General features: G+C 51.0%; 43 protein-coding genes. 34 read left to right on the top strand and 9 right to left on the bottom strand.

The genetic code is table 11. From position 1 onward, the window contains the following. The first annotated feature begins 432 nt into the window (after positions 1–432). From M2108_RS28750 to M2108_RS28640, 23 genes are all read left to right on the top strand, one after another. Positions 433–897, top strand: coding sequence for a hypothetical protein (locus tag M2108_RS28750; protein ID WP_277472832.1), 465 nt, complete (start codon positions 433–435; stop codon positions 895–897). Between the two features lie 2 nt (positions 898–899). Further along, positions 900–1253, top strand: coding sequence for a hypothetical protein (locus tag M2108_RS28745; protein WP_277472830.1), 354 nt, complete (start codon positions 900–902; stop codon positions 1251–1253). Between the two features lie 134 nt (positions 1254–1387). Further along, positions 1388–1768, top strand: a complete 381-nt coding sequence (locus M2108_RS28740) for a GntR family transcriptional regulator (protein WP_068722010.1) — start codon at positions 1388–1390, stop codon at positions 1766–1768. After that, positions 1765–2634 carry an ABC transporter ATP-binding protein gene (locus tag M2108_RS28735; RefSeq protein ID WP_277472829.1) on the top strand — a complete coding sequence of 290 codons (870 nt, stop codon included), beginning with the start codon at positions 1765–1767 and terminating at the stop codon, positions 2632–2634. Before M2108_RS28740 ends, M2108_RS28735 begins: the two co-directional genes overlap by 4 nt. Next, positions 2627–3265 (top strand): ABC-2 transporter permease, encoded by a 639-nt coding sequence (locus M2108_RS28730; RefSeq protein WP_277472828.1) that lies wholly within the window; start codon positions 2627–2629, stop codon positions 3263–3265. Before M2108_RS28735 ends, M2108_RS28730 begins: the two co-directional genes overlap by 8 nt. Positions 3266–3453: 188 nt before the next feature. Then, complete coding sequence (locus tag M2108_RS28725; protein WP_277472827.1) at positions 3454–4134, top strand: RNA polymerase sigma factor; 681 nt, start codon at positions 3454–3456, stop codon at positions 4132–4134. Then, positions 4131–5327: a hypothetical protein gene (locus M2108_RS28720; RefSeq protein WP_280777293.1), complete on the top strand. Its 1197-nt coding sequence runs from the start codon at positions 4131–4133 to the stop codon at positions 5325–5327. Before M2108_RS28725 ends, M2108_RS28720 begins: the two co-directional genes overlap by 4 nt. A gap of 247 nt (positions 5328–5574) precedes the next feature. Further along, positions 5575–7485, top strand: a complete 1911-nt coding sequence (locus tag M2108_RS28715) for an LTA synthase family protein (protein WP_277472825.1) — start codon at positions 5575–5577, stop codon at positions 7483–7485. Positions 7486–7493: 8 nt separating this feature from the next. After that, positions 7494–8930 carry a glycan biosynthesis hexose transferase WsfD gene (gene wsfD, locus M2108_RS28710; protein ID WP_277472824.1) on the top strand — a complete coding sequence of 479 codons (1437 nt, stop codon included), beginning with the start codon at positions 7494–7496 and terminating at the stop codon, positions 8928–8930. 89 nt (positions 8931–9019) lie between these two features. Continuing rightward, complete coding sequence (locus M2108_RS28705; RefSeq protein WP_082707708.1) at positions 9020–9193, top strand: aspartyl-phosphate phosphatase Spo0E family protein; 174 nt, start codon at positions 9020–9022, stop codon at positions 9191–9193. Positions 9194–9888: 695 nt separating this feature from the next. Next, entirely contained in the window at positions 9889–10986 is a 1098-nt protein-coding gene (locus tag M2108_RS28700) for a CgeB family protein (RefSeq protein WP_481856963.1), read from the top strand. 29 nt (positions 10987–11015) lie between these two features. Further along, positions 11016–12149, top strand: a complete 1134-nt coding sequence (locus M2108_RS28695) for a CgeB family protein (protein ID WP_277472822.1) — start codon at positions 11016–11018, stop codon at positions 12147–12149. 292 nt (positions 12150–12441) lie between these two features. Continuing rightward, the gene (locus tag M2108_RS28690; protein WP_277472821.1) at positions 12442–13917 is read left to right on the top strand and encodes a glycosyltransferase family 4 protein; all 1476 of its coding nucleotides are present in this window, start codon (positions 12442–12444) and stop codon (positions 13915–13917) included. A gap of 170 nt (positions 13918–14087) precedes the next feature. Next, positions 14088–15179 carry a non-hydrolyzing UDP-N-acetylglucosamine 2-epimerase gene (gene wecB, locus M2108_RS28685; protein ID WP_277472820.1) on the top strand — a complete coding sequence of 364 codons (1092 nt, stop codon included), beginning with the start codon at positions 14088–14090 and terminating at the stop codon, positions 15177–15179. Further along, positions 15172–16155, top strand: a complete 984-nt coding sequence (locus M2108_RS28680) for a polysaccharide biosynthesis protein (protein ID WP_277472819.1) — start codon at positions 15172–15174, stop codon at positions 16153–16155. Before wecB ends, M2108_RS28680 begins: the two co-directional genes overlap by 8 nt. Further along, a complete protein-coding gene (locus M2108_RS28675; RefSeq protein WP_277472818.1) occupies positions 16155–16982 on the top strand; it encodes a dTDP-4-dehydrorhamnose reductase family protein in 828 nt (275 codons plus the stop codon). Before M2108_RS28680 ends, M2108_RS28675 begins: the two co-directional genes overlap by 1 nt. Next, positions 16964–17914 carry an NAD-dependent epimerase/dehydratase family protein gene (locus M2108_RS28670; RefSeq protein ID WP_277472817.1) on the top strand — a complete coding sequence of 317 codons (951 nt, stop codon included), beginning with the start codon at positions 16964–16966 and terminating at the stop codon, positions 17912–17914. The genes M2108_RS28675 and M2108_RS28670 overlap by 19 nt, the downstream gene beginning before the upstream one ends. Continuing rightward, positions 17911–18621 carry a glycosyltransferase gene (locus M2108_RS28665; RefSeq protein WP_277472816.1) on the top strand — a complete coding sequence of 237 codons (711 nt, stop codon included), beginning with the start codon at positions 17911–17913 and terminating at the stop codon, positions 18619–18621. The genes M2108_RS28670 and M2108_RS28665 overlap by 4 nt, the downstream gene beginning before the upstream one ends. Before the next feature lie 40 nt (positions 18622–18661). Next, a complete protein-coding gene (locus tag M2108_RS28660; RefSeq protein WP_277472815.1) occupies positions 18662–19501 on the top strand; it encodes a hypothetical protein in 840 nt (279 codons plus the stop codon). A 21-nt stretch (positions 19502–19522) separates the two neighbouring features. Further along, on the top strand, positions 19523–20509 hold the full coding sequence (locus M2108_RS28655) for a hypothetical protein (protein WP_277472814.1): 987 nt from the start codon (positions 19523–19525) through the stop codon (positions 20507–20509). Beyond that, positions 20506–21534 carry a glucose-1-phosphate thymidylyltransferase gene (locus M2108_RS28650; RefSeq protein WP_277472813.1) on the top strand — a complete coding sequence of 343 codons (1029 nt, stop codon included), beginning with the start codon at positions 20506–20508 and terminating at the stop codon, positions 21532–21534. Before M2108_RS28655 ends, M2108_RS28650 begins: the two co-directional genes overlap by 4 nt. 31 nt (positions 21535–21565) lie before the next feature. Continuing rightward, positions 21566–22129 (top strand): dTDP-4-dehydrorhamnose 3,5-epimerase, encoded by a 564-nt coding sequence (gene rfbC, locus M2108_RS28645; RefSeq protein ID WP_277472812.1) that lies wholly within the window; start codon positions 21566–21568, stop codon positions 22127–22129. Next, on the top strand, positions 22126–23082 hold the full coding sequence (locus M2108_RS28640; RefSeq protein WP_277472811.1) for an NAD-dependent epimerase/dehydratase family protein: 957 nt from the start codon (positions 22126–22128) through the stop codon (positions 23080–23082). Before rfbC ends, M2108_RS28640 begins: the two co-directional genes overlap by 4 nt. Before the next feature lie 156 nt (positions 23083–23238). On the opposite strand, the gene rfbG is transcribed toward M2108_RS28640, so the two are convergent. The 3 genes from rfbG to M2108_RS28625 are packed head-to-tail and all read right to left on the bottom strand — an operon-like array spanning position 23239 to position 26000. Beyond that, positions 23239–24330, bottom strand: coding sequence for a CDP-glucose 4,6-dehydratase (rfbG, locus tag M2108_RS28635; RefSeq protein ID WP_277472810.1), 1092 nt, complete (start codon positions 24328–24330; stop codon positions 23239–23241). Continuing rightward, a complete protein-coding gene (rfbF, locus tag M2108_RS28630; protein WP_277472809.1) occupies positions 24318–25088 on the bottom strand; it encodes a glucose-1-phosphate cytidylyltransferase in 771 nt (256 codons plus the stop codon). The genes rfbG and rfbF overlap by 13 nt, the downstream gene beginning before the upstream one ends. 45 nt (positions 25089–25133) lie before the next feature. Continuing rightward, positions 25134–26000 (bottom strand): glycosyltransferase family 2 protein, encoded by an 867-nt coding sequence (locus tag M2108_RS28625; protein WP_277472808.1) that lies wholly within the window; start codon positions 25998–26000, stop codon positions 25134–25136. 184 nt (positions 26001–26184) lie between these two features. On the opposite strand from M2108_RS28625, the gene M2108_RS28620 reads away from it, so the two are divergent. The 3 genes from M2108_RS28620 to M2108_RS28610 all read left to right on the top strand — a co-directional run bounded on the left by M2108_RS28620 (position 26185) and on the right by M2108_RS28610 (position 30058). Continuing rightward, positions 26185–27138, top strand: a complete 954-nt coding sequence (locus M2108_RS28620; RefSeq protein WP_280777291.1) for a glycosyltransferase — start codon at positions 26185–26187, stop codon at positions 27136–27138. Positions 27139–27159: 21 nt separating this feature from the next. Then, positions 27160–28971 (top strand): glycosyltransferase, encoded by a 1812-nt coding sequence (locus M2108_RS28615; protein ID WP_277472806.1) that lies wholly within the window; start codon positions 27160–27162, stop codon positions 28969–28971. 145 nt (positions 28972–29116) lie between these two features. Beyond that, on the top strand, positions 29117–30058 hold the full coding sequence (locus tag M2108_RS28610; protein WP_277472805.1) for a YhcN/YlaJ family sporulation lipoprotein: 942 nt from the start codon (positions 29117–29119) through the stop codon (positions 30056–30058). 716 nt (positions 30059–30774) lie between these two features. On the opposite strand, the gene nagA is transcribed toward M2108_RS28610, so the two are convergent. From nagA to M2108_RS28595, 3 genes are read right to left on the bottom strand one after another with little or no spacing between them, the layout of a single operon-like run. Next, positions 30775–31965 (bottom strand): N-acetylglucosamine-6-phosphate deacetylase, encoded by a 1191-nt coding sequence (nagA, locus tag M2108_RS28605; protein WP_277472834.1) that lies wholly within the window; start codon positions 31963–31965, stop codon positions 30775–30777. After that, the gene (nagB, locus tag M2108_RS28600; protein WP_277472804.1) at positions 31962–32693 is read right to left on the bottom strand and encodes a glucosamine-6-phosphate deaminase; all 732 of its coding nucleotides are present in this window, start codon (positions 32691–32693) and stop codon (positions 31962–31964) included. The genes nagA and nagB overlap by 4 nt, the downstream gene beginning before the upstream one ends. Beyond that, entirely contained in the window at positions 32693–33571 is an 879-nt protein-coding gene (locus tag M2108_RS28595) for a MurR/RpiR family transcriptional regulator (RefSeq protein ID WP_277472803.1), read from the bottom strand. Before M2108_RS28595 ends, nagB begins: the two co-directional genes overlap by 1 nt. A 444-nt stretch (positions 33572–34015) precedes the next feature. Here M2108_RS28595 and M2108_RS28590 point away from each other — a divergent pair, with 444 nt between their 5' ends. Then, positions 34016–34201: a hypothetical protein gene (locus M2108_RS28590; RefSeq protein ID WP_090714926.1), complete on the top strand. Its 186-nt coding sequence runs from the start codon at positions 34016–34018 to the stop codon at positions 34199–34201. A 103-nt stretch (positions 34202–34304) separates the two neighbouring features. On the opposite strand, the gene M2108_RS28585 is transcribed toward M2108_RS28590, so the two are convergent. Then, a complete protein-coding gene (locus M2108_RS28585; protein ID WP_277472802.1) occupies positions 34305–34523 on the bottom strand; it encodes a helix-turn-helix domain-containing protein in 219 nt (72 codons plus the stop codon). Positions 34524–34533: 10 nt separating this feature from the next. Further along, positions 34534–35016 carry a DUF2975 domain-containing protein gene (locus tag M2108_RS28580; RefSeq protein WP_277472800.1) on the bottom strand — a complete coding sequence of 161 codons (483 nt, stop codon included), beginning with the start codon at positions 35014–35016 and terminating at the stop codon, positions 34534–34536. Between the two features lie 431 nt (positions 35017–35447). Here M2108_RS28580 and M2108_RS28575 point away from each other — a divergent pair, with 431 nt between their 5' ends. Further along, positions 35448–36581: a tyrosine-type recombinase/integrase gene (locus M2108_RS28575; protein ID WP_277472798.1), complete on the top strand. Its 1134-nt coding sequence runs from the start codon at positions 35448–35450 to the stop codon at positions 36579–36581. Positions 36582–37410: 829 nt separating this feature from the next. Next, entirely contained in the window at positions 37411–37866 is a 456-nt protein-coding gene (locus M2108_RS28570) for a hypothetical protein (RefSeq protein WP_277472797.1), read from the top strand. Positions 37867–38168: 302 nt separating this feature from the next. Here M2108_RS28570 and M2108_RS28565 read toward each other — a convergent pair whose 3' ends face one another. Beyond that, a complete protein-coding gene (locus M2108_RS28565) occupies positions 38169–38420 on the bottom strand; it encodes a helix-turn-helix domain-containing protein (RefSeq protein ID WP_277472796.1) in 252 nt (83 codons plus the stop codon). Positions 38421–39057: 637 nt separating this feature from the next. On the opposite strand from M2108_RS28565, the gene M2108_RS28560 reads away from it, so the two are divergent. From M2108_RS28560 to M2108_RS28540, 5 genes are all read left to right on the top strand, one after another. Continuing rightward, the gene (locus M2108_RS28560) at positions 39058–39756 is read left to right on the top strand and encodes a competence protein CoiA family protein (protein WP_277472795.1); all 699 of its coding nucleotides are present in this window, start codon (positions 39058–39060) and stop codon (positions 39754–39756) included. Between the two features lie 230 nt (positions 39757–39986). Next, positions 39987–40520 carry a hypothetical protein gene (locus M2108_RS28555; RefSeq protein WP_277472794.1) on the top strand — a complete coding sequence of 178 codons (534 nt, stop codon included), beginning with the start codon at positions 39987–39989 and terminating at the stop codon, positions 40518–40520. Then, positions 40498–42333, top strand: a complete 1836-nt coding sequence (locus M2108_RS28550) for a phage terminase large subunit family protein (protein WP_277472793.1) — start codon at positions 40498–40500, stop codon at positions 42331–42333. Before M2108_RS28555 ends, M2108_RS28550 begins: the two co-directional genes overlap by 23 nt. A 23-nt stretch (positions 42334–42356) precedes the next feature. Then, complete coding sequence (locus M2108_RS28545; RefSeq protein WP_277472792.1) at positions 42357–42596, top strand: DUF6148 family protein; 240 nt, start codon at positions 42357–42359, stop codon at positions 42594–42596. Next, positions 42593–43299 (top strand): phage portal protein (locus tag M2108_RS28540; RefSeq protein WP_277472791.1); only part of this gene is annotated, 707 nt, incomplete at its 3' end. The genes M2108_RS28545 and M2108_RS28540, both read left to right, overlap by 4 nt.

The following is a 43299-nucleotide window of genomic DNA, read 5'->3' as shown; positions in this document are numbered from 1 at the left end:
GATCGGGTCGGTCAACACTTGCGTTAGATTCGCGACTTCCCCCTCGGGGGAATCTGTGCTTAAAAGAGTTTACACAAAATTATTGACAGACCCTCGGCATATGCGTTTAGATGAACACGATACCTCTCTACGGTGCTGCAGGAGGCGTTTGCATCCGTAAGTAAGGAAAACGTCCGTACTTTCACTAACGCATGTATTTGCCCTATTACAATCCGCTGTATACATTTAAGCCCCCGCAAAAGCTCTACCCCAAAAAATCTCCGTAATTAACCGTAATTAATCGTAACTAATCCGTCAAAAAATACTCTTCAATCCATGGCATACATACCGAGTACACTCTTCTCCCCCCTGCTTTATTTATGGCAAAGGCTACTCCAAAGGGGCCTTACCCTAAGAGGAGGAAGACGATAATATATAAAGGCGGTGAAAGGATTGGGAGCCGAAAGCTTTTATATTAAATTATTTGTTTCAGATGCTGAAGGCATCAATAACTCCATACCTTATCTTCTAAGCAAGCTTGCTGACCTGAAAATAAAATATAAATCCAGAGGAAAGAACGAATTTGAATTGGACAATTCTTTGATCATGACGCTTCATTTAAATAATGATGGAATTTCTGAAATATCAATTGAGGGCTGTTTTTCCTGGTTCCACGAATGTGTGTGTGAAGTCTATAAGGTATCCCAAACCATTCATAATCAGATTTTTCACCTGAAGTTAATTAATAGCAATGGGGAGAAGATCCCCTTTCAAGCTCAGACCGACTTCTGTAATGCTATTCAGGAAACTTATCTTGAAAAATACAATGATTTTATGGTGAGGTTCGGTGTAACCAATGTTAAATGTTTGCCGAGAGACGAATTTTATAGATATATCAAAAAAAGGAGGAGGACATAGCGATGTTAAAGACTTTTGATAGCAGCAGAGTTTTTAAACTTTGGTACTATCACATTAGCCACGGGGAATTATTAATAAGAAGCATCAAAACTGCTGACCACGCCAGGAATATTGATATTATTTTTATCGATGTTACATATATAGATTTACCGCGTAACCTTACTAATTTAAGGATCGAAGAGGCTGAAGAGGATGACGTTCTATATATCAAGGAAAAAACCGGTAAGGATGTAGAGCGTGAAAAAATCATTGTTTTATCATCAGATGATAAGCGTTATTTTGTAGTGGCGTTTAGAATAAAGGTTGTTGAAAATGACTTGGATATGTTTGAACTGCCTTTTAGCAAACAATATTAAAGTTAATGTGTATTTAAAAGATCTTGAGGAGATGTATCTTCAAGGTCTTTTTTATTTGACACCCCTCCTTATATAATGTATATATTAAATATATACATTAAACACATTTCACCAAAGGATGATGGTGCCGCAGCATGAACATTTTGATATCAAGTACATCAGGAGAGCCGATCTATGCCCAGATTGTGACGCAGGTCCGGCAGCTGATTCTGCAGGGGGAGCTGGGAGCCGGGACGCCTCTGCCGTCCATCCGCCAGCTGGCCAAGGAGCTGCAAATCAGTGTGATTACGACCAAACGGGCTTACGAGGAGCTGGAGCGGGAGGGTCTGATTAACTCGATCGTCGGGAAGGGCTCTTTTGTATCCGGGGCGGATCAGGAATTCATCAAGGAGCAGCGGCTGCGGATATTGGAGCTGAAGCTTAAGGAAGTCAGTGAGGAGAGCAGGCAGCTCGGGCTGTCTTATGCTGAACTGGCAGAGATGCTGAAACTTATCTACGAGGAGGAGCAGGAATGAGCGATTGTATCAGGCTGGAGCATGTACATAAGAGCTATGGGGCTTTTGCGCTGCAGGACATTTCGCTGGGTATCAAGGAAGGATACATTACCGGACTGATCGGCCCCAACGGAGCAGGCAAAACTACGCTGATCCAGATGATCATGGGGATGGTCCGCCCGGACCGGGGGGACATACAGTTGTTCGGCGGGCAGAATAAAGAGCAGGAGCCGGCGGTTAAGGAACGGATCGGGTATGTGTCGGACGAGAATATTTATTACGAGCAGCTTACGGTCAAGCAGATGAAAAAGGTGATCACCCCCTTCTACAGCCGCTGGGATGAGGATACATACGTAAAATATCAGGAGCTGTTCAAGCTGTCTCCGGGCAAGAAGATCAAGGATCTGTCCAAGGGGATGAAAATCAAATTTTCACTCGCCATCGCTTTATCCCACGGCGCTGATCTGCTCATTATGGACGAACCTACGTCAGGGCTTGATCCGGTGTTCCGCCGGGAGCTGCTGGATCTGTTAACCGAACACATCCAGGACGAGAAAAAATCCATTCTGTTCTCCACCCATAACACAACTGACCTCGACCGGATTGCCGATTATATTGTGTTTGTAAATGATGGGCGGGTTGTGTTTGGTGAGATGAAGGAGGCGCTGGCGGAGAAATATCTGCTCGTCAAAGGCGGCAAAGAGCTGCTCGACCGCGACACCCGCCGTCTGTTCGTGGGAATCCGCGAGAGCGCACACGGCTTTGAAGGGCTGATGGGCAACCGTGCGGAAGGGGAGCGTTACTTCAGGGACACTGCCATTTGCGAGACGCCAACGCTGGAGGAAATTATGTATTTTTCGGTAAAAGGGAGCGATCTGCGTGTATAATTCCTTTCATCTCATCCGCAAAGACTTTATTATTGTACAAAAGTTTATCCTGCTGACGATTCCGTATTATATGATCATCGGTTTTACGAACTTTGATAACTACACTGTGTTCGCCCTGCTTCCAGCTATGCTGCTGTTAATCAATTCCTGCACAATGGATGTGCAGAATAATAACCAGAAGTTCCTGGTCAGTCTGCCTATTCCGAGACAGCAGATCGTGCTGGCCAAATATTTGGCGATGCTGCCTTACTCCGTACTCAGCTTCGCCTGCACCGTGCTGCTGTATCTGGTTGCCTACTCGGCTGGCCGGACTACCGATCCGCTGGCCTGTAGAGAGCTGCTGCTGTGCATCGCAGGGTTTCCGCTCCTGGCCTCCTTCTATCTTCCGCTTCATTACTGGCTGGGCCGCAAAGGAACCCAGGTAGTAAATATGGTCTTTATCATGCTAATTATGCTTAACTTCGCTGCGGTAAAACAGCTGATGGAATGGTTCCCCGGACTGGCAGGCTGGGTGAGTAACGGTACTACAGACAGCCCGCTGCTGCCGGTAATCGCCGGCCTTGGTTATGTGCTGGTTTTGTGCTGCTCTTATCTCATCTCGCTGCGGGTATTTACCGCCAAGGATATTTAGAGTGAAATAGCCTGGATTGTATTTAAACAGCGATGTTTAAAATGAGATGACCTCCGGATATCCGGGGGTCATTTTTTTAGTAGCGGCGTTTAATTTTACTGCAATTAGACAGGGATGAGGTAAGCAGAATAGAAAATAAAGGGAACCATTCCCGTATCAACAGGGTCGTATTAAGTGAGGTGAAGCGCTTGGAACTAAATGGACTGAGGAGTAAATTCAAGGGTGAGCTGAAGGCTGGTTTGAATGATGAGCAGAGGGCTGAGCAAAAGAGTGGGCTGAAGAATGGGCTGGAGGATAAGCTTAAACATGCCGAAGCCATGGATGAAGAACAGCTGCGGCAGATTATGCGCCTGTACGGCAATGACATCTGGAATTATATCTATTACCTGACCAAAAATACCGAACAGGCGGATGATCTCGCGCAGGAGGTGTTTGTGAAATGCTTCTACCGGATCGGCACGTACAAGGGAACATCCAGCCTGAAGGGCTGGCTGCTGACGATTGCGCGGAATTCTGTGTTCTCATACCGGAAGTCGCGATTTTTCCGCACCGGACTGTGGGGTGGCGGGGTACAGAGCCTGACGCCGGCAGACCCGGAGCAGCAGGGAGCACTAGCGGAAGCCGGACAAGTGCTCGGCACAACACGCTCGGCGGAGATGGAATACATGGGCAACCAGCAGACGCGGGACATCTGGAGCCTTATTATGAAGCTGCCGGATAAGCTGCGTGAGGTGCTGGTGCTGGATCTCAAGGCTGAGCTGTCGATTAATGAAATTGCCGGGTTGACCGGTCTGCCGCCGGGAACCGTCAAATCGCGGCTACACCGGGCACGCCGCAAAGTCCAGGATAAACTAAGGGGGTTACAATGATGGATGAACGTGAGCCGAAGTGGTATGAGCAGGCCCGTAAGGGGCCGTTCCAGGAGGCCAGGTTTACCGATTCCTCTGCCGAGCAGGTGATGCGGAGGCTGCGTTCGGAAGCTGAACCGGCTCGTCCCCGCTCCCGGCGCATGCCAAGGCTGGCGGTTGTAACTGCTGTCATCCTTCTGCTGCTGGCTGGTGCTTTTTATCTGAAGAACGGGCCTATCGGGAGAGAAACCCCCGCAGGTATGGTCCCTGTTGAGGAACAGGCTAAGCCTACAGATGAAGCACTGAAAAAGATTGCAGAGCAGCTGATGCAGGAGCAATTGGGTCAGCAGCTTCCCTTTGACAAGCTGGACCGGATGAAAATGCCGGGCCAGGCGGAGCTTACTTACAGAGAAAATGAAGTGGCGGATTCCTGGGCCTATTTCTGGATTGATGCGGAAACCGGGGAAGCCGCCTCGTTCAGCATGAGGGCATCCTACGAACCTGAAGCTATCGACAATACGCTAATAAAACAAGCAGGAGAAAAGCTGCAAAAGCTTGGTTATACAGGGGAATTTCAGGCTACGGGTTTAACACGCTATGTTTCTTATGGGCGTACAGCGGATAAGACCGTCCAGGTTATCAATGTTGTACATGCGGCGGACGCAGACATTAACTTTACAAACGGAGTCTATGTGCGGGCCGGCTTTAATGTCGATCAGAACGAGGTCAGTGAGGAGCTTAAACAAGCCGGACTGGAAGCACTCGGACTGGTTAGATCCAGCAGCTTGGCAGACCAGCTGACCAGAGTTGTCCGTTCCACTATTGAAGGGGCAAGCGATGAAATTACTTTGTATTATGGCGACAGTCCCGGCGAAGGTACATTTGTAACTTTTGACTATACAACCCAAAAAGTTCTGGATGTAGCTGATTATTCACTGAACCTTGTTGATCTGGGCGGCTCCCGGACTGACGAGGAACGGGAAGAGCAGCTGCTCAGCATGGACAACGCCATCCTCCAGAGCACAGCTGCAGTCATCGCAGACAAACTGTACGGAATTAATCTGAAGGAGGATTACACGCTGGTTAAAAACGGACCAAGGCCGGGAGTGATCACCTTTGAGAGCCATAACGGTGGGCCGGCCATTGAAGCAACTTACAACCTGGATGGCGTCATGTACAGCTTCAGTATAAAGAGAGCAAGCAACACACTATAATAATGAAGAAATATATTCTGGCAATAGAGGAGACGCAGGCCTGCAGCAGGCTGTGTCTCTTTTTGCGATTAAAGAATTTTTTCGGGGTCCCCGCAAAGATTCTGAGTCAGCTTCCGTGTAAAGGCTCCACTTTGTGGGGTTGTTTTGCGTAACAAAACAACAATTGCTATACTAGATAAATCTGAACTTTTACAAAAAAGTGGAATTTAGTTAACAGAAATATAGTATGGAAGTAAGAGGGATCTCTATGAACAAACAAAATAATAACAGGCTGCTGCCGGTGCAGTTCTATGTGGTAGCAGGACTGGTCTGGCTGAAGCTGCTGCTGCTGAGGGTGCTGTTTTTTGAACGGATCGCCTGGGAATGGATTGCCATGGACCTTGCGCCGGTGCTGCTGATTATGGGCATTCTGACCGTCCTGCTGCCGCGACGGATGAAGACAGGAGCCTACTGGAGCTTCAATGTTATCCTGTCGCTGCTGCTGTTTGCGTCCAGTGTGTATTATAACCATTTCGGGTCGGTCCCGACCTATCTGGCTTTTTATGAGCTAAACCAGGTATTCCAGGTTAAAGAAAGTGTGGAATCGACGATCCAGCCGGTGGATTACCTGTTCTTCGCTGATCTTGTAATAGTGGCCGTCTATGCGGGAATGCGCAGATGGCAGCGGGGGCCGGCTTATCAGAGCCGGAGCTACAGCGGTGGTACACGCCCGGCCTCCTCAAGAATTCAGCTTGTTGTCGTTCTGGTGGCCATTATCGGCGGGGGCTTACTGTCGGCATACTCGGTGCATGCCGCCCGCAGCATCACCAACGAGCTGGTGCAGGCGGAAAGCGCCGGGTTCCTGAACTATGAGCTGGTAGCGGCACTCAAAGCGCAGGAGGATAACGGGCTGATCGGCACGGGCGATATTAATGAAACGATTGCCAAAATAAACAATCTTGAAGCGTCTTATCCCTGCAGCAGCAAGCCAGCCGGAACGGTTCCGGACTATTTCGGCTCGCAAAAGGGGAAAAATGTTATTGTCATCCAGCTGGAGGCATTCCAGGCCTTTCCGCTGATTCAGACACTGGACGGGCAGGAGTTGACGCCGGTACTGAACAAGCTGGCAGGTGAGGGCTTTTATTTTCCGCGTGTGTTCCAGCAGATCGGCCCGGGCAATACCTCGGACGCCGAGTTTATGAGCAACACCTCAATCTACCCGATCGGTACGCTGGCGATGTCCACCGGCTTTGCTGACCGTGAGCTGCCAAGTCTGCCGCGGCTGCTTCGTGAAAAAGGCTACGAGGCCTATACCTTCCACGTGAACAAGGTCGGCTTCTGGAACCGTAATGAGCTGTATCCGGCACTGGGCTTTAACGGGTACTATGACAAAGGCGATTTCGTCAACGACCACTTCAATTCGTTTGGCGCCTCGGACGAACAGCTGTATGTTACCGCTGTGGATAAGCTGGCAGAGCTGCAGCAGCGGGGAACCCCTTTTTATGCCCAGCTGGTGACGGCTTCGAGCCATCATCCATTCAAGATTCCGGACAGCTTTAAGAAGATTGCCATGCCCGATTCGCTAGAAGGCACCATGCTGGGCGATTATTTGACAGCGATCAACTATACCGACTATGCAGTAGGCACTTTAATTGAAGGGCTGAAGGATCGGGGGCTGTGGGACAATACGGTGCTTGTGCTGTACGGCGACCATTTCGGCCTGCAGCCGCAGGATGTACAGCCGGAGCAGGTGGGGGAAGCGCTGGGTATTTCGTATCACCCGCGTATCAGCCGGTTCAATATTCCGCTGATTGTGCATGTGCCGGGAATGACTGAGGGCAGGACAGTAACGCGTGTCGGAGGGCAGCTGGATATTCTACCGACCGTAGCCAATCTGCTGGGTCTGGACTTAAAAGCAGAAGGCTTTACGGCCTTCGGGCACGACCTGCTCAATATAGAGCGCAATGTAATCGGGATGCGTTATTATCTACCCTCAGGCTCTTTTTTTAACGATGAGATTATGTTTGTTCCGGGCAAAAGCTTTGCTGACGGTGAAGCTGTGTCACTTCAAACATTTCAGCCTGTAGAAGACTACAGCAAATATGAGGGAGATTATAACTATATTCTGCAGCTGATGAAGCTGTCTGATGAATATGTGAAGCTGCTGCCGCAGCGCTAGGAGGAGCTATGAAAAGAGTACTAAAGCCGCAGGTTCTGGTCACCCTGGCCGGAGGCGGACTGATTCTGTATCTGCTGTTTTTGCAGCCGTTTGTCGGGGTGGCCGATAATGGCGATTTTTTGCGCATGATGAATACGATCGGCCTGAACTATTATGATACCGCGGAGAGCTATGCGGACCGCTTTTTCAGCTTCAGCCACTCGCAGTTCGCTTACGACAACTTGTTCAGGGGCTTTTATCCTTCCTCGCAGATCCTGCTGGTGCTTGTCCCCCGGCTTCTGGCCGGGCTGGTACACGGCAGTTATTTCGATATCCGCGTACTTGGGGCGGTCTATGCTGTACTGCTGCTTGCCGCGACCTGGCTGACTGTAAAGCTCGGGGCCAAGCACTCTGCTGTTATGGGACTGTTGCTCGGGGCCGGGATGCTGTTTGTTTTTTACGATATCGGGTATCTGGCCTATTTCAATTCGCTGTTCGGCGAGCCGGTGTCGATGGTGTTCATGCTGCTGACCTTTGTCCTCGGGCTGAGACTGACGATGCAGGATCATCCGACCCGCCGGGGGCTGACGCTGTTCTTCATTGCTGTGCTGTTTCTCGTCTGCTCCAAAATCCAGAACGCGCCGGTGGGCCTTGCGTTTATGCTGATTTTTTGGCGTCTCGGTTCCCTTCAGAGGGAAGGGGGCTTCGGGAAGCTGGCCAGGCAGTTTGCTGTAGCGGTAGCGGTTATATCGGTCATTCTGTACGTGACGGCTCCCAAGGAGCTGAAGCATATTAACCTGTACCAGACGGTATTCTTCGGGATTCTGAACGAGTCCCCGGATGTGCGCGGCGATCTGCGCGATCTCGGGCTGCCGGAACGGCTTGAGGTGCTGGCGGGAACGAACTATTTTCAGGGGGATACGGCGATCAAGCAGGATGATCCTTCGCTGACGCCGGATTTTTATGACCGGATCTCGCATAAGGATGTCCTTTTCTTCTATTTAAAACATCCCACGCGGCTGATAAATAATATGGAGTATGCGGCCCGGAACAGCATGTCCATCCGTCCCTATTATCTCGGAAGCTATGAGAAAAGTCTCGGTAAGCCCGCAGGGGCAGTGGCCTATACATACAGCGGGTGGAGTGAGTTCAAAAACAGGCATCTGCCTGATTCGCTCTGGTTCCTTGGCCTCTTTTATCTGGTCTATTACGCAGGAGTATTGTTCTATTATTTCCGTGCCCGGGAGCGCCGTGAACGGATTGCCGGAGAGCTGCTGCTGTTGCTCGGTCTGATCGGACTGTTCTCTTTCCTGGTGCCGATTCTCGGTGACGGCCGGGCGGATATCGGCAAGCATCTGTTCCTGTTTAATGTGAGCTTTGATATGATGGCCATCGTTATGCTGGGCGGCATTGTGCGTATTGCTGCAGAATTTACGGGGCGCAAGAATGGGACTTTGGGCAATTGACCCTTAGTGCATAATCGAATACAATGTGTTTGGAACTTTAGTAAAAGATTAACAATGGCTTACAGCCTCAACTGAGTAAGGGGGCCGCTATGGGAAATGACGAACACAGGGACCGAATCGAGCAGGCGCGACAGGAGCTGAACCGGCTGGCTCTTGAGTATGGAGTGCAGGATATCAGAGTTCTCCGCCAATCCGTTAAGCTGGATGCGCTGCTGAATGAGTATACGGACTGTCTCACCGACAAGGATGACATGCCCTATTAGCATAAGAGAAAAGCATTTTATATCTCGGACATTTGGACGGCCAGGCCGTCTGGATGTCTTTTTTGTATGGGAATTGTAGCTGCTCTTTCGCCTATCTGGGGTTACGGGAGCGGGCAGGGGATGAGAGGAGGGGCTAAAATGCCTCTGATTCAGCGGGAATTGGGTGGCTGGAAGAAACTAATTGGATTTTAGCCACTTAAATTCCTGATTTATCGGACTTTACGGTAACTAAGTGGAATAATGCTACTTAAATCGGGGAGTATCGGCCGTAGGGAGTGAATTGGGAGCATTTAAGTGGCGTTTTTCCAACTAATTTTCCAAAAAGGCTGCATAGTTGAAAAATAGATGGCAAAAATCCACTTAGTCGCATGAACGTACCGATGAGCGCACGTATACACATATGAATGAACGCCCTTATAAGCAAGCTGATCTTACATATCGAATAAAAGTTAGTTTTATAGAGGTTATGAGTAACAACTTACTAAGAGTGCTCCGGCGGCTGTTTGCTGCCTGGGGCACTCTTTTTTGTGTTGGCGGCAACGGTGGCTGGAGTGGAAGGAATCAGCAAAGGTGCGGGCAACCCGGGTGATTGACAGCGGGCAGCTGCCAATTTATCGCCGGGCATGGCAGATGTCCATGAGGCGGATGCTGACTCCGCATATAGTACTACTGTCTTGAGAATATGACGGGGCAGGGTGAAAGCCGTGAAAGCAAAAAAGAGAAGAACGCATCTGCGGGATTACCGGGACGGCTATCAGGAGGGATACCGTCTCGGCTTATGTGAAGCTGTGAAACGCCTAAATTCTCCGGAGGTGGAAGCATGCCGGCCTTTTAAGCTGATGTATGTCCCCCAGGGGTTTGAAGCGATAGATACAGGAATCACAGAAGCACTCCGGCTGCTTGTCAGTGAGCTGATTCTCGCAAGTCCTGATACGATGCTGGAGGTTGCAGCGCGTGAGAAGCCGGGGGCTGTGCTGGTCATGAACGGGCTGCATGTCTTTCCCGAGAACCATATGGACCAGATTGATGAAATCCGGAAGCTGGGCATCGCTACAGCCATCTGGTTTGCGGATGACCCCTATTTTACCGAGGATACCTCCGTCATCTGTCTGCACTATGACCACGTATTCACACATGAGCTGGGGTGTGTGGAATTTTACCGCTCACTGGGGGCAGACTCTGTCCACTACCTTCCCCTCTGTGTCAATCCGCAAATGTTCTATCCGCGCCGGACCGGACCGCAGCATCAGTTCGACATTGTGTTCATCGGCAACGCGTTCCGTAACCGCACCGCGCTGTTTGATGAGCTGGCGCCTTACCTGAAGGGGAAAAAGGTGCTGATCGCCGGCGGCTTTTGGGAACGGCTGAGCCAGTTCGAGGAGCTGTCGCCGTTTATCCGGAGCGGCTTTATCCCTCCCGAGGAAACGGCCAATTACTACAGCGGAGCGAAGCTGGTCATCAACATTCACCGGCCGTGGGAAGGCGGACTGGATAACCGCAATACCTTTCAGCTGCCGTCCCGCTCCATTAATCCCCGCACCTATGAAATCAGCGCCTGCGGAACGATGCAGCTGACGGATATCCGTGAAGATTTGGGCAGCTACTACCGTCCGGGCCACGATCTGGAGACCTTTGCTTCGGCTGAAGAGCTGAAACGCAAAATCGATTACTACCTGAAACATGAGCACGAGCGGCGGAAAATCGCACTGCGGGGGCTGCAGACGACCTTGCGCCACCACACCTTTACGGCAAGGCTGCCTCAGCTGCTCAATGTTCTCACTTCACAAATGTGAAATCCAAAGGGATGAAGGAGCGATTACTCATGAATAACGAATTTATCATGCCCGCGCCGCCACTGCCACGGACACCCGCGGAGGAAGAAAAGCTGCGTGGACGCCTGACCGGGTTCAAAACCGGATATGACGAGGGCTATCTGCGCGGACGGCTTGCAATCCTTGACGGCCGTCCGGAGGAGCCGATTCCGGTGCGGAATCTTCATGTAATGTATGTAGCCTCCGGCAAAGGCTATCCCTATTCTCCGCTGGATGATGCTGTTCTCTTTGCTCTCCAGAGACTGACCACCCAGGTTACGGTAACGGATGTGCGGCAGAACCTTGCTGAGCTTGCAGCAGCGCAGCGTCCGGATCTGGTGCTGGTGCTGGACGGAATGGAGCTGCCGCCGGAGCAGATTGCCCAGCTGCGGGGCAGAGGCATCAAGACGGCAATCTGGCTGACAGATGACCCGTATTATACCGATTTTACGATGAAAATCGTTGCCCACTACGATTATGTATTCACCCTGGAGCTCAATTGCGTAGAGGTATACCGCGGCCTGGGCTGTCCAGAAGTGCATTACCTGCCGTTTGCCGCCCACCGGGAGCATTACCGTCCGACGACCGGCCGTTCACCGATCCAGCGGGATGTCAGTTTTATCGGGTCTGCTTACTGGAACCGGATTAATTTTTTCCGGGATATTATGCCTGAGCTGATGAGCTATAACACCGTCATTAACGGCATCTGGTGGGATCGTCTACCGGAAGCTCCGCTCTACGGAGACCGGATTGAGATCGGCAAGTGGATGACTCCGCAGGAAACAGCTGTTACTTACAGCGGCTCCAAAATAGTCATTAACCTGCACCGTGCCCATGTAGATGAAAAAGACAATAACAATGCGCTGCTGATCCCGGCGGCCTCGCCGAATCCGCGTACCTTCGAAATTGCCGCCAGCGGTACTCTGCAGCTGAGCGATGCCAGAGATGATATGGGTACTTTCTACAAGGTGGGTGAGGAGATCGATACGTTCTCCAGCCCGCAGGAGATGATGGATAAAATCCGTTATTACCTGACTCACGAGGAGGAACGCCGGGATATGGCTCTGCGTGCTTTCGAGCGGACGCTGAAGGATCATACCTACACGCGGCGCCTCCACCAGCTGCTGACTGTCATCTACGGGTAAGCGCTGCTGCACGGGAGTATGCCTCTTGAGAATGTGCGTTTACCGGGAGACAGGTGTCGTGCCGGCATCTGTTTCCCTTCAATATACTGAGTACTGGACCTTGGCACCCGCCCTGAAGCGGTCGGCAAGTGAAGTGCGAAGAAGTGCTCTGTAGCTGATGCTTCGTAAAACTTAGCGTATGCTTCCGAAGCGAGTTTTACTGCGAAGAAGTGCTCTGTAGCTGATGCTTCGTAAAACTTTGAAGGAGGTGAATGGCTGCTCGAGGCCCCTTGCCAGGGAGCGCCGAAACACCATGGCCGACAAAGCTACAATCGTCCTTTTTTCCCACGTATCCAATACCCGCAGCATCACGGGCGCAGAGAAGCTGCTGCTGTTCTTCGCCCGCGAGCTGTCCTGTTACTTCAATTGCATTCTCGTAGCACCCCAAGACGGCAAGCTGACCCAGCAGGCCCGCAAGGCCGGCCTGAATGTGCAGATCATCCCGATCCCGCTGGTCTACGGGGTGTACACCCCTTATGCCGGACTTGAGGCGGATATCCGCAAATTTCAGGAGGGCCGGGAATACCTGGAGCTGAAAGACTGGCTTGCCGCGCTCCGGCCGGCGTTCATTCTTTCGAACACCTGTGTGCATGTCCTGCCTGCACTGGCAGCCAAGTCACTGGGCATTCCGGTAGTGTGGAAGATTTCCGAGACCATTACGGATAACGAATACACCGGAATTAGTGTGGAGCTGATCCACAGAAACAGCGATGAGATTCTGGCTATTTCCCATACAGCAGCAGCGTGCTTCCCGCAGGAGATCCGTGACAGCAAGGTGACGCAGCTTCCGCCTTCCTGGAATGACCAGGAGCTGCTGATGGCGGCCTGGAGCACACTGCGGGGCGAACGGCGTCGGGAACTCCGGGTCGCTCCCGGGGAGCCGCTTATCGGTTATATTTCTTCCTTCATCAATAAAGAAAAAGGTCTGGAGCATTTCATCAAAATGGCGGTTCTGGTCAGCGAGCAGCATCCGGAAGCGAAATACGTGGTCATCGGCACTCCCGGAGACAAGAGCTACTATGAGCGCTGCGTACGCAAGGTAAAGCTGGAGGGGCTGACCTCCCGCTTCAAGTTCTACGGATATGAAGATTCTCTTCCCTCTGCTTACTGCGCCATGGATCTGCTGGTGGTTCCCAGCCTGATCCGCGAGGGCTTCGGCATGACGGCGCTGGAAGGGATGGCTTTTGGCAAGCCGGTTGTCGCCTATGACTCCGGCGGCCTGTGTGAAGTGCTGCAGGCCGCAGGCTGCGGCGGCCTGCTCGCCCCGGCAGCGGACATCTCTGCGCTTGCTGCGCGCGTGAACAGCCTGCTGGCGGAGCCGGGCCTTGCCGCCGCCACCGGCAGTCAGGCGCGTGAGCGCATCGACGCCGCCTACGGGCCGGCGGCTTACCGCATGCGCCTACTCGGCCTCGCGGAGCGCTGGCAGCTCCGCTACTGCCTGGCGCCGCCTGAGCCCGGCGGCGCAGAACCCGCCCCGCCCGCAGCGCTGCCTGCGGGCGGGGGCGAACCGGCGGCGCGCACAGCCCCGCCGCCGGCCAAGGCGCGCCGCGCAGCACGGCTGCGGCGCGCGAAGCTCCGGCGCGGCAGGCTGAGCCGCGCCAAGGCCCGGGCGCGCCGCGGCAAGCGCCCGGGTCGCAAGCGGCGCGCGGGCGGCAGCGCGCGCCGGAAGAGCAGCCGCGGGCAGAAGCACCGCGGCAGGAAGGCCCGGCGGCGGGGGCGCAGCCGCTAGGGCTGTGCCCTTCCGCGAGGCGCACCGCGCGCGCCGGGGCTCTGCTTTCCGCGAGGCGCACCGCCCCTCGCCGGGGCTGCTTTCCGCGGGGCGCACCGCCCCTCGGCGGCATCAATACCACCCTGCCTGATACAGCATCAGGCAGGGTTAACCTCAAAGGGAGTGAACCCATGAAGATCATGACGATTTTGGGCACACGGCCCGAAATTATCCGGCTCAGTGTGATCATACCGCTGCTGGATAAGCATGCGGAGCGGCATGTGCTGGTGCATACCGGCCAGAATTTCACGCCCAGCCTCAGTGGAGTATTCTTCGCAGAGCTTGGACTGCGGGCACCGGACTATGTATTGCAGGATAAGCAGGCTGGACTGGGCGGCCAGCTGGCGGCCATGTTCGGAAGCCTGGAAGGCATTCTGCTGAAGGAGCAGCCGGACCGGGTTCTGCTGCTGGGCGATACGAACAGTGCGCTGTGCGCCATTCTTGCCGAGCGGATGGGCATTCCGGTAGTCCACATGGAGGCGGGCAACCGCTGTTATGACCTGAAAGTGCCCGAAGAGAAAAACCGCCGTGTCATTGACGCGGTTTCCACCATTAATATGCCATATACGCAGCAGAGCAAACGCCATCTGGTCAGTGAGGGCTTCCCGAGCCAGCGTATCGTGCTCACCGGCAACCCGATCCATGAAGTGATTACGCACTACGAGGCGCAGATCGGCAGCAGTGATATTTTATCCCGGCTTACACTGACCTCCGGCCAGTACTTCCTCGTCACAGCCCACCGGGCGGAGAATGTGGATGATCCTGAGTCACTGGTGCAGATCATGTCAGGACTTAATCTGGTGGCTGAGCAGTTTGGCCTCCGCCTGATCTGCAGCATTCATCCCCGTACCCGTTCCAAGCTGACGGAGCAGTTCCCGCTGACCATGAACCCGCTGGTGGAATTTCATGAGCCTTTCGGATTTTTTGATTTCGTCCATCTGGAGCAGCATGCCCTCTGTGCAATCACCGACAGCGGGACCGTCCAGGAGGAATGCTGCCTGATGGGAGTGCCGACTGTAACGATCCGCCGGACGACAGAGCGTCCGGAGACGGTGGATTGCGGAAGCAATGTAGTGTCGGGAGTGGAGCGGAACAGCATTCTGCGCAGTGTCCGGCTGATGACGTCGCTGAGTCCGAAATGGGAGGCACCGGAAGGCTATTTGACTCCGGATGTCTCGGCCAAGGTAGTCAAATTTTTGCTTGGAGGGAACCTGCATGTTTAATAATAAACGGATTCTTGTCACCGGCGGCACGGGTTCCTGGGGGCATGAACTGATCCGGCAGCTTCTGCCGCAAAATCCTGAAGAGATCATTATTTTCTCCCGCAGCGAGTCTGCACAGGTGGCGATGAGCAGGGAATATGAGGATAACCGCCTCAGCTTCGTTATTGGAGATATCCGTGACAAGGATGCGCTAGTGGCTGCTTGCCGCGGCGTTGACTATATCATCCATCTCGCAGCTTTGAAGCATGTACCGGTCTGTGAAGACCAGCCGTATGAAGCGCTTAAGACTAATGTGATTGGAACCCAGAATGTCATCGAGGCGGCTATTGCCAATCATGTTGAAAAAGCGATCTATATCTCTACCGATAAAGCCGCCAATCCGTCCAACTTCTACGGCATGACGAAGGCGATTGGTGAGAAGCTGTTTGTATACGCCAATCTGCTCCGTTCAGGAACCCGCTTTGTCACGGTACGCGGCGGCAATGTGCTGGGAACCAATGGCAGTGTGGTTCATCTGTTCATGAAGCAGATCAGGGACAAGGGACAGGTGCGCATTACTGATATGCATATGACCCGCTTCTTCCTGACCCTTCGTGATGCCATTTCACTGCTGTTCAAGGCCTCTGAGGCCAGTGTGGGCGGAGAGATTTTTGTCATGACGATGCCGACCTGTCGGATCATTGATTTGGCCGAAGTACTGATCGAGGCTTCCGGTAAAAAGGATGTAAGCATTATTGAAACAGGCATCCGGCCCGGCGAGAAAATCCATGAAATTCTGATGAGTGATTTTGAGAGCAGATCAACCGTTGTTTACGATGAGCAGTATCTCGTTATTCTGCCGACCTTGAATATGCCTGAACTTAAGGAGTGCTACCAGCGATACGCACCCGTCTCTTTCAGCAGCTTCAGCTCCGAGCGGAATTTGATCTCAAAAGACGAAATCAGAGCCATATTACAGCGTGGAGGATTTTTATAATGAAGCTGCTGATCTTTGGCGGTAACGGCATGGCCGGTCATATGCTGGTGGATTTTTTCAGAGCGCAGAGCGGGATGGAGGTTTTTTATACAACCCGTGATCCCCGGGACAAGAAGGGCCTTATTCTTGATGCTGCCGACGGACATATTGTGGAGAAGACGGTGGAGCTCGTGCGTCCGGATATCATCATTAATGCCATTGGCGTCCTGAATCAGTTCGCTGAGCAAGATATCATTCGTGCTTATCATATCAACGGATTTCTTCCGCACAGGCTCCGTTATGCCGCCGACCATATTGGTGCGAGGCTAATTCATATCAGCACGGATTGTGTTTTCGAGGGAACCCGGGGCGGCTACAGCGAATCCGATCATCCCGACGGCACAAGCACCTACGCTCTAACCAAAACGTTTGGTGAGGTCAATGCTCCCGGGCATCTGACGATCCGCACTTCCATCATCGGACCGGAGATTCGTCCCGGAGGCATTGGTCTCCTGAACTGGTTTATGCGGCAGCAGGGAAATGTTACAGGATACCGCAATGTGTTATGGAACGGTGTGACAACGCTGGAACTGGCAAAGGCGGTCAGAGTACTCATGCTGTCCCCGCTTTCCGGCATCGTCCATCTTGCTCATCCGAAGCCGGTCAGCAAAAATGAGCTGCTGATATTGTTCAAGGATACTTGGGGGCTCCATCAAATTGAGGTAGTAGCAAGCGACACTCCCGTCCAGAACAGGACACTCTTATCGACTCGTACAGATATGGACTATACGGTTCCGGATTATCCGCAGATGATGAAGGAGCTGAGCGAATGGATGAACAGGGGGTAAAGCTGCGGCAGACCATCTTGATTACCGGCGCTTCCGGATTTACGGGTCAGCACGCCTGCACCTTTTTCAGTTCGATCGGCATGAACGTCGCAGCGCTCGTTCACAGTAAACCGGAGAATCCTCAGCCCGGGGGCATAAGTTATTACGTCTGCGATCTGCTGGACAGAGCCGGGGTGGAAGATACAGTCCGCAGCATCAAACCGGATTATGTGCTCCATCTGGGCGGTAAAAATTCCGTCCCGGAGTCTTGGGAGACACCGCTGCTGTATGTGGAGTCCAATGTAATGACCACTTTGTACCTGTTGAATGCGCTGCGCCAGTTCCCTTTCTGCCGCATTCTTGTAGCGGGTTCCCGCCTTAATTCCCCTCTTCTCCCGCCGTACAGGCAGAATCATCCGTACAGCTTAAGCAAAAGTCTTCAATCTGCCGGAGCGCTCTCCTGGGCTTCGTTGTTCGGACAGTCCGTCATGGTTGCCGAACCGAGTAATTTGATCGGCCCCGGCCCTTCCACCGGATTCTGCTCACTGCTGGGCAGGCATATCGCCTGCCTGGAAGCCGGTGAGGAAAGAGCGGCGTTCACCCTTTCTTCCCGTACGGAACGGCGTGACTTTCTGGATGTTCGTGATGCGGTGAGAGCCTATGCAGCTCTGCTTGCCAAGGGTCAGGCAGGAACAATCTACAGGATCGACTCGGGGGAAGAAAGAACCTTGTATGATACGGCTTCGTCCATGATCAAGCTGGCTTCCTGCCTTGTGCCACTTGTATGCAGCCGGCAAGATGATCCGGATGAGGAGCCCTCTCTGCAAGCTCCCGCACTGTATGCTGCGCCTGGGCGTTTACTTGCTCAGGATTGGCGGCCGGAAATTCCGCTCGAACAGTCGTTGGCGGATATTATGCATTATTTTCGCACAAAGAGGGGAGAGACGGCATGAAGCCCAAAGTGTCAATCATCATTCCTTTTTATAATTGTCCTTATGTAGAGCTGGCCATTCGCAGTGCGCTGGCTCAAACCTATCAGCCGCTTGAAATCATTGTAGTTGATGACGGATCTACGCTGTATTTCGACAAGATTCGTAAATACGGGGGACGTGTGTGCTACCTCGGCAAGCCTAACGGCGGCACAGCCAGTGCGCTCAATCACGGTATCCGCAATGCTACGGGCGATTATATCGCCTGGCTCAGCTCCGACGATTTTTATAAGCCGGGCAAGATTGAAAGGCAAATACAGCTCATGACGGAGACGGGAGCCTACATCTCGCATACTAACTTTAACTTTATCAACGGGGAGGGATTGCTGACCAAGTACGCTGTCGCATCCGCTTTCCCGTCCATGCCTGATTTTTACCGTGCTCTGATGGAAGGAAATCCTGTCAATGGCTGCACTGTAATGATACGGCGGGAGATGTTTGCGCAAATCGGCCTTTTTGACGAGAGTCTGCCTTATACGCATGATCTGGACTTCTGGTACCGCGCCGTATTAGCCGGGTACTCTTTCCCGTTCCTGAACGAGACGCTCCTATATTACCGGTGGCATGACGGGATGGGAACACGGCTGCACCATGATGAGATTAAGATCGAGCTGGCGCATGTCCAGGCTAATTACCGTGACAGGATGGAGAAACTCATTGCACGGAGCTGATAGTAAGATAAGAATTTTCAAGGATGAGGAGTGAGGGGATTTGGTTATCGGGACTGTTGTGAATGCGTCTGGCCTGCAGGGCGCGATGCTGATGGCCTATTCGGTCAAACAGCATATGCCTGATGTCCGGATTGTGGTCTGCCTGGTCGAAGAGAACATAAATCCGTCCGGGTATTATCCGGATATTGACCGGATGATTACCGCCAGGGAACTTTCCGGCTGTATCGGGTTTCAGGAATTTGACCGCTATATATCCAGGTTTAGCGGCCTTCAACATGCGGTTGCCATGAAGAGCCAACTGCTCAAATATCTGCTTGAAGCGTACCCGGAAGAGCAGCATATCGTATATCTTGATCCGGAAATGTATGTACTGGGGCCGTTTGCCGAGCTGGAGCATATGCTGCACCACTATGATATTGTATTGACCCCCCACCATCTGGAGCCTTCGGAGCCCTGGGATTGCTCCAGGGAGATCGGAACGCTCCAGGACGGTACATTTCACAGCGGCTTTGTGGCGGTAAAGAACAGCCGTGAAGGACATGATTTTGCCAGCTGGTGGATTACATTGATGGCAGGTGAATTTGAAGGGCAGCCGCAAGGGGTTTTTATTGACCAGCCTTATCTTAATTTTGTCCCGGCTTTTTTTAATGCCGGTGTTTTGCGGCATCCCGGGTACAATCTGGCGTTCTGGAATTTGCATGAAAGCGGCAGACAGGTCTATAGGGAGGGCGGAGAGTACAGGTTAACGGGCGGTGTACCGCTGCGCTGTTCAAATTTCAGCAATTTCCTGGGGCTGCTTGATTACTGTCTGGGGACATTTGTGCCGGACAATTCAGATTATGCGTCTCTTTGGATGGAATATAAGCGTCGGCTATCCTGAGTTTAATGAGGGGGGAGCTTCATGATAATTTGTTCAGTGACTTGTGCAGACAATCTGCATGAGGCGAAAATGATGGCCAGAGCCGTTAAATATCACATGCCGTATGCATGGGTTGTTATCTGTTTGATGGAGCGGACGATCCATCCGGCAGCGGTGGATGTCCCTTATTTTGATGAGGTCGTACTGGCTAAAGATCTGGGGATTCCCCATTTTGAAGGAAACATCTTTAAGTACAGTCTGCTTGAGGCGGTAACCTCCATTAAACCGAAGTTCCTCCGCACTTTATTTGACAGGTATCCCCATGAGCAGAATGTTGTATTTATGGATACAGATATCATTGCCTATGCCCCCTTTGACGATCTGCTCGCTGCCCTGGAGCATCATTCCATCCTATTATCTCCTCACCGGATCGAACCAAACCCTGAACCTCTGGGCTATCTTCAACACGGCATATATAATACCGGGTTTTTGGCGCTCCGCAGATCAGAGGAAACCATGCGTTTTCTGGAATGGTGGGGACAGCGCCTATACAGCTATTGTCATTATCATGCTCCATTTTTTGTAGACCAGAAGTGGGTGGATTTGGCTGCTGCTTTTTTTGATATCCAGGTATGGAAGCATCCGGGCTATAATGTGGCGGCGTGGAATTTACACGAGCGATGCCGGAGGATTGTACGGGAGGAGAACGGGCGTTTTTGGCTGGATAATGATGTCCCCTTCGTCTGCTACCACTATTCCGGGATGCACGGAATGCTCCAGTACTGTATGGCCGAGTGGCTTCCTGACAAAAGCAATCCGCTATACCGCCTGCTTCAGGATTATGTGGATGAGCTGGAGGTTATGGGGAAAAGCGAGCTCTCCGAAGAACCCTGGAGCTACGACTATTATCTGGACGGTGGTCCAATATCTATTATGGAAAGAAAGGCCTACGGTAGCGATGCGAGCGCTTTTGAATCTGGACGGAACCCTTTTCTGAGGGACTCCGGCAGCGGAGATGAATGGATGTGAAAGGGTTGATCGTCGCTGCCGGAAAAGGCTCACGCCTAAGACCATTCACTTTAACCAGGCCGAAAACGATGATTCCTGTCGCGGGCAAGCCGATTCTGTTTTACGCGATTGAAAAACTCGCAGATGAAGGAATACGTGAGATCGGAATCGTAATCCACCCTTCGCAGGAGTCCATGATTTATGAAGCGGCCGGTACCGGAGAACAGTTTGGCGTATCGCTGACCTATTTATTCCAGCACGAACCGAAAGGGATTGCCGATGCCGTTGCTGCCGCCGAATCTTTTATCGGGGAGAGTGATTTTGTCCTGATGCTTGGTGACAATCTGGTCAAGGAACCGCTCGGTCCGATGCTGGATCAGCTGCTGCTGGCCGAGGCTTGTATCATGCTCATGGAAGTGAATAATCCGGAGCAGTATGGGGTTGCCGAGATTAGTGAAGGCAGGGTAGTAAGGGTGGAGGAGAAGCCGCAGCATCCGAAAAGTAATCTCGCTGTAGTCGGCGTCTATGCTTTTAAAGTCGGAATTTTCGAGCATATTCATACCTTGACAGCCTCTGCACGGGGAGAACTGGAAATAACCGACGCAATAAAGGGGTTAATCGACGGAGGGGGCAAGGTATCTTATCTGATTACCACTCACCCTTGTTCCGATGTGGGAAACACAGAGCGCTGGCTGGAGGCTAATACATGGATGATGGATGAGGTCTGTGAGGGGAGGAACGACGTCTCTTCCGAGGTTATCCTGATCAACTGCACCCTGCACGAGCCGGTAATCATTGGTCCCGGCTGTAAGCTCGAGAACTGTACCATCGGGCCTTATGTTTCCGTAATGTCTGGTGCCCGCTTGGAGGAATGCCGTATCGAACGCAGTATTTTGCTCCGCAATGTTACCATTCGCGGAAACGGAGAGGCGTTCATCAGCAGTATTCTAGGCGATAATGTGTGCATAACAGGTCTGAGCGGAGGCTCTGCAATAAGGCGGTTCATCCTGGGAGACTTATCACAGTGCTACGGGGCAGATGGCTAACCCATTCGATAATTAGAGGAGGAATCAGGCTGTGGAAATTATTCCTAGAAGGCTGAAGGGCGCATATGAGCTCCGAATGGCTCCCATGCACGACCATAGGGGGATGTTCATGCGATCTTATGATGAGACGATCTTCTCAACCTTTGGCATGGATCGGAGATGGGTGCAGGAGAATCAATCACTGACGAAGAAGAAAGGGACCATTCGGGGGCTTCATTTTCAATTTGCCCCCTTCACCGAGACCAAGCTGGTGAGGGTCGTTTCCGGAGCTGTGTTAGATGTGTTTGTAGACCTGCGGAAGGATTCACCTACGTTCGGCCAGTGGGACAGCCTGGAGCTGTCCGAAGACAACCGGACCATGGTCTATATTCCCCGTGGATTCGCACACGGCTTCTGTACGCTTGTAGACCACTGTACCGTGCTCTATAAGGTAGACCAGGTGTTTAGTCCTGCTGCAGACAGCGGTATCCGCTGGGATGATCCCTCACTTGCTATTGACTGGCCCACCCATGATCCGCTGCTCTCTGACAAGGACAGGAATCTTCCGAGCCTGCAAAACTTTATTGAGCAGAACAAAGGGCTTGAATCTATATGAGGTATATAGTGACCGGCGCAGGGGGATTTATCGGGAGTGTATTATGCGAACAACTTCATAAGGAGGGCCATGAGGTCGTTCGCATGTTTCGGAAATTGCCCGGCCGGGAGAAGGATGCTAACAGCAGTTATGAGGATTACGAATGCAATGTGTTATCCGAAGGCTTTCCCGGCCTGCATATGAGCGCCGACGCTGTTATTCATCTGGCGGCAGCGAACGACATTGTTTCCAAAAACGGTCGTGAAGGCATAAGGTTGTCCGTAATCGGAACGAAGAACGTGCTGGATTTTGCCGTTAATAGCGGAATTGATAAAGTGGTTTTCTTTTCAACCATACAGGTGCTCGGATCGGAGCTGCGGGGACTCATTACGGAGGAGTCGGCCATCTGCCCCGAGAATGATTATGCGGCTAATCATGTGATGGCTGAAATGTATACCGAAATGTATGCGCGGATGGGACTGCTGAGAGCCGTCAGCGTGAGGCCGACGAATGTGTACGGGCGCTTCATTAATCCAACGGTAAACCGCTGGAGTCTGGTACCGGCCTGCTTTTGCAGGGAAGCCTTCTTTAACAAACAGATTACCCTGCGCTCCTCAGGCAGGCAAATGAGGAATTTTGTCAGTGTGGATAGTGTGGCCGGGGCAACACGGGCGGTTCTCGCGGGCTTTCCGGCATCCTACGATATTCTGCATATTGGATCGCAATGCCAATTAAGCATTGTGGAAGCCGCCCAAATGGTGAAGGAGGTCCATGACGAACTGTATCCAGAGCCGGTTAAGCTGATTATTCAAGGAGAAGAGCCACGGAAGGAGAACAAGTTTGAGATCTCTTTGCGCAAATTGGAGGAACGTTACGGCTTGCAGAAGCACCTGGGTAGAGATGAGCTGCGGGAGCAGATCCGTTTGATCTTCGGTGACCTGGAGCAGCAGTTGCCATCCGGAGGTGCTATTTAATTCCATCCACAGTGGAACATGTACTGGAATAATTCACAGGCAAGCCTTGCCCGTCATTCGCGGGCAAGGCTTGCCTGTGCCGAAACATAAAAAAACTCCTGCGTCCATTCAGACCGTATGGTCCTCACTTCCGCCCGGAGGGAATGATGCTATTCACTATGATGCGCCCGACTCCTCGTACTGCCGGATCTGAGCGCGGCAGATCTCCAGCATATTCTCCTGATTCATGAATGCCTTATACCATGCGCTTGTGTTCATCAGCGCCGTATCCAGGTCCCAGCGGGGCTGCCAACCCAGCTCAAGCTTTGCTTTGGAGCAATCCAGCTTGAGTACAGCCGTCTCATGCAGCCGGTTATCGCTTTCTACCTCATATCTTGCTCCCGCTCCCCAGAGACTGCAAAACCGGCGTACCACCCATTCCACACTCCGTGCATCTTGATCATCAGGGCCGAAATTCCAGGGCTCGGCAAAACGTATTCCTTCTTCTATAAGCCGCTGCCCCAGAAGAAGATAACCGCTGAGAGGCTCCAGAACATGCTGCCAGGGACGTACGGATCCGGGGCTGCGGATGACCAGAGGGACCTTGCTGCAGATGGCCCTGAAGCAGTCGGGAATCAGCCGCTCTGCCGCCCAGTCGCCGCCGCCGATCACATTTCCAGCTCTCGCGGAGGCGATGGCCACCCCGTGCTCCTGATACCGGGCGTTGTGAAAGAATGAATTGCGGTAAGAGGAAGTGACCAGCTCGGAACAGGCTTTGCTGCTGGAATATGGGTCGAAGCCGCCCAGCGGATCATTTTCCCTGTATCCCCACAGCCACTCCTTGTTTTCGTAGCATTTATCGGTCGTAATGTTCACTACGGCTTTAACCGAACCGCCCTGAAGATTGTTCTGGCGGACCGCTTCCAGGACATGTACCGTGCCTAACACATTTGTGGCGTAGGTATCTACAGGCTGGCGGTAAGCTTCCCGGACAAGCGGCTGGGCTGCGAGATGAAACACGATATCCGGATCTGCTTCCTGCATAGCAGCCCCGAGGCGGCTGGCATCCCGGATATCTCCGGTGACGGACTGGAGGAGCTGATCCCCGCCACAGCAGTGAAAGAGGCTGGGATCGGTATTTGGAGCGGTCGAGTATCCGGTGACCTTGGCGCCAAGCTGGTGCAGCCAAATGGATAACCAGGTTCCTTTAAAGCCTGTATGGCCGGTAAGGAATACTTTTTTGTTTTTCCAAAAGTCTACTTTCTCCATGGTGCATTCCCCGATTTCCATAACTGCTCCAAATAATTTTTATCTCTTAACGTATCCATCGGATGCCAGAAGTCCTCGAACTCATATCCCATCAGCTGCCCGTCCGACGCAAGAGATTCCAGCGGTTCGTTTTCAAATACGGTCTTATCTCCTTGAATGTACTGGAACACCGCTGGCTCAAGTACAAAAAATCCGGCATTGATCCACGAGTTGTCCCCTTTCGGTTTCTCTCTGAAGGCTTCGACCTGGTGCTGGCTGTTGAGCTGCATTGCCCCGAATCTGCCCGGGGGCTGGGTTACGGTTACTGTGGCCAGTTTACCGTGGCTGCGATGGAATTCCAGCAGATGTGAAAGGTTGATGGAGGAAAGACCGTCTCCGTAGGTCATCATGAAGGTCTCATCCCCTATAAAATCCGCAATCCGTTTCAACCGGCCTCCCGTTAACGTTTCCAGCCCGGTATCGACCAGCGTAACTTTCCAGGGCTCCGCCTTATGGTGGTGGATAACAGTTTCGTTCTGGTTCGTGAAGTCAAAGGTGATATCGGAATTATACAAATAATAGTGCGAGAAGTATTCTTTGATCACATTGCTTTTATAGCCCAGGCAAATGACAAAATCATTAAATCCGTAATGGGAATACAGCTTCATAATGTGCCAGAGAATCGGTTTTTCCCCGATTTCTATCATCGGCTTAGGCCGGAGATGTGATTCTTCGCTGATTCGTGTTCCATAACCTCCTGCGAGAATGACTACTTTCAAGCTTTCCAGCCCCTTTCGAATTAACGGATAACGGATTAGTGTGCTTTAAATGCAGTGACTCAGCACCTCATTCAACGCTGCCTGGTCGAACTTTCTGACCTGCAGATTATTGGATAATATTTTACGTACCCATGCCCGCTCCGCCTGATCCCCGTGCCTCTTAGGGCTGAATAACGCCAAATGGATCTCCAATTCTTCAGCAGTAGGAAAAAGCCCGAACTGGTACAACTGTTCCAGACTGATCCTTTCGGCTTGCTTGAGCTGTTCCGGGGACATCGTTCTGCTGATTTGAGCATCATGATGCCGGTAAAGCAGATGGCAATCCTTCAAATTGGTCATTCGGGTAATGCCAGACAGTCTTGCCCACAACCGGTAATCCTCTGCGTGCTCATAAGAAGATTCATATGGAGGACTGTCCAAGCGCTCCAAAACATGCCTTCTCATCATCACGGCAGGATGCGCCAGACAGCAGTGAAACAGCAGCGTGCAGGCCAACAAGTCGGGATCGGTAGGGAGCTTCGGAATCAGGCTCTCTGCTTTGGCCTCGCCAATGATCCGGTATTGCGTACCGCAGACACCGATGTCAGGATGAAGGTTCATAAATTCAAGCTGTGCCTTGAACCGGTCCGGCAAACTGTAGTCGTCCGCATCCATTCTGGCGATATAAGCGCCCGAAGCTGCGGCAAAACCTCTGTTTAGACAGGTAACAATTCCGCAGTTCACGGGATTGTCGATTAATTTTATCCGGGGATCAGTGAAATGGCTGAGAATTTCCAGGCTATTGTCGGTTGAACCGTCATGAATGATGATGAGCTCGAAATCCGTATAGCTCTGGCACAGGATACTCTCTACCGCCTGCCTCAGAAAGCGGGAAGCATTATAAACCGGCATCAAGACGGACAGGTTGGGCATAATGGTTTCGCCTCCTTCTATAGTAAATACAAACAGGAGGGATATAGACACGGACAAATGCACCGGGCATAAGCATATTTGAGCCAATGCCAGGTGGACGATTATTTGGCAATGGGCATTCTTCTTATGCGAAGCGGATGATGTAAACATATAACTAGTAGTAGCTATTATGTCAGGGGGGTTCATGTTGAGGATATTGCAGATTGCACCAAATCATGAAACGGTACCGCCGCAGCGGGATGGCGGGACGGAGCGGGTTGTGTACGACCTTTCTCAGGAACTGAGCCGCCGTGGCCATGAAGTTATTCTCTATGCGCCATATGGCAGTGCTATTTCGGGATCAGTGATTCATTATCCGTTTTTTGGTGATTCGCAAATCGGTGCGTATGTTTCGGAGACTCTTCCTGGCGGGATTGACATCATCCATGACCATACGTTCGATTCCGCAATGAGCGAGAACGGATTGTACCTTCCAATGGTGAGCACGATTCACCTGCCTGTCCGCAATGCTGTTCGTTTTCCGGTATATGTGAGCCGCAGCGCCTGGGAGACGGTGGGAGAGCGGAATGGCTGCTATGTGCACAACGGGATTGTTCTTGAGGATTACCAGCTCAGTCACGAAAAAGACGATTATCTGCTCTTTATGGGCAGGCTTGTCCGGGAAAAAGGCGTGAACGAAGCCATGGATCTGGCGGAATCAACGGGGCAGCGCCTGATTATAGCCGGGCCGGTTCATGATGAAGAGCTGTTTCTACAAGTCATAACCCCCCGTATCAAGAACAATCCGTTGCTGCACTACGTCGGTCCGGTTGGCGGATCCGTCCGCCAGGATTTGCTGAAGCATGCGGCTTGCCTTCTATTCCCTATACAGTGGGAGGAACCATTCGGGCTTGTCTTGATTGAAGCGATGGCCTGCGGCACGCCGGTTCTTGCTCTCTCCAGAGGGGCTGTTCCCGAAATATTGGAGCATTTTCCGGAAATGATGTGCACCTCACTTTACGAAATGCAGCAGAAGCTGTTCAATGATAAGGCTCCCTATTCTCCCGGAGAGTTACGGGCGTACGTTGGAGAACGATTCTCCCAGTCCAGAATGACGGATAATTATTTGACGGTTTATCATAAGGCAATTTACGGATAGGGAGAATAGGAGGGAGTTAACATGTTCGGTAACAAGGCGCTGCATTTTGACGGAAACAGCTTGATCAAGTTCCAAAGAACCTGCGGGATCCAGGACACCTTTACCTATGAATTTTGGGTGAAGGCGGAAGAGGAGCAGATCATGGATCAGGAACAGAGCACAGGGGCAGATGGAATAGGCGGGAGACCCTATCTGGTAGGGCCTGATTTCTATCCTGCAGGAGCTGCAGGCTGCGGTATATCAGTGGGCACAAACGGAATTTCGGTTTACGAACATTCCGTCAACCACCTTCCTGCAAGGCTTGTTTGCCCTTATGACTTCTCGGATTGGCAGCATGTTGCCGTCGTTTCGCATAACAGAAAGCTGCAGCTTTATATTAACGGGCATTGGATGAAGGAAGAAGGGGCTTCCTGTACGGCCGCTCATATCCTCCCTTCGCTTGGGCTCGGAGGACATGTTTACGGGAATTTCAAAGGGCTAGTCCGGGAGTTTCGCTTGTGGTCCACAGCCAGGACAGAAGATGAGATTCAGGCTTGCCTGTATTCCAGTCTGACCGGGGTGGAAGAAGGCCTGTATTTTTACCGCGATCCAGACAGCGGTGTTAGTGTAAGGCACGGAATCAAAAGTGACATCGCAGTTAGCGTGATCATGCCTTCCCATAACCGGTGTCCGCTGAACTATTTTTCATTGCTGGCGATGGACAGACAGGATTATCCTCGGCAGCATATGGAGGTTGTGTTTCTGAATGATGCCTCTACAGACCCCTCAGCAACCATATATGATATTTTAGAGCCGGGCTATTCTTTGATTTATGTACAGCTCGCCAGCAACAGGGGGAGAGCGGAGGTGCGTAATCTTGGTACCCGTATTGCCACAGGTCGTACATTTATATTTGTAGATGCCGAGATGATTTGCCGCCCCGATTTTGTAAGGCTTCATGCCAGTCACCATCTGGACTCAGAACGAAAGATTGTTTCCGGGGCTATGCGGTCAAAACGAATGTACACCATTGCCAATCCCGAATTTTCGTCGGAGCAGATAGCAAGCATGAAGCAATGCTATATCGGCCATCCAGTTGCAGATCCTCTCATTGACCGTTTTATACAGGGAGACCATTCGCATATTCAATTGTTGCCCTTTGAACTGATGTTTGATCCGGTCCATCTGGAACGCTGGAGCCTGCGGGGTGAATATTTTGAAAATATACTTTCGGCTTATGGGAGCAGGTTTAAATATTTCCACTATTCCTGGATGAATATGATTACGAGTAATGTTTCAATCACGAAGCGTTTTTTTGAAGAGAGCGGGGGGTTTGACGGACGCTTTGAAGGCTTCGGCTGGGAGGACTGGGAGCTTGGATATCGTGCTGCCCGAAAGGGCGCGATATTTATCCATGATGATGCGGTGGTTAACTTCCACCAGGAGCATCCGATTTTACCGGAGAACAGTCTTGAATCCCGGCGGAATTTCTTGAGGTTCTGTGAAAAGTATAGCGGTGATATGGAGATTCATCTACTGGCGCTGAGCATGATGCCTGACTTTGTGACGCTGCCAGAAATCAACGGATATTTGACTGAGCTTAATCATATCCGGGCTATTTACTCCAAACGGTTCAGGGCATTTAACCATTTTGTGGATACAGCGGTCAAAATGCTGATTCAGCGCTTGTGGGATATGGAAGAGATGACGCTTCCGATTGCCGGTTCCGTTTTAAGTGCTGAGGAGGATTTTGATGTTCAGGCTGATTTATCCGTGATCCGGGAGATGGGGGTGTTTCCGAAGCTGCTGGAGCTTTACGAGAGGCTGTCGAAATATTTCTACAGCTTTACATGAATAATTTTACAGCATGGATCTCGTTCATCTTAGCTCTCCTTGATTGTGTTGCTCCTAATAATTTTCAGCATAGCCGCTCCTTTAGAGGGCATTCTAAAAAATGTTACGCTGCACACATAACATTCGAGAGATGGAAGGTGAATTCATGTTGCGTTCAAGGCTTAGCACATCCGTTTCGGCCGCGCTGCTCCTCGGAATGGTCAGTCTTACCGGCTGCGGAGCAAATCATTCGGCGGACAGTAACAATGTGCATACGAACAGTGTAAAGGGAAATAACGGCGGCCGGATTCAGACGAATGCGGTGCGGGGCAATACCTATGACAAAATGGAGATGAGCCAGGAGCTTGCCGACCATATCTCGGCCATGCCGGAGGTAAAATCAGCCAATGTCATGCTGGTCGGGAGAAGCGCCTATGTTGCCGTCAAGCTTGACGATACCAACGGCAAGCCGCGTAACATCGGCACCCGCAATTATCGTTCTTACAGCTATGACGCCGGCCATGCTTCCGGTATTCTGCCGCGTGCGGGCAATATGGGTGGCATGGATAAGGGGCATACGACAGGCGGAGCAGGCAGCATGGATAACGGGTATAGAACCAGCGGCCGTGGCAGTGTAACCGGTACACCGGGTGTAACGGGTATGGGAGGTTCCATGGACGGAGTTCCCAAGAGCCTGACTGGCACTGGAACGGTCGGGGGAACCGGGATGACGGATCCTCAGGCTTATCCGGGTAACGGAGGAAACGGTATCCTGTCCGGCAGCAATTTCACGGACGGAACCCGGATGAAGCGGGATATTGACGACAGCGTGGGCAGCGGAATCGGAATCCGCAGCGTTGCTCCTAACAACAATTACCGGATGAACACTAGCGATGATGTAACCAGCGAGATGAAGGACCGGATTGCCGCCGAGGTTAAAAAGGTTAACCCGTCGATCAAAAACGTCTACGTGTCAGCTAACCCGGACTTTGTGGAGCGGGCTGACTATTATGCCCGGGAAGCCCGTGCGGGCCACCCGCTAAAGGGTTTTGCGAAAGAATTCGGCACAATGGTGGAGCGTATCTTCCCTACGCGCAGCGGGTATTAAGGCCGCTGCAGTAGCGGAAAGTAACTGCACTAGCTGAAAGTGATTGCAAAAGTGAATCGTAGCGTAACTGCACTAGCCAAACGCAACCGGCTGTACACGGACAAGAATGAGGTCCGCTGCACCGCCGGTTCATTATTATGTTCAGCTGTCATGCCGGACAGGCGTAAAAGTAACCTGGTTATCGTTATCTCAGGGCAAAGGATAAATACGTGTTCTGTTGTATTCTATACAATAGCAGGGAGTTTAATCCGATGAGATTGTATCCGTTCTATTTTCTTGCTAAATGGACGGAATGAAGGACATAAATGCCTTTGATTTCAGCCGGTGAGGCTAAAAGGGCGGATTTAGAGGTATCCCCTAAATAAGGAATGTTCTACAGACATAGTCTGCGGGCATTCCTTTTTTTTTTTTTTTTTTTGCATGGTGATTGCTGAAATCCTTGAACTCTTAAAAGAAAATTGATCTGAGACAAAGAGTAGCGGAATTTATCGACAGTCTCTCAAATGCAGTTAAAGTTACCTGTGGTGCGGTGCGGTGTGATGTGTTACGGTGTGATGTGGTACGGAGCGTGATGTGGCGCATGTGGTGCGGTGTGATGTGATGTGGAGCAGTATGGTGCTATGCTGGTTGGGCTTAGGCCTGGGGCTAGGTATACCGCATGCCGCATTAATAAGTAGAACAGCGGTCCCCGGAAAGAACCGGGGACCGCTGCGTATTTAATCTATAGCTGTAATCTCACGACCGTTAATCCATACCCCGTGCAGATTAAGCTGGTCATCGAGCCGCAGGATGTCGCCGCGTTTGCCGGCCTCCAGCGTACCGATGGTGCGCTGCAGCCCCAGCGATATAGCCGGCGTAAGGCTGGCTGCCTGTGAGGCCTCCTCCAGACTGAGCCCGACTTCCTGAACCAGATAGCGGAAGCCGCGGATCATGGTCAGGGTGCTTCCGGCCAGCGACTCAGGATGCTCCTTCAGGGTAGCTACGCCGCCGCTGACCATGACGGGCAGATCGCCGATCGTATATTCACCGTCGTCCAGCCCGGTTGCGGACATCGCGTCGGTAATCAGCAGCAGATTGGCATTATTTTTGAGCCGGGTTACAATCCGGATCGCTGCGGGATGGACATGGATGCCGTCGGCAATAATCTCCGCCCGGATCCGGTCGTCGAACATTACCGCTCCGGCTGTCCCGGGCTTGCGGTGATGCAGCGGTGTCATCGCATTGTACATATGCACGGCCTGGTTCAACCCGGCATCAGCAGCAGCGATAACCTCCTCGAAAGTGGCATTGGTATGTCCCAAGGCAGCCGTTATACCATGCTTGCGCAGCCAGGAGATGGCTTCCAGCGCTCCTTCGCGTTCCGGCGCAAGCGTTACCTGACGGATCAGTCCGGGATACTGCTGCTCCCATGCCTCCAGCCATCCGATATTGGCCGGGACGATGTGTTCGGGATTCTGCGCACCCGGCCATTTCTGGCTAATGAACGGTCCCTCCAGATGGACACCGGCTACACGAGCGTAAGGCATCCCGGCTGTGCGGTAGGCGTCCACCTCCGCCAGCACCCGGTCGATATCCGGCTTGGAAGCGGTCATCGTAGTAGCCAGCATCGTAGTGGTTCCCTGCGAGGCATGGAAGCGGGTAATCGTATCCAGCGCACGGCTGTCACTGTACATGAAGTCGTAACCGGCTCCTCCGTGCACATGCACATCGACGAATCCGGGAATCAGCAGGCCGCCCTGTCCTTGACCGTTAGCCGGCCAATTAGCATAGGCATCAGGCAGCCAGGCGGCTTCACCTGCGTAATGGATCTGTTCTCCTGAGACGGCAACGACGCCATCTGCTATCAGGCCGGCCGGCGACAGCACCTTGCCATAGAGCAGCTGTCCGGAGACTTCTGTTTCTGTCATGATTTCAGCCATTTGGCAGCTCCTTCGTCCAGCAGAACGACAACATTCGGATGGCTCTGCAGGAGTGAGGCCGGACACTGGGTCGTAATCGGACCCTCCAGTGCGTTACGGACCGCTTCTGCCTTCTCTTCGCCGCGCACCAGCAGAACAATCTGCCGTGCTTTGAGGATGCCGCCGATCCCCATGGTCACCGCCTGGCGGGGCACATCCTCGAGCTTGTCGAAGAAGCGGGCATTGGCTTCCCGGGTTTCTTCCAGCAGATCCACTACATGTGTGCCGCTGCTGAGGCTGGCATCCGGCTCATTGAAGCCGATGTGGCCGTTGCTCCCGATGCCGAGAATCTGCAGGTCAACCGGGCCGTTATCCTCCAGCATCCGGTCATAAGCCAGACATTCGGCTGCAAGATCCGGCGCATTGCCGTTGGGCACATGGGTACGGGCAAGGTCGATATCGACATGGTTGAACAGATGCTCGTTCATGAAGCTGCGGTAGCTCTGCGGATGGTCTTCAGGCAAGCCCACATATTCATCCAGATTATAAGAGGATGCTTTGGCAAAGCTGACCAGCCCTTTACGGTGCATCTCGACCAGTCTGGCATAGACAGTGACCGGAGAGCTGCCGGTAGCAAGGCCGAGTACGGCTCTGGGATTGCTCTGCAGCAGGCTGACGATCAGATTGGCACCGGTTTCTGCGAAATCTTCCTGGCTCTTGAATTTAAGAATGTTCATTAGGATTGACCTCCCCGTTTATGTCGGTAATGTTGGACGTTCAGATAAGACTGCTCCAGCTTGGGGATGAAGTCCCCGAACCGGGTACTGACCATGCCGGTGAACAGAATATCAATGATATGCAGCTGCGCGATCCGTGAAGCCATATCGCCCCGGCGCATGCCCTGCTCCAGTGAGGAGGAGAACAAGGGGATGTCGGCCAGTTTAGCCAGAGTACTGCTGCCGTAAGAAGTAAGCGAAATGGTAGAAGCGCCGCTGGCCTTGGCACAGCTTAAGGCATCAATCGTCTCCGGTGTTTCCCCGGAATAGGAGACGGCAAAAGCCACATCACCCTTGGCGAGTGAGGAAGCGGAAGTAATCTGCATATGCGAATCGGCAAAAGCAGTGCAATTCACCCCTATGCGCACCAGCTTCTGATAGAAATCCTGAGCGACAATCGAAGAGGTGGCCATCCCGTACAGATCCACGCGGCGGGCATTGCAGAGCAGATCAACCGCACTCTGCAGCCGCTCCAGATCAAGCAGTGTAGTGGTGTCCCGGATTGAGGTCAGGTGATTGGCCTGCATCGCTTCAACGATGACGGACAGCGGGTTTCCGGCGACAATATCCTGATAAGAGGAGCCGCCGTCCTGCGGGGAGGCGTCGCCATGGGCAATCTCTGCCGCCAGCTTGACTTTGAAATCGGGAAAGCCCTTGAAATGCAGCACCTTGCAAAAACGAGTAATGGTAGCGGGACTAACCCCGCACTGTTCAGCCAGCTCCGTGATTCCCATATGAACGATCTCACTGGGGGAGGATAAAATACGGTCCGCCAGCCTGCGCTCCATCAGGGAGAAGCTTGCCTGCTCATGCTCCAGGGCATGCAGTATAGGAGACAATAGCTCCACCTTCTTTTCTGTATCATGATCTCAAATTGAATTAACCACTGAAATTATTTTTATGAATATAATCTTTTATAGGAAAATTATTTTCATAATCAGAATAAAACATATTGCCTCAGGATGCAAGCAGGACTTTAAGCTCCCGGCTGTTGTTCATATGCTCTGCGGTAAGAGAGAGGAGCCAGCACTTTCGGTTGACCGTTTACAAAGGTTATTTTGCGCACAGGCACAGGATTGTTACACTGCAAAATGGTGTCCTTACCACGAATACAATAATCCTCGAATAGAGCACATAAACCTTTAAAATTAGCATGTTATCGGATAAAATCCGTTAAATAATGTCTTTTACCAGTGGACACAGACGTGAAATATGTTATAATGAAAGCGTAACCAATAAAGGGATGCAAATTATGATTTCATCGCTCAAGGAGGATGAACGCAATGCTGGAAGTACTGAAGGAACTAAAGAACCGGGTCATTGGATACTGGCAGCCGGAGGTAGCATCCGGGGAGGATGATTATCTGAACATGGAGTATACCGTACAGCGTCATTTGCACACACCGCAGCCGGTTAGCCCGCTCACTTATGAGGAACAATCCCGGATCAAGTCTATTATTTACCACTGATACCGGCTTCAGCAGATAGATAAATATTACGCAAGTAACGCGTTACAGCGAAAGACCGCAAACCCGGAAAGCCTCCGGAGCTGCGGTCTTTTATTTGTGTGTATCACAGGGTCTTATCGTCACTTCTATACTCAAGCAAATCTCCGGGCTGGCAGTCAAGGGCCTTGCATATCGCCTCCAGGGTGGAGAGCCGCACTGCCTTGGCTTTGCCGTTCTTGAGAATGGACAGGTTGGCCATCGTAATGCCCACCCGCTCCGACAGCTCGGTTACGCTCATTTTCCGCTTAGCCAGCATCACATCAATGTTTACGATTATCGCCATTGTCGTCACCTCAGACCGTCAGGTCAATCTCTGATTTTAGTTCAATCGCTTCTTTAAGCAGCTTCTGGAGAACGGCAGCGAAGAAGGCAATCACCATCCCGGCAAAAATCAGCACCATCCCGATGACGATAATGCCCGGAGCATCATCCCTCTCCGCCAGCAGATAAAAGAGCGGCATTCCCAGTACATATACCCCGCTGAAGGCCAGGGCACAGTACTTGATCAGCTTTAAGGCCCGCACGGACAGCTCCGAGAACGCCTTGTTCCGGTCGATGTAGCTTAACAGCTTGAACGCCTGATACAGCGCGAAGTAGAAGGGGAGCACCGATGCATATAAATCGAGCAGGACAAGAACCCTCAGATAAGCATGATCCGGATACAATTCCGCTGCAAACTCCGCAATCTCCGGCACCGCAAAGATACACAAGGCCAGCACAGGGATACTGATAAGAATAAGCGCCGCCTTCAAAAAAAGTGTTGATCCACGTTCCATAACAAGCCCCTCACTTATGAGTAATTTTGATAATAACTTACCATAGTATTTATCGTTATACAATAAAAAAGTAATGATAATAAATACTTTATTATTGTTAAAGGAGTGTTTTGGCATGGTGTGACGGGAGTCTCCGGCCATTTGCGGCATCGTTCATACTCAGCCTGTCCCTGACGGGACATTTGCCCCCGCCCATTTTGGGTCTGTAACAGCACCATTGACATTGCGCATACATAGTATGTTTTGACTGTATCCCTTTACCTTGTTATACCAAACAAACCCAGGGCAAGGAGGGGTGACACCATTGAAGGGTATTTACCTCTATGAAATAAACGTTGATTTATAAGGGTTTTAACAGCCTGTGAACTTGCTTTTTTAGGGAATTGGTGCTAATTTGGTGTTAATCAGTATTTGAGGATGGAGGAACATCAGTGGGCGTATATAAGGATAAGAGTATTAAAAAGAACCCGTGGTACTACTCATTTTATAATGGCACCATCACGAATGGTGTGCGTGGTCGCGAAAAAGAGCGGGGGTTTAGAACAAAGAAAGAAGCTGAGGCCGCTGAGGCGGAGCGTAAAACACAGCTTAAGAATGGAACCTACTTTGAACCTCAAAAAACTCCGTTTGGGGACTTCATAAGTGATTGGTGTAAGAACAAACGCAATATTTCACCTGAGACAAGGGAACTGTATGAAAACAATATTAGACTTTATATAAAGCCGGCATTAGGTCATATTCCAGTCTCCAAGTTGAACGCCCAGCATATTGATGATTTTATTACTTATATGATTGAAGAAAAGGAGCTTGGCGAATGGTCTGTGAAAAGAGCATTCTCTAATGTAAATACATGCTTGAATGACGCTGTTAAGAAGAAGCTGATTGAATATAATCCTTGCAGTGCTGTTGACAAGCCTCGGGTTACCAAGAATATTCGCCCTATATGGACCCCGGAGTTTGCCTTTGACTTCGCCGACAAGACCAAAGGGAAGAGCCGCTACTGGATCGCAACTTATATTGCGCTCATGACAGGAATGCGACCTGGAGAAATTTTAGGCTTGCGTTGGGCAGATCTAAATTTTGATGAAAAAACACTGATCATACAACAGACAGTCACTAAGAAGCGTCGCATTAAAAAGGGTGCTAAAACAACCTCAAGTGTCAGATCTATAGCATTATCAGCCTCATTAATCGAAGCTCTAAAGGAACACAGGTCTTTCATTTTGCAAGAGCGACTGCTCCTTGGCGAAAAGTATCAAAACAACGATCTTGTAGTGTGTACGGACTTCGGCGGACCGGCTACTATGCGAAATATTCAACGGATGTGGGATAGGCAGCTTAAAAAATATGAAGCTCCTCATATTGCCTTCTATGATCTGCGGCATACTCATGTTGCGTTCCTGATTAAGATAAAGGTCCCACTCAAAGCAATATCAGAGCGGTTGGGACATACCTCGGTGGCATTTACCATGGATACTTATGGTCATTTACTGCCCAACACCCAGTCAGATGCTGCTGATGCTCTGGACGCTTTGCAAAATGAATCATTAGCTACTATAAAGTAACAAACGACACCACAGAATAATAGAAGGAAAAACAAAGGATCAGCAATGAGCATTAGGTTTTAGACATGTTATTCTTATAGCATGGAAAACAAAGAGAGCAGCACCCGACACAAGGAAGGCCAGCTGGAGCCAAGCGCCAAAGCAGAGCACATATGGGGGTCTGCTCTTTTGTGTTCCTAAATGCGCATTTCATCCTGGATACAAGCGGGATCTCAGATGAATGATTGTTGCTATTAACTCCCCCTCGTAGTACGCTTTTTGCATAATCTGAGGGGGAGATGATCTTATGGTTAAATCGTACAATGTAAGATATAGCTTGAAGGGTGCACGTTCCATCGAACAGTATAAAATGGTGGAAGTAGATACGAGCTATGGCCTCTCAATAGAACAGTCAGTTCTTATCGAACTAAGTGAATGCCATCCTGAATATAAGCCCGAGGACATAACGGTACACTCATGGGTTATCGCTTAAGGCTTGAACATCCTTATGCCGAGGTCGGTTAACAGTAAACCTGCAGGCTGCGGCCAGCGACTGGGAGATTCGATTTCTTCCCCTTGGCCTGTTACAACAAACGCCGCCTGTCATGGCCCTCTGAGGGCGCGCTCCGCGCGCATTAGGCCGACATGGGCAAACACAAGCCAAACACAAGCTGTAAGCCCTGGCTGCAGGAAACGCGTTCCTATGGTCTGGCATGGGCATCATGCGGGGTTAGTGTTAATGTAACACTCTGGCTGTTATCAGCTGGCAGTGGCGGTTCAAGTCTGCTTCTCTGCTTTGCAGGATTTTCCTCCCATTTGCCGAATTATAGTTGTGGGAGGATGATAAGATATGGCTCAACCACAACTGAGACCTTTAGAACAATGGGTTTGCGATAGTTGTAATCAAATTATTAACAGAGTACAGGATGGTTGGTTTGAATGGTACGACGATTCTAATAATCAACAAACAGGGTTCAGAATCGTCCATAACAATCATCAATGTATGTATAACACTCGGACTTTATTTGCCCAGGGGCGATCAACGAGAGATATGCATCTTGATGCATTCGTTGGGGGAAGGGGGCTTGTGTATCTCCTTTCGCTTATTGAGCATCCGGAAGTGACCAATAAGGCAGAAGTTACTGAAATGGTAAGAAGATTACACGTTGCACACTATGAGGAAGCTCGGCTTTATTGGCCGGAAGCTGAAAGTGATGGCTTTTTTGATGGAGCCAACGAAATATGGCCATATCTGCCGGAAACCAACGAAACGCTCATTCGTCGATATAGTGACGAGAGACTTTAGAGTGAGCATCATAAAGCCATCCTTCCCGGGTGGCTTTTTTCATGCCCTTCAATATGAATATTCATACACATTATACAGAGTCTATGAATGCTTAGGGGGAGAATTAGCCCCCACTAAAATAAAAACGTAGAGGGGGAGGATTAGCCCCCAGAGAGGGGGAGAATTAACCCCCAAGAGAGGGGGAGAATTAGCCCCCCAAGAAAGAAAGAAAGAAAATATTAAAGAAATATATAAAGATATATATAAGCACCATATTTTCTTATGCATATACAATCGCATAAACAAATGAATAAAGCCCGGAGTTATTCCCCGGGCTTGTCATCAACTTTAGGTTTGCGGTTATAGGAACTAACGGATTCTTGTAATTCCAAAACATCCGAACGAAGGAAGAGACGTTCCCGGCCGACTGTCTTTATAGGAACCAGCCGGCCCTTTTGTACAAAATGATGGAGATTCTGACGTGTGCAGTTCATGACTTCCATGGCTTCCGAGGTGAAAAGGATATTCTCTGATACCCACTCATTCATTGCTTCCTGGCTTTCAAACGGAGTCATTACCACTTCACCACCAAAATAATCAGGTTGATGATGCTGATGACCAGTGCGGCATAGGTTGCAATTTCTGTAGACTTACGAGTCATATTTTATCGCTCCTGTCATTATGTTATACTGAAAGAAAGACAGCCCTTGTTATTCATCCCCTACCGCCTGGCCCCTTGCGGGGCCGAGGTTTCGGGTTGCACTACTTGAGCAGTAGCTTGATGAGGGTGAGGATTTGGACAATCAAGCCGATGATTGCAGTCACCGATTTGATTTTATTGTCCCTATCCTCTTTCTGTCTTTCTTTCCTCGTCTTCAATATCATCACCTCCTTAATATATATTATAACATTTTGTTTTACTTTCGTCAATCAAATACACGCGATAAGTCCAATCTTTTTTATGAGATTGGGCTTTTTTATTCCACAGAAAGTGTGAGAGTCATCGTTTAAATGAAAGGGGCAGATATTCAGTGTGAGCGTTGGGAAAGAAGTAGGGATACAGTGGTCCGTTAAGCTAACGGACAGCTTTGCTTAATGACAACCCACTCATGTTAAAATTACTTACAGGAGGGAGGATTTCAAGTACAATGTTATCGTAACAGCAAGAAATTAAAATATATCAGGTAAATTTAACAACGGAGTGATTACGAAATGAACGTAGCAAATGATCAAAATAATAATTTAATACATGCGAAGCTATCTGTTAAAGGTACGGCCTACTTTTGTCCAAAGTGTAAAGAAATCGTAGTACGGGCAGGAGGTGGGGGCCAACAAGTTCATTTTCGTCACAAAGTTGGAGGTAATTATGTAGCTTGCGAATTATTCGTTAAAGGCTTGGAAAGTGATAATAATGCTAAACAAAGGGAAATATATGACGCTAGTAATGTTTTATTTATTAATGATATGAATCTAGTCGAAGGCATTGACTACACAATACTCTCCTATAAAATTGAGGATCTTAATAGAAATATGGTCCCCCTTCTCAGATTTTGTAATTTGAATCAGAAAGATGTTAAGGAATTTAGTAAGGTATTAGAGTACATCAGAGGAGGAGATTTAAAATACAAAGCAATGTGGAAAATATGTAATTATCAAATTATAAAGAAAGAAATCTTTAAAATTGTTAATCATTCTGATGTTGATATTAATGTGGCTATTGATAAGGGATTTGGTGTGTTGCAACTACACAAGGGCGATTATGCTGGACAGAAATTCTTGTTTGATTTGTCTTATAGGGTTGCAGAGACTGATCCTGAGATGGAAACAATATTTGCTGAACTACTAGGAGTACAAGAGCCGCTTAGTAAAAGGTTGGATTCATATATTAATGATGCAATGAAAAGGTGGTAGATTCAAAACAGAAGTGATAAAACACAATCTGGTGTAGGGTCCTTCTGAACCTTGAAAAAGAATGCGGGTGCGCGTGAGCCCGATTTTCGATCAGTTTTTTATTTGAGAATTTACTTCCGTTTCCGTTTCTCAGCTTCTGACAGGCTCAAGAAGGGGTTTTTCCTTCATTAACGGCTTACGGGGAGTGGCGAAAGAAACACGCCTTAAAACGGAAGCTAGGGGGGTCTACGATGGCGGAAGCCAAAAAGAAGAAGGTTAACATTGCAGATATGGAGATTTCAACGAGTGATTTGGCAGCCATCGTGGGGAAAACCTCTCGATGGATTCGAAATTTAACTGCTGAAGGCACCTTGAAACAGTCTGGTCGGGGCAAATATATCCTCTCTGAAGCCATCCAGGCGTACATTGAACATGTCACAGGCGGCTCAAAAGGGGACGGTAAGCCGACATACACCGATCATAAGACGGAGCACGAGCGGATAAAATCGGAAAAAGCGGCCTTAGAACTGGCTGAAAAGCAGGGGAATTTGCACGCAACGGATGATATAAGAGCGGTTATGGGGGAAATGATCATCACTGCCAAGACCAAACTGCTGGCAATTCCGCCGCGGGTCAGTCTGAAATTGGACAAAGAACCGTCCACTGTCGTTGAGCAGGTGCTAAATCAAGAGATCACCGCTGCGCTGGCCGGCCTGACCGAGTATAGTCCCGGTCTTTTCAACCAGAAGGCGGGTGACGCAGATGATCCCGAAGAAGACAGCTGATCTTTTCAAAGAGATTGCGAAACTATGGGAGCCGCGCCCGCCGCTGACGGTATCGGAGTGGGCAGATCAGAACCGGGTCCTCTCTCCTGAAGCATCGGCTGAGCCTGGCCCTTGGCGGACTGATCGCGTTCCCTATATGAAAGAAGTAATGGACGCGATTAATGACCCGCATGTCGAAGAAATTGCAATCATGGCGTCTGCACAGGTTGCAAAGACTGAGGTGCTGCTGAATGCAGTCGGGTATTTTGCGGATCAGGAACCGGGACCAATCATTTATATGCTGCCGGATAAGGGCCTGATCAAAGCAGCCAGCCAGGAGCGCATCACGCCGATGATTAATGCAAGCCCGCGGCTGAAAAAGGTCTTCGCCGCGGCTAAGGGCCGGAGTGCGTCGAACACAATTGCGAAGAAGAGTTTTCCGGGTGGATATGTAGCGCTGGTCGGCGCGAATTCCCCGGCTGCACTTTCTTCCCGCCCGGTCCGTATAGTCATCGGAGATGAGGTTGATCGGTTCCCGGTATCTGCCGGCACCGAGGGTGACCCGGTTGATCTGGTCAAAAAGCGGACAACCACCTTTCATAACCGAAAACATATTTTTGTTTCGACACCACTGGTCGAAGAGACGTCCCGGATCAACAAGCTTTACCAGGACAGCACTCAAGAACAGTGGTGTTTGCCGTGTCCATGCTGCGGGGATTTACAGGCGCTTGGATTTCAGAGCCTTAAATTTACGAGGTTTGAGGACGGAGAGGTCGAGAAGGTTGAAGCGGCATGCAGGGCCTGCGGAGGGATCAGCTCCGAGAAGGATTGGAAGAGCGGTACCGGGCAATGGGTGGCCCGGCAGAAGCATCCTTTCCGCAGAGGATTCCACTTAAACCAAATCGTCAGCCCGTGGGTTACCTGGAAGAAAATCGTTTCTGGATTCTTGGAGGCAAAGGACGATCCGGAAATGCTGCAGGTTTGGACAAACACAGTCATGGGGGAGACCTGGCGCGTCACTGGCGAGAAGCTGGATGAAGGCGAGCTTATGCAGCGCGGGGAAATCTATGAGGCTGATGTGCCGGACGGTGTGAAAATCCTAACAGCCACAGTGGATACTCAGGACAATCGCTTTGAAATCGAAGTGAAAGGCTGGGGAGCTGGCCGCGAGAGCTGGGGGATCCGGTTCCATGTCATTCACGGGGACCTTGAGCAGCCGAAAATCTGGGCTGAGCTTGACGAGTTCCTTCAGCGACGATGGAAGGACAAGAATGGCAGATCCTTTCCGATTGTCGGGGCTTTCATAGACTCCGGCGGTCACTTTACCGGCAGCGTTTATAAATTCTGTGCAGCACGGCTGGGCCGCCGCATCTACGCCATTAAGGGTGAAGGCCGGGAGAACGGCGGGTACGTGCCGTTGTACAACGGATATACCAACAATAACCGGTACAAGGCGACAGTGATTCGTGTCGGGGTTGATGAGGGGAAGTACCGTGCTTCCAATGACTTAAAGCGTAAACGATATGGTCCCGGTTACTGCCACTTTCCAGCAAATCAGCCGGGTCATGATAACCGCGGATATAACGAAGAGTACTTTCTGGGGCTTACAGCGGAAACGCTTGTCACCAAGAAGAAGATGGGTGTCACCTATCAGGTTTGGCAGCCAATCCGCAAACGGAATGAGCCATTTGACTTGCATGTCTACCAGCTTGCTCTCATTGAGCTGCTGAGTCCGGACCTTGACGAAATGTTACCCATGGCTGCAGGTGAAACTGTTCAAGCAAAGCCAGCCCCGAAATCGGGAAGACGACGGGGTACAGACAGCAGCGTTTAACCTGAAGGGAGGTGAGAAAGGAAATGCCACTATACACATTAGAAGTTGCCCAGGGGCACTTGAATTCTTGGCTGGCGGCTGAACTTGCTTTATCAACCGGCCAATCATATACCATTGGCACGCGCTCCCTGACACGAGCTAATCTGGCGGATGTGATGGCTCAGATTAAGTACTGGCAGAAGCAGGTCGATGAATGCTTAAGACATGCAGCAGGGCTGAGACCCCGCAGCAGAGTCCGCAGGTATGTTCCCACTGATCTATGAGCCGTCTGGAACGATTGGTAACAGCGATAGCACCGGGTTATGCCTTGAAGCGGGAGAAAGCCCGCACGGAGATTGCCCGGCAGCAGGCAGTGCAGCAGGTATTTAATCAGGGGTACGGCGATCACGGAGCCAGCCGGCGGAAGAAATCCCTCACAGCATGGAATCCGGTCGAGGGCGATGCTGATGAAGACATTCACGCTAACCTTGAAGTGCTCCGGCCAAGAGCCCGTGACTTGTACATGGGCGGATCACTGGCAAATGGTGCAATTAAAACTATGAGAACCAATATAATCGGCACTGGACTACGGTTGAAACCGTCATTCGATGCCGATTTTTTGCGCCTATCTGATACAAAAGCCAAGGCATTAAGGCGGCAAATAGAGCGTGAGTTTTCCCTGTGGGCGGATTCGAAGGACTGCGATGCCTCCGGGCAGCACAACTTTTATGAGATTCAGCAACTCGCGTACCTGTCCTGGATGATGTCTGGGGATGCTTTCGTCTTGCTTCCACTGCTGCCGCGTAACCATGCGCTCTATGATTTGCGTATCCGGTTGCTGGAAGCTGATCGGTGCAGCACGCCAGCCAGTCAAGAAGGTTTGACTGGCGGCAAGATACAGTCCGGTGTTGAGGTTGATGGTGATGGGATGGTTAGCGCCTACCATTTTTCAGACAAACACCCCGGTTCCTATCTGGGTCTGCCAAC

The sequence above is a fragment of the Paenibacillus sp. PastM-3 genome, from assembly GCF_029893965.1.
GTDB lineage: Bacteria > Bacillota > Bacilli > Paenibacillales > Paenibacillaceae > Paenibacillus_AQ.
Note: the sequence above shows the minus strand (reverse complement) of the source record. Positions and strands in the feature narration are given on the sequence as shown.

Bases quoted from the DNA above. Each gene is read 5' to 3' on its own strand.
- M2108_RS28745 (WP_277472830.1), top strand. From the start codon at position 900: ATGTTAAAGACTTTTGATAGCAGCAGAGTTTTTAAACTTTGGTACTAT.
- M2108_RS28740 (WP_068722010.1), top strand. From the start codon at position 1,388: ATGAACATTTTGATATCAAGTACATCAGGAGAGCCGATCTATGCCCAG.
- M2108_RS28735 (WP_277472829.1), top strand. From the start codon at position 1,765: ATGAGCGATTGTATCAGGCTGGAGCATGTACATAAGAGCTATGGGGCT.
- M2108_RS28720 (WP_280777293.1), top strand. From the start codon at position 4,131: ATGATGGATGAACGTGAGCCGAAGTGGTATGAGCAGGCCCGTAAGGGG.
- M2108_RS28715 (WP_277472825.1), top strand. From the start codon at position 5,575: ATGAACAAACAAAATAATAACAGGCTGCTGCCGGTGCAGTTCTATGTG.
- wsfD (WP_277472824.1), top strand. From the start codon at position 7,494: ATGAAAAGAGTACTAAAGCCGCAGGTTCTGGTCACCCTGGCCGGAGGC.
- M2108_RS28705 (WP_082707708.1), top strand. From the start codon at position 9,020: ATGGGAAATGACGAACACAGGGACCGAATCGAGCAGGCGCGACAGGAG.
- M2108_RS28695 (WP_277472822.1), top strand. From the start codon at position 11,016: ATGAATAACGAATTTATCATGCCCGCGCCGCCACTGCCACGGACACCC.
- M2108_RS28690 (WP_277472821.1), top strand. From the start codon at position 12,442: ATGGCCGACAAAGCTACAATCGTCCTTTTTTCCCACGTATCCAATACC.
- wecB (WP_277472820.1), top strand. From the start codon at position 14,088: ATGAAGATCATGACGATTTTGGGCACACGGCCCGAAATTATCCGGCTC.
- M2108_RS28680 (WP_277472819.1), top strand. From the start codon at position 15,172: ATGTTTAATAATAAACGGATTCTTGTCACCGGCGGCACGGGTTCCTGG.
- M2108_RS28675 (WP_277472818.1), top strand. From the start codon at position 16,155: ATGAAGCTGCTGATCTTTGGCGGTAACGGCATGGCCGGTCATATGCTG.
- M2108_RS28670 (WP_277472817.1), top strand. From the start codon at position 16,964: ATGGATGAACAGGGGGTAAAGCTGCGGCAGACCATCTTGATTACCGGC.
- M2108_RS28665 (WP_277472816.1), top strand. From the start codon at position 17,911: ATGAAGCCCAAAGTGTCAATCATCATTCCTTTTTATAATTGTCCTTAT.
- M2108_RS28655 (WP_277472814.1), top strand. From the start codon at position 19,523: ATGATAATTTGTTCAGTGACTTGTGCAGACAATCTGCATGAGGCGAAA.
- M2108_RS28640 (WP_277472811.1), top strand. From the start codon at position 22,126: ATGAGGTATATAGTGACCGGCGCAGGGGGATTTATCGGGAGTGTATTA.
- rfbG (WP_277472810.1), bottom strand. From the start codon at position 24,330: ATGGAGAAAGTAGACTTTTGGAAAAACAAAAAAGTATTCCTTACCGGC.
- M2108_RS28625 (WP_277472808.1), bottom strand. From the start codon at position 26,000: ATGCCCAACCTGTCCGTCTTGATGCCGGTTTATAATGCTTCCCGCTTT.
- M2108_RS28620 (WP_280777291.1), top strand. From the start codon at position 26,185: ATGTTGAGGATATTGCAGATTGCACCAAATCATGAAACGGTACCGCCG.
- M2108_RS28615 (WP_277472806.1), top strand. From the start codon at position 27,160: ATGTTCGGTAACAAGGCGCTGCATTTTGACGGAAACAGCTTGATCAAG.
- M2108_RS28610 (WP_277472805.1), top strand. From the start codon at position 29,117: ATGTTGCGTTCAAGGCTTAGCACATCCGTTTCGGCCGCGCTGCTCCTC.
- nagA (WP_277472834.1), bottom strand. From the start codon at position 31,965: ATGACAGAAACAGAAGTCTCCGGACAGCTGCTCTATGGCAAGGTGCTG.
- nagB (WP_277472804.1), bottom strand. From the start codon at position 32,693: ATGAACATTCTTAAATTCAAGAGCCAGGAAGATTTCGCAGAAACCGGT.
- M2108_RS28590 (WP_090714926.1), top strand. From the start codon at position 34,016: ATGCTGGAAGTACTGAAGGAACTAAAGAACCGGGTCATTGGATACTGG.
- M2108_RS28585 (WP_277472802.1), bottom strand. From the start codon at position 34,523: ATGGCGATAATCGTAAACATTGATGTGATGCTGGCTAAGCGGAAAATG.
- M2108_RS28580 (WP_277472800.1), bottom strand. From the start codon at position 35,016: ATGGAACGTGGATCAACACTTTTTTTGAAGGCGGCGCTTATTCTTATC.
- M2108_RS28570 (WP_277472797.1), top strand. From the start codon at position 37,411: ATGGCTCAACCACAACTGAGACCTTTAGAACAATGGGTTTGCGATAGT.
- M2108_RS28565 (WP_277472796.1), bottom strand. From the start codon at position 38,420: ATGACTCCGTTTGAAAGCCAGGAAGCAATGAATGAGTGGGTATCAGAG.
- M2108_RS28560 (WP_277472795.1), top strand. From the start codon at position 39,058: ATGAACGTAGCAAATGATCAAAATAATAATTTAATACATGCGAAGCTA.
- M2108_RS28555 (WP_277472794.1), top strand. From the start codon at position 39,987: ATGGCGGAAGCCAAAAAGAAGAAGGTTAACATTGCAGATATGGAGATT.
- M2108_RS28550 (WP_277472793.1), top strand. From the start codon at position 40,498: ATGATCCCGAAGAAGACAGCTGATCTTTTCAAAGAGATTGCGAAACTA.
- M2108_RS28545 (WP_277472792.1), top strand. From the start codon at position 42,357: ATGCCACTATACACATTAGAAGTTGCCCAGGGGCACTTGAATTCTTGG.